General features: G+C 64.4%; 57 protein-coding genes (1 of these 57 running past the window's edge). 30 read left to right on the top strand and 27 right to left on the bottom strand.

What is annotated here, in order from left to right; all coding sequences use genetic code 11:
• The 3 genes from F1735_RS08940 to F1735_RS08930 form a co-directional block, all read left to right on the top strand.
• Window positions 1-1,240, top strand: partial view of an ATP-binding protein gene (locus F1735_RS08940; protein WP_167236612.1) — the 3' portion only. It extends 2,501 nt beyond the left edge of the window; the window shows 1,240 of its 3,741 coding nt (coding positions 2,502-3,741); the start codon falls outside the window, past its left edge; the stop codon is at window positions 1,238-1,240.
• Window positions 1,241-1,425: 185 nt separating this feature from the next.
• Window positions 1,426-2,106 (top strand): hypothetical protein, encoded by a 681-nt coding sequence (locus tag F1735_RS08935; RefSeq protein ID WP_229505685.1) that lies wholly within the window; start codon window positions 1,426-1,428, stop codon window positions 2,104-2,106.
• A 97-nt stretch (window positions 2,107-2,203) separates the two neighbouring features.
• Complete coding sequence (locus tag F1735_RS08930; protein ID WP_167236611.1) at window positions 2,204-2,959, top strand: GNAT family N-acetyltransferase; 756 nt, start codon at window positions 2,204-2,206, stop codon at window positions 2,957-2,959.
• Window positions 2,960-3,083: 124 nt separating this feature from the next.
• Here the strand turns inward: F1735_RS08930 and F1735_RS08925 are convergent, their stop codons facing one another.
• The 6 genes from F1735_RS08925 to F1735_RS08900 all read right to left on the bottom strand — a co-directional run bounded on the left by F1735_RS08925 (window position 3,084) and on the right by F1735_RS08900 (window position 7,593).
• Complete coding sequence (locus tag F1735_RS08925) at window positions 3,084-3,371, bottom strand: hypothetical protein (RefSeq protein ID WP_054263205.1); 288 nt, start codon at window positions 3,369-3,371, stop codon at window positions 3,084-3,086.
• A 175-nt stretch (window positions 3,372-3,546) separates the two neighbouring features.
• Window positions 3,547-4,203 (bottom strand): ABC transporter ATP-binding protein, encoded by a 657-nt coding sequence (locus F1735_RS08920; RefSeq protein ID WP_167236610.1) that lies wholly within the window; start codon window positions 4,201-4,203, stop codon window positions 3,547-3,549.
• Window positions 4,204-4,239: 36 nt separating this feature from the next.
• Window positions 4,240-5,031 carry a phosphonate ABC transporter, permease protein PhnE gene (gene phnE, locus F1735_RS08915; RefSeq protein ID WP_167236609.1) on the bottom strand — a complete coding sequence of 264 codons (792 nt, stop codon included), beginning with the start codon at window positions 5,029-5,031 and terminating at the stop codon, window positions 4,240-4,242.
• The gene (locus F1735_RS08910; RefSeq protein WP_167236608.1) at window positions 5,028-5,858 is read right to left on the bottom strand and encodes a PhnE/PtxC family ABC transporter permease; all 831 of its coding nucleotides are present in this window, start codon (window positions 5,856-5,858) and stop codon (window positions 5,028-5,030) included. Before F1735_RS08910 ends, phnE begins: the two co-directional genes overlap by 4 nt.
• Window positions 5,859-5,872: 14 nt before the next feature.
• Entirely contained in the window at window positions 5,873-6,688 is an 816-nt protein-coding gene (locus F1735_RS08905) for a phosphonate ABC transporter ATP-binding protein (RefSeq protein ID WP_167236607.1), read from the bottom strand.
• A 17-nt stretch (window positions 6,689-6,705) separates the two neighbouring features.
• Window positions 6,706-7,593, bottom strand: coding sequence for a putative selenate ABC transporter substrate-binding protein (locus tag F1735_RS08900; RefSeq protein WP_167236606.1), 888 nt, complete (start codon window positions 7,591-7,593; stop codon window positions 6,706-6,708).
• Between the two features lie 137 nt (window positions 7,594-7,730).
• Between F1735_RS08900 and egtD the strand changes: the two genes are divergently transcribed.
• From egtD to F1735_RS08885, 3 genes are read left to right on the top strand one after another with little or no spacing between them, the layout of a single operon-like run.
• Window positions 7,731-8,696: an L-histidine N(alpha)-methyltransferase gene (gene egtD / locus F1735_RS08895; protein ID WP_167236605.1), complete on the top strand. Its 966-nt coding sequence runs from the start codon at window positions 7,731-7,733 to the stop codon at window positions 8,694-8,696.
• Between the two features lie 2 nt (window positions 8,697-8,698).
• Entirely contained in the window at window positions 8,699-9,904 is a 1,206-nt protein-coding gene (gene egtB / locus F1735_RS08890; protein WP_373888489.1) for an ergothioneine biosynthesis protein EgtB, read from the top strand.
• The gene (locus F1735_RS08885; protein ID WP_167236603.1) at window positions 9,901-10,836 is read left to right on the top strand and encodes a YihY/virulence factor BrkB family protein; all 936 of its coding nucleotides are present in this window, start codon (window positions 9,901-9,903) and stop codon (window positions 10,834-10,836) included. Before egtB ends, F1735_RS08885 begins: the two co-directional genes overlap by 4 nt.
• Before the next feature lie 446 nt (window positions 10,837-11,282).
• Here F1735_RS08885 and F1735_RS08880 read toward each other — a convergent pair whose 3' ends face one another.
• Complete coding sequence (locus F1735_RS08880) at window positions 11,283-11,810, bottom strand: hypothetical protein (RefSeq protein WP_167236602.1); 528 nt, start codon at window positions 11,808-11,810, stop codon at window positions 11,283-11,285.
• Between the two features lie 377 nt (window positions 11,811-12,187).
• Between F1735_RS08880 and F1735_RS08875 the strand changes: the two genes are divergently transcribed.
• The 6 genes from F1735_RS08875 (at window position 12,188) to F1735_RS08850 (ending at window position 16,564) form a co-directional block, all read left to right on the top strand.
• On the top strand, window positions 12,188-12,643 hold the full coding sequence (locus F1735_RS08875; protein WP_167236601.1) for a hypothetical protein: 456 nt from the start codon (window positions 12,188-12,190) through the stop codon (window positions 12,641-12,643).
• Entirely contained in the window at window positions 12,636-13,097 is a 462-nt protein-coding gene (locus F1735_RS08870) for an SUKH-3 domain-containing protein (protein WP_167236600.1), read from the top strand. Before F1735_RS08875 ends, F1735_RS08870 begins: the two co-directional genes overlap by 8 nt.
• 100 nt (window positions 13,098-13,197) lie before the next feature.
• The gene (locus F1735_RS08865) at window positions 13,198-13,878 is read left to right on the top strand and encodes a haloacid dehalogenase type II (RefSeq protein WP_167236599.1); all 681 of its coding nucleotides are present in this window, start codon (window positions 13,198-13,200) and stop codon (window positions 13,876-13,878) included.
• A gap of 99 nt (window positions 13,879-13,977) precedes the next feature.
• Entirely contained in the window at window positions 13,978-14,442 is a 465-nt protein-coding gene (locus F1735_RS08860; RefSeq protein ID WP_167236598.1) for a hypothetical protein, read from the top strand.
• The gene (locus tag F1735_RS08855) at window positions 14,439-15,332 is read left to right on the top strand and encodes a tetratricopeptide repeat protein (protein WP_167236597.1); all 894 of its coding nucleotides are present in this window, start codon (window positions 14,439-14,441) and stop codon (window positions 15,330-15,332) included. The genes F1735_RS08860 and F1735_RS08855 overlap by 4 nt, the downstream gene beginning before the upstream one ends.
• Window positions 15,332-16,564 (top strand): ATP-binding protein, encoded by a 1,233-nt coding sequence (locus F1735_RS08850; RefSeq protein ID WP_167236596.1) that lies wholly within the window; start codon window positions 15,332-15,334, stop codon window positions 16,562-16,564. Before F1735_RS08855 ends, F1735_RS08850 begins: the two co-directional genes overlap by 1 nt.
• 43 nt (window positions 16,565-16,607) lie before the next feature.
• On the opposite strand, the gene leuA is transcribed toward F1735_RS08850, so the two are convergent.
• Window positions 16,608-18,293, bottom strand: a complete 1,686-nt coding sequence (gene leuA, locus F1735_RS08845; RefSeq protein ID WP_167236595.1) for a 2-isopropylmalate synthase — start codon at window positions 18,291-18,293, stop codon at window positions 16,608-16,610.
• A 385-nt stretch (window positions 18,294-18,678) separates the two neighbouring features.
• Window positions 18,679-19,038, bottom strand: coding sequence for a DUF1428 domain-containing protein (locus F1735_RS08840; protein ID WP_167236594.1), 360 nt, complete (start codon window positions 19,036-19,038; stop codon window positions 18,679-18,681).
• 268 nt (window positions 19,039-19,306) lie between these two features.
• Here F1735_RS08840 and F1735_RS08835 point away from each other — a divergent pair, with 268 nt between their 5' ends.
• Complete coding sequence (locus F1735_RS08835) at window positions 19,307-20,029, top strand: PEP-CTERM sorting domain-containing protein (RefSeq protein ID WP_167236593.1); 723 nt, start codon at window positions 19,307-19,309, stop codon at window positions 20,027-20,029.
• 35 nt (window positions 20,030-20,064) lie between these two features.
• On the opposite strand, the gene selD is transcribed toward F1735_RS08835, so the two are convergent.
• Both selD and senB read right to left on the bottom strand, forming a co-directional pair.
• The gene (gene selD, locus F1735_RS08830; protein ID WP_167236592.1) at window positions 20,065-21,123 is read right to left on the bottom strand and encodes a selenide, water dikinase SelD; all 1,059 of its coding nucleotides are present in this window, start codon (window positions 21,121-21,123) and stop codon (window positions 20,065-20,067) included.
• A gap of 29 nt (window positions 21,124-21,152) precedes the next feature.
• Window positions 21,153-22,112, bottom strand: a complete 960-nt coding sequence (gene senB, locus F1735_RS08825) for a selenoneine biosynthesis selenosugar synthase SenB (protein ID WP_167236591.1) — start codon at window positions 22,110-22,112, stop codon at window positions 21,153-21,155.
• 38 nt (window positions 22,113-22,150) lie between these two features.
• Here senB and senA point away from each other — a divergent pair, with 38 nt between their 5' ends.
• Entirely contained in the window at window positions 22,151-23,359 is a 1,209-nt protein-coding gene (gene senA / locus F1735_RS08820; RefSeq protein WP_229505684.1) for a selenoneine synthase SenA, read from the top strand.
• Window positions 23,360-23,438: 79 nt separating this feature from the next.
• Here the strand turns inward: senA and F1735_RS08815 are convergent, their stop codons facing one another.
• Together F1735_RS08815 and F1735_RS08810 are read right to left on the bottom strand one after the other, a co-directional pair.
• Window positions 23,439-24,842: a DEAD/DEAH box helicase gene (locus F1735_RS08815; RefSeq protein WP_167236590.1), complete on the bottom strand. Its 1,404-nt coding sequence runs from the start codon at window positions 24,840-24,842 to the stop codon at window positions 23,439-23,441.
• Between the two features lie 431 nt (window positions 24,843-25,273).
• Window positions 25,274-26,641, bottom strand: a complete 1,368-nt coding sequence (locus F1735_RS08810) for a transglycosylase SLT domain-containing protein (protein WP_167236589.1) — start codon at window positions 26,639-26,641, stop codon at window positions 25,274-25,276.
• A gap of 454 nt (window positions 26,642-27,095) precedes the next feature.
• On the opposite strand from F1735_RS08810, the gene F1735_RS08805 reads away from it, so the two are divergent.
• The 4 genes from F1735_RS08805 (at window position 27,096) to F1735_RS08790 (ending at window position 29,531) form a co-directional block, all read left to right on the top strand.
• Window positions 27,096-27,665, top strand: coding sequence for a DUF1415 domain-containing protein (locus tag F1735_RS08805; RefSeq protein WP_167236588.1), 570 nt, complete (start codon window positions 27,096-27,098; stop codon window positions 27,663-27,665).
• Between the two features lie 7 nt (window positions 27,666-27,672).
• On the top strand, window positions 27,673-27,858 hold the full coding sequence (locus F1735_RS08800; RefSeq protein WP_229423505.1) for a DUF1289 domain-containing protein: 186 nt from the start codon (window positions 27,673-27,675) through the stop codon (window positions 27,856-27,858).
• Between the two features lie 134 nt (window positions 27,859-27,992).
• Window positions 27,993-28,373: a response regulator gene (locus tag F1735_RS08795; RefSeq protein ID WP_229505683.1), complete on the top strand. Its 381-nt coding sequence runs from the start codon at window positions 27,993-27,995 to the stop codon at window positions 28,371-28,373.
• Window positions 28,374-29,531 (top strand): sensor histidine kinase, encoded by a 1,158-nt coding sequence (locus F1735_RS08790; protein ID WP_167236585.1) that lies wholly within the window; start codon window positions 28,374-28,376, stop codon window positions 29,529-29,531.
• Between the two features lie 42 nt (window positions 29,532-29,573).
• Here the strand turns inward: F1735_RS08790 and F1735_RS08785 are convergent, their stop codons facing one another.
• Both F1735_RS08785 and F1735_RS08780 read right to left on the bottom strand, forming a co-directional pair.
• Window positions 29,574-30,080, bottom strand: coding sequence for a DUF1993 domain-containing protein (locus F1735_RS08785; RefSeq protein WP_167236584.1), 507 nt, complete (start codon window positions 30,078-30,080; stop codon window positions 29,574-29,576).
• Window positions 30,081-30,253: 173 nt separating this feature from the next.
• Entirely contained in the window at window positions 30,254-30,715 is a 462-nt protein-coding gene (locus F1735_RS08780) for a hypothetical protein (protein ID WP_167236583.1), read from the bottom strand.
• 312 nt (window positions 30,716-31,027) lie between these two features.
• Here F1735_RS08780 and F1735_RS08775 point away from each other — a divergent pair, with 312 nt between their 5' ends.
• Together F1735_RS08775 and F1735_RS08770 are read left to right on the top strand one after the other, a co-directional pair.
• Entirely contained in the window at window positions 31,028-34,162 is a 3,135-nt protein-coding gene (locus F1735_RS08775) for a bifunctional diguanylate cyclase/phosphodiesterase (RefSeq protein ID WP_167236582.1), read from the top strand.
• A gap of 66 nt (window positions 34,163-34,228) precedes the next feature.
• Window positions 34,229-36,511: a xanthine dehydrogenase family protein molybdopterin-binding subunit gene (locus tag F1735_RS08770; protein WP_167236581.1), complete on the top strand. Its 2,283-nt coding sequence runs from the start codon at window positions 34,229-34,231 to the stop codon at window positions 36,509-36,511.
• 3 nt (window positions 36,512-36,514) lie between these two features.
• Here F1735_RS08770 and F1735_RS08765 read toward each other — a convergent pair whose 3' ends face one another.
• The 9 genes from F1735_RS08765 to F1735_RS08725 form a co-directional block, all read right to left on the bottom strand.
• Complete coding sequence (locus tag F1735_RS08765) at window positions 36,515-37,447, bottom strand: hypothetical protein (protein ID WP_167236580.1); 933 nt, start codon at window positions 37,445-37,447, stop codon at window positions 36,515-36,517.
• Between the two features lie 57 nt (window positions 37,448-37,504).
• A complete protein-coding gene (locus F1735_RS08760; RefSeq protein WP_167236579.1) occupies window positions 37,505-37,879 on the bottom strand; it encodes a hypothetical protein in 375 nt (124 codons plus the stop codon).
• Window positions 37,880-37,892: 13 nt separating this feature from the next.
• Entirely contained in the window at window positions 37,893-38,750 is an 858-nt protein-coding gene (locus tag F1735_RS08755) for a hypothetical protein (RefSeq protein ID WP_167236578.1), read from the bottom strand.
• Window positions 38,751-38,778: 28 nt separating this feature from the next.
• Complete coding sequence (locus F1735_RS08750) at window positions 38,779-39,831, bottom strand: hypothetical protein (RefSeq protein ID WP_167236577.1); 1,053 nt, start codon at window positions 39,829-39,831, stop codon at window positions 38,779-38,781.
• Window positions 39,832-39,903: 72 nt separating this feature from the next.
• Window positions 39,904-41,061, bottom strand: a complete 1,158-nt coding sequence (locus F1735_RS08745) for a tetratricopeptide repeat protein (RefSeq protein WP_167236576.1) — start codon at window positions 41,059-41,061, stop codon at window positions 39,904-39,906.
• 31 nt (window positions 41,062-41,092) lie between these two features.
• Window positions 41,093-42,130 (bottom strand): tetratricopeptide repeat protein, encoded by a 1,038-nt coding sequence (locus F1735_RS08740; protein ID WP_167236575.1) that lies wholly within the window; start codon window positions 42,128-42,130, stop codon window positions 41,093-41,095.
• A gap of 31 nt (window positions 42,131-42,161) precedes the next feature.
• Window positions 42,162-42,914 (bottom strand): hypothetical protein, encoded by a 753-nt coding sequence (locus F1735_RS08735; RefSeq protein WP_167236574.1) that lies wholly within the window; start codon window positions 42,912-42,914, stop codon window positions 42,162-42,164.
• Between the two features lie 256 nt (window positions 42,915-43,170).
• Window positions 43,171-43,416, bottom strand: a complete 246-nt coding sequence (locus F1735_RS08730) for a hypothetical protein (protein ID WP_167236573.1) — start codon at window positions 43,414-43,416, stop codon at window positions 43,171-43,173.
• Window positions 43,417-43,492: 76 nt separating this feature from the next.
• Complete coding sequence (locus F1735_RS08725) at window positions 43,493-43,915, bottom strand: thioredoxin family protein (RefSeq protein WP_167236572.1); 423 nt, start codon at window positions 43,913-43,915, stop codon at window positions 43,493-43,495.
• 270 nt (window positions 43,916-44,185) lie between these two features.
• On the opposite strand from F1735_RS08725, the gene tsaB reads away from it, so the two are divergent.
• From tsaB to F1735_RS08705, 4 genes are read left to right on the top strand one after another with little or no spacing between them, the layout of a single operon-like run.
• Window positions 44,186-44,902: a tRNA (adenosine(37)-N6)-threonylcarbamoyltransferase complex dimerization subunit type 1 TsaB gene (gene tsaB, locus F1735_RS08720; protein ID WP_167236571.1), complete on the top strand. Its 717-nt coding sequence runs from the start codon at window positions 44,186-44,188 to the stop codon at window positions 44,900-44,902.
• Window positions 44,899-45,369, top strand: a complete 471-nt coding sequence (gene rimI / locus F1735_RS08715; protein ID WP_167236570.1) for a ribosomal protein S18-alanine N-acetyltransferase — start codon at window positions 44,899-44,901, stop codon at window positions 45,367-45,369. The genes tsaB and rimI overlap by 4 nt, the downstream gene beginning before the upstream one ends.
• Window positions 45,366-46,274, top strand: coding sequence for a uracil-DNA glycosylase (locus F1735_RS08710; RefSeq protein WP_167236569.1), 909 nt, complete (start codon window positions 45,366-45,368; stop codon window positions 46,272-46,274). Before rimI ends, F1735_RS08710 begins: the two co-directional genes overlap by 4 nt.
• Window positions 46,258-47,217, top strand: a complete 960-nt coding sequence (locus F1735_RS08705; RefSeq protein WP_167236568.1) for a DUF1853 family protein — start codon at window positions 46,258-46,260, stop codon at window positions 47,215-47,217. Before F1735_RS08710 ends, F1735_RS08705 begins: the two co-directional genes overlap by 17 nt.
• On the opposite strand, the gene lplT is transcribed toward F1735_RS08705, so the two are convergent.
• Window positions 47,218-48,480: a lysophospholipid transporter LplT gene (gene lplT / locus F1735_RS08700; protein WP_167236567.1), complete on the bottom strand. Its 1,263-nt coding sequence runs from the start codon at window positions 48,478-48,480 to the stop codon at window positions 47,218-47,220.
• Window positions 48,481-48,607: 127 nt separating this feature from the next.
• Between lplT and alr the strand changes: the two genes are divergently transcribed.
• From alr to F1735_RS38210, 6 genes are all read left to right on the top strand, one after another.
• Entirely contained in the window at window positions 48,608-49,714 is a 1,107-nt protein-coding gene (gene alr, locus F1735_RS08695; RefSeq protein WP_167236566.1) for an alanine racemase, read from the top strand.
• On the top strand, window positions 49,707-51,083 hold the full coding sequence (radA, locus tag F1735_RS08690) for a DNA repair protein RadA (protein ID WP_166888516.1): 1,377 nt from the start codon (window positions 49,707-49,709) through the stop codon (window positions 51,081-51,083). The genes alr and radA overlap by 8 nt, the downstream gene beginning before the upstream one ends.
• 60 nt (window positions 51,084-51,143) lie before the next feature.
• A complete protein-coding gene (locus F1735_RS08685; protein WP_167236565.1) occupies window positions 51,144-51,464 on the top strand; it encodes a PilZ domain-containing protein in 321 nt (106 codons plus the stop codon).
• 164 nt (window positions 51,465-51,628) lie between these two features.
• A complete protein-coding gene (fliD, locus tag F1735_RS08680) occupies window positions 51,629-52,996 on the top strand; it encodes a flagellar filament capping protein FliD (RefSeq protein WP_167236564.1) in 1,368 nt (455 codons plus the stop codon).
• An 11-nt stretch (window positions 52,997-53,007) separates the two neighbouring features.
• Window positions 53,008-54,378 carry a glutamine synthetase family protein gene (locus F1735_RS08675; RefSeq protein WP_167236563.1) on the top strand — a complete coding sequence of 457 codons (1,371 nt, stop codon included), beginning with the start codon at window positions 53,008-53,010 and terminating at the stop codon, window positions 54,376-54,378.
• Window positions 54,379-54,457: 79 nt separating this feature from the next.
• A complete protein-coding gene (locus F1735_RS38210; RefSeq protein ID WP_187364193.1) occupies window positions 54,458-54,703 on the top strand; it encodes a Cys-every-fifth RiPP peptide CefA in 246 nt (81 codons plus the stop codon).
• Here F1735_RS38210 and F1735_RS08670 read toward each other — a convergent pair.
• Window positions 54,595-54,861, bottom strand: coding sequence for a hypothetical protein (locus tag F1735_RS08670; RefSeq protein ID WP_222852965.1), 267 nt, complete (start codon window positions 54,859-54,861; stop codon window positions 54,595-54,597). The two genes, F1735_RS38210 and F1735_RS08670, sit on opposite strands and share 109 nt — an antisense overlap.
• Window positions 54,862-54,953: 92 nt before the next feature.
• Window positions 54,954-55,157: IS200/IS605 family transposase (tnpA, locus tag F1735_RS08665; RefSeq protein WP_167236561.1), on the bottom strand; the 204-nt coding region annotated here is incomplete at its 5' end.

Genomic DNA, 55,157 nt, shown 5'->3' with positions numbered 1-55,157 from the left:
GATTGCGCAGCGGATGGCCGGGCGCGACATCGCCAGCCTGGGCGCGCTGCCGGCGAGCACCGACCCGGAAGTGGCGATCGTGTCGGAACTGCTCTCCGACGTCGGCGCGGCGGTGTTTTCGTCGCGCCCGGAGCTGTACTTCCTGCTGGCGGCCAAGGCGCTCAACCACACGCTCACGCACGGGCGCACCGAATCGTCCTGCATGACGTATTCGCGTTACGCGATCCTGCTGGTGTCGCTGGGCGCGATCGACGATGCATTCGCGTTTTCGGCGCTGGCCATCGAGCAGGTGCAGTTCAACGCGCCGCCGTCCAAGCGCAGCGGGCGCCTGCGCTTCGTGCATGCGGCCTATATCCACTCGTGGCGCGACCCGATCGCCACCAGCGTCGAACCGCTGCGCGATGCGTTTGCCAGCTGCGAACGCGCCGGCGACCTGCCGCATGCCGGCTACGCGGCCCATGTCGCGACCTGGAACGCGTTCGAGGCCGGCCTGCCGCTGGCCACCGTGCGCCAGATGGCGGCGCACTACCAGGGCTTCGCGCGGCGCCACGGCAACCAGGCCCTGCTGCGCCTGTTGCGCGGTTACGAACAACTGGCCGCGACCTTGATCGGCGAGGACGGCGCCGACGATGCCGGCGGCGCGATCGCCGACTTCGGCCAGGGCAGTTTCGGCGCGGCCCGCGCGCGTTACCTGCTGATGCGGCAGGTGGCCGCTTTTATCTTCGGCCGCTACGACGAAGCGCTGGAGGCGGCCGAAGCGGCGGGGGCCAACCTGCATTTCTTCCTGGCCTCGTTCAACGAAACCACCCATCACTTTTATCACGCGCTGGCGATGACGGCGCTGTACCGCGCGGCCCCGCCGGCGCGCCGGCGCCGCCTGCTCGAAGCGGTGTGCGACAAGTACGCGCTGCTGGCCGGGTGGGCCGCGTCGTGCCCCGTCAATTTCGCCAACCGCTATCTGCTGGTGGGCGCCGAACTGGCGCGCATCGACGGCAATCCGGCCGCAGCGATGGATGGTTACGAGGCGGCGATCGCGTCGGCCACGGCTGGCGGTTTCGTGCAGAACGCGGCGCTGGCCTGCGAACTTGCGGCGGCCTGCTGCCGCGAACGCGGCGAGCTCGCCGGGGCGATTGCGTACGGGCGGCGCGCATTGCAGGCCTGGGGCGACTGGGGCGCGCTGGCCAAGGTGCGCGACTTGCTGCGCCGCTATCCAGAGTTGGCGACATCACCTGCAGCGTGACGCAATCCTGAAAATATTTCTTTGTGGAATGTTATCCACGTCAATATTCGAGGCAGGGTGGGGCACGCTGTGCGGCATTGTCTGCCGAGTTGCCGTAATGTTGCATTAACTCAAAAAAGTGCTGCGCGTCGGCAATTGAGTAAATCGTATATACTGTTTAAATCGATATTGAACGGAGTCACTCAATGAGCAAGACAGCAAGCGCAAAAACCAACGGACACGCCATTCCCGACCTGAAAGAGGTGGCCCCGGCCGCACGCGCCACCAGGACGACGCCAAAGAAAGCCGGCGCAACGACGGCGGCGACAAAGAAAACCGGCGCGACGAAAGCGGCGCCGGCCAAGCCGGCCGTAAAGACGCCTGAAGCGCCACGCGCCAAGGCGGCGGCGAAAGCGCCGGCCAAGGCCAGCGCCCGGGCGCCGCTCAAAGCGGCGCCAGTCAAGCCGGCGGCGGCCAAGCCGGTAGCGGCCAAGGCGGCAGCGGCCAAGGCGGTAGCGGCCAAGCCGGTAGCGGCCAAGCCTGCGCCAGCCAAGCCGGCAAGCGCCAAGGCGGCCCCGAAACGCAGCACCGCCACGCCAGCGAAGGCGGCGCCCAAGCAGGCCGCGCCGACGGCCGAGGTCGACGCCGGCGCGCGCGAGAAGGCGCGCAAGCCCAAGCTGGTGCGCGACAGCTTCACCATGCCGGAGCAAGAGTACGCGGTGCTCGGCCAGGTCAAGAAAGCCTGCCTGAAAGCCGGCTTCGAGATCAAGAAGAGCGAACTGCTGCGCATCGGCGTGGCCCTGATCAGCGACCTCGATATCGCGACCTTGCAAAAAGTGCTGTCGAGCCTTCCGCAGCTCAAGACCGGCCGCCCGAAAAGCGAATAAGCCGGCAGCGCGTGTCATCAAGGCGACACGCGCTTGTCACTGGCATGACAAATTGCGCAGTTAGTCTGTGCTTCGTTGCTACTCAAAAGGACGACGCATGCACAAGCTCCATTCCTCTCCCGAGACAAAGTCGGTCGCCCCGCGCCTGATCCTGAGCCTGGCATCGACGCCGGCCGAAGTGCGCGAAGTGCAGCGCCTGCGTTACAAGGTCTTCATCGAGACGATGGGCCTGGCCGCGCTGGTCAACCCCGAGCGGCTCGACCGCGACGAATTCGACGAGCATTGCGACCATCTGATCGTGCGCGACGCCTCCACCCTGAAAGTGGTGGGCACCTACCGCGTGCTCAGTCCCGCCAAGGCACGCCTGGTCGGGCGCCTGTACGCCGAAAACGAATTCGACCTCGGTCGCCTGAACCATCTGCGCAACCGCATCATCGAAGCGGGACGCGCCTGCATCCATCCCAAATACCGGGGCGGCAGCGTGATCATGCTGCTGTGGGCCGGGCTGGCCGACTACATGCGGCGCGAGCGCTGCGATTTTCTGGCCGGTTGCGCCAGCATGAGCGTGGCCGACGGCGGCCACAATGCGGTCGCGGTGTACCAGTCGTTGATCTACAAGCACGCCGCGCCGGCCGAATACCGGGTTACCCCGCATTTGCCGTTCCCGATCCGCGCGTTGGCGCCGGCGGCCAGGGCGCAGGTGCCGGCGCTGGTCAAGGGCTATGTGCGATCGGGCGCGTGGCTGTGCGGCGAGCCGGCCTGGGATCCTGATTTCGAGAGTGCGGATTTGTTCCTGCTGCTGCCGCTGGCGAACCTGGACAGTCGCTATGCGCGGCATTACGGGGTGGCGTAGCTGGCGTCCGCACGGGGGCTCGGTGTGGATGCAGCGCGCTTGCGAAGGGATAAAGCGTTACCATGTGCCGCTACAACGGGCGCCGGACAATGCGCTGCCGGCGCCAGGCAGCATGCTTGACTGCCTAGTGCATTGACGCGTTGGACAAGTCCTTCAAGTCGCGGATGCTCATATCCGACTTTTCGTGCATGCGCAGCAAAATGGTCGCACCCACGGCCAGTTTCCGATGACGGATCTTGCTGATGATTGGCGGCTGCACTTCCAGCACGCGGCACAACTCCGCATCGTTCTTGAGGTTCATCTTTTCGATCAAGGTGTCGAGCAGCTTGTTCGGCACAAAGCTCGATGGTTCGAGCGCTCGAGCGCGGTTCATCGCCTCGATCATTTCCAGTTTCTTTTGCCGTACGTTCATCGTACTCCTCCAAAGATTATTTTTTCATTGATGGGGGACTGATCGACTGTTGGTCAACTTCAACCCGGTTGTTACATTCTGATATATTTCATGCATCACGGGTTTGGTTCGATGATACTACCGAAAGAATATACTCGCAGCAAAGTTGATAAATTAAACGACGGAAATGCGGCTTTTAACGCACATCTTGCACAATTTGCAATCCTGAGCGGGTCAAAATGAGGGTTTTGTCGGCTTGAGCGGCTGCGGCGTGAGAATGTGTGACCATGATGGCGGACGCGCCGCTGGCTTTGACCTCGTTGCGCAGCAAGGCCAAAATGCTGTCGGCGGTTTCGGGATCGAGGTTTCCGGTAGGTTCGTCGGCCAATACCAGGGCCGGGCGATGCACCAGCGCGCGCGCGATCGCCACGCGCTGCATTTCGCCGCCGGAGAGCTGGCGCGGGAAGTCGCCGCCACGTCCTTTCAAGCCGACCGCGGCCAGCATGGCGCCGGCGCGTTCCTGGCTTTGGCCGTTCAGCAGCAGCGGCAGGGCCACATTCTGTTCCAGCGTCAGGTGCGGCAGCACGTGGAATGCCTGGAAGATGAACCCCATGCGCGTGCGGCGCAAGCTGGTGGCGGCGTTGTCGTCGAGCGCCGACATGCTCTGGCCGTCGATCAGGATTTCGCCGCTGTCGGGCGCGTCGAGGCCGGCGATGAGGTTCAGCAGGGTCGACTTGCCGACCCCCGATTCGCCCATGATGGCGACGAATTGGCCAGCCTCGAAATGGTGCGACAGGCGGTTCAGGACCGGGCGGCCGTTGTAGTTTTTGGCGAGATCGCGCAGTTCGAGCATGGGTGTGGTCAGTCCTGTGAATACGATTGGTTACGATTAGCGGGTCAGGGCGCGGCGCAGCGCAAAGCTGGCCGCATCGACCAGCGCCACCAGTAGCAGCATGGCGATGATGGCGGTGGCCGCGCTTTGCATCTGGAACAGCGACAGGTGAAATTTGAGCATCTGGCCAAGGCCGCCGGCGCCGACCACGCCCAGCACGGCGGCGGCGCGGATATTGTTCTCCCAGCGGTACAGGGTGTACGAGAGCATCTGGGGCAGGGTTTGCGGCAGGGTGGCGTAGCAGAACGCGGCGCCGGGCGAGGCGCCGTTGGCAAGCAGCGAGCGTTCCGGGTGCGGGTCGGTGTTTTCCAGCGCGTCGGCGAACAGGCGTCCGAGCACGCCGCTGGTGTGCGCGGCCAGCGCCAGGGTGCCGGCGAACGGCCCCAGGCCGGCGGCCACCAGCAGCAGCGAGGCCCACACCAGTTCTGGAATCGAGCGCAGCACGTTGAGCAGGGCGCGCGAGGCGGTGCGCTGGACGCGGCCGAAGCGCCCCGCGGCCGACATCGACAGCGCCAGGCCGCCGCCCACCGCCAGCAGGGTGCCGATGGCCGACATCGACAGCGTTTCAAGGGCGGCCAGCGCGGTCTTGCGCAAGAATGCCGGCGCGGTCTCGGGCGGGGCGAAGCCGGCCAGGAATTCCATCGTCACGGTGGCCGCGTCGGGCGAGAAAAAGGCCGACCATTCCAGCGGCAGCGAGGCGAAGCTGGCCACCACCAGCGCCAGCAGGGCCGCGCCGAGCAGCCAGGTCGAATACTGGCGTGGCGGCGGCGCGGGCAGGCGGCGCGTCATCCGAGCCTCCGGCGCAGCAGTTTGGATACCCAGTCGGCCAGCGCGACCAGCAGCACGAACATGATCAGCATGGTACACACTTCGCCGCCGGCCATCATGCGGGTCGATTCATCCATGCGCTGACCGAGTCCGCCGGCGCCCACGAAACCGATCACCGCCGAGCCGCGGATGGCGCACTCCCAGCGGTAGACGGTGTACGACACCAGTTCGGCGCCCGACTCGGGCAAGGCGCCGTACAGCAGGGCGGCCAGGCGCGAGCTGCCGTTGGCGAGCAGCGTTTCGGTGGCGTGGGCGTCGGACGATTCGAGGATTTCGGCGTACACCTTGCCCAGCATGCCGCAGTAAGTGAGCGCAATGGCCAGCACGCCGGCGGTCGGGCCAAGGCCCACCACGCGCACGAACAGGATCGCCCAGACCAGTTCGGGCACGCTGCGCAGCAGCACCAGCACCCAGCGCACGACCTGGCGCAGCGCGCTGGCGGCCCAGTGCATGCGCCCCGTGCCCAGGCGCGAGACCGACAGGCGCTCGGTGACGATCAGGGTGGCGGGAATGGCGCCGAGCAGCGCCAGGGTCAGGCCGGCGGTGGCGATGGCCACCGTTTGCCAGGTTTCACGCAGCACCATCGACAAGAACTCGGGCGAATGGGCCGGCGTCAGGAAGCCGGACAGAAAACCGCCGGCAGCCTTCAGGCTTTGCAGGTCGAACAGGATCCACGGTTTGAACTCGCTGAACAGCATGGCGGGCCATAGCAGCGCGGCGCCGATGACGAGCATGGCCACGCGTGCGCGCCATGCCGGGTCCGGATGGTGTTGGAGGGAAGGGGGCATGCGCTGCGGGCAGGCTAAAAGCAGGCGCCGATGGCCAGGCGATCGGGCGTTGGGTGCGTTTCGTGCGGATGCGGCGCGACCGATTCGTTCTGGTACAGGGCGGCGATCATGGCGTCGCTGACGTCGTCGCGCGCGCAATCGAAGACGATGCGGCCGTCGCGCAGCCCGACGATGCGGGCAAAATTGGCGCGCGCCATCTCCACCTGGTGCAGGCTGCAGATCAGGGTGGCGTTGCGCCTTGCCGCCTCCTGCTGCAGGGCCGAGAGGGTCAGTTGCGACAGGGCCGGGTCGAGCGCGGAGAGCGGCTCGTCGACCAGGAACACCTTGGCCGACGAGAGCAGCAGGCGCGCCAGGCCGCAGCGCTGGCGCTCGCCGCCCGACAAGCGGTCGACCCGCGCATACAGTTTGCCGCCAAGGCCGAAGCGGGCCAGCGCATCGTAGGCGGCATCCGGATCGCGCGGCTTGAACAGGGAGGACAGTGCCTGGAGCAGGCTCCAGTGCGGCAGGCGCGCCGCCAGCACCGCGCTGACCACGCGCTGGCGCGGCGGCAGGGGCGGCGTTTGCGGCGCCAGGAACAAATCGGCGCGCAGGCGGTGACGCGCCTTGCCGCTCAAGGACCACGGTTGCCGGCCGAAGGCCTGGAACACGCCGTCGGCCGGCGCGTGGGCGCAGGCCAGGGTGTGCAGCAAGGTGGTCTTGCCGGCGCCGGAAGGGCCGATCACGGCCAGTTGCTCGCCTTGTTCCACCACCAGGTTGATCGCGTGCAAGGCCGGCGCGCGCGTGCCGGCCTGATGCCGCACGGTGAGTTTTTCGAGCCGGTAGGTGGTCATGCGCGCGCTTCGCTAGCTTACTTGAGCAGCTTGGCGCTGCGCGCGGCCGCTTCGATGGCCTTGTAATTGTCGGGCGTGGTCGGCACGAACTTGCTCGCTTTTTGCAGCTCCAGGATTTCCTTGCCTTCAGGCGTGGACTTGTCGAGGGCGAGGAAGGCGTCGGTCAGCTTCTTCTTCATCGCGGCCGGCATGTCGGAGCGCACGCTCCAGTTGTAGTCGAAGTAGCCGGGGGTGGTGTAGAACACGCGCACGGCGGCCGGATCGACCTTCTTCTCGGCGACCAGTTTTTCCCAGACCGAGATATTGAGCGCGCCCGCGTCGACCTTGCCGCCGGCGACAGCGGCCACGGTGGCGTCGTGCGCGCCCGAGTAGGCCACTCTTTTGAGGTCGGCGTCCGGATCGATCCTGGCGGCCAGCAGGTACGAGCGCGGCATCAGGTGGCCCGAGGTCGACGACTCGGAACCGAAGCTCAAGGTCTTGCCCTTGAGGTCATCGAGCTTGTTGATGTCGGCCTTGGTGGTGACGAACACCGAGCGGAAGGCGGTATCTTCCTGGCGCTGCACCAGCGGCGTGACCTGGCCCTTGCTGCGCACATTGGCCTGCACGAAGGTGAAGCCGCCGAACCAGACCAGGTCGAGGCGCTTGTTGACCAGGCCTTCGACGGCGGCCGGATAATCGGTGACCGGGGTGAATTCGACCTTCAGGCCGGTGGCCTTGGCCAGGTAGTCGCCCAGCGGCTTGAACTTGCGCTGCAATTCGGTCGGCGCTTCGTCGGGAATGGCCGACACGCGCAGCACGCCCGGGGTAACCTGGGCGAGGGCGCTGGCGCCGGCCAGCAGCAAGGTGGCGCCGATTGATGCAGCCAGCATGGTGTTAAGGGTGCGCCGGGTGGAGAAATTGGTCATGGTAGCCTGTCCTGGGATGGTCGATGGGGGAGCCAGCCAGCGAGCACGCTTGAACGCCGGGTGGACCGTGAAATACGGGATATTCAGCTATGATAACAAAAACACCCACGCAGCGATTTCGATTGACCAATAAAACTATGCCGACCTCCAGCCTGGCCGATGCGCGCGACGCGCGCTCGGGTGACGCCATCGCCTCCGAACTGCGTGCCGGCCTGCTCGGCAGGGAGGCGGCGATTTCGCCCAAATTTCTCTACGACGCGCTCGGTTCGCGCCTGTTCGAGGCCATTTGCGAGCTGCCCGAGTATTATCCGACCCGCACCGAGGCGTCCATCGCGGTGCGCCACGGGGCCGAGATCGCGCGCGCGGTCGGTCCCGGCGCCACCATGATCGACCTGGGCGCGGGCAACTGCGCCAAGGCGGCGCGCCTGTTCCCGCTGCTGCATCCGGCCCAGTATGTGGCCATCGATATCTCGTACGATTTCCTGCGCGAGTCGATCGAGCGGCTGCAACAGCGCTTTCCGCATATCGAGATGACCGGGCTGGGGCTCGATTTTTCGGAGCGGCTCGCCTTGCCGGGCGTGGTGCGTGCGGAAAAACGGCTGTTTTTCTATCCCGGTTCGTCGATCGGCAACTACACGCCGGAGCAGGCGCGCGCGTTCCTGGGCCGCTTGCGCGACGGCTGCGACGACGATGGCGCGCTGCTGATCGGGATCGACCTGGTCAAGGACGCCGCCACGCTCGACGCGGCCTATGACGACGCCATCGGCGTCACGGCGGCCTTCAACCTGAACATCCTGCGCCACGTGAACCAGCTCATCGGCGCCGATTTCAACGTGGCGCAGTGGCGTCACCGCGGCTTTTTCAACCCCGTTGAGAGCCGGGTCGAGATGCACCTCGAAGCGCGCGAAGCGTTGAGCGTGCGCTGGCCGGGCGGCGAGCGGTTTTTTACGGCGGGCGAGCGTATTCATACCGAGAACAGTTACAAGTACCGCCAGAGCGCGGCGGTCGGCCTGTTGGAGCAGGGCGGATTTCGCAGCGTGCATGTGTGGACCGATCCCGATCAGTGGTTCGCGGTCGTCTACGCGCGTGCGATACCGCGATGAGCATGCGCGACCTATACGACAGCGTACGCAAACGCTCGCTGATGCTGGCCGAGCCGCTCTCGGACGAAGACTGCGGGGCCCAGTCGATGCCCGACGCCAGCCCGGTCAAATGGCACCTGGCGCATACCACCTGGTTTTTCGAGACGTTCATATTAGAGCGCTTCGAAGAAGGCTTCGCGCCGTTCCATCCGGCCTTCCGGGTCTTGTTCAACTCCTATTACAACGGCATCGGCGAGCGCCATCCGCGCGCCCAGCGCTCCTTGCTGACCCGTCCCGCCATGCGCGAGGTGCGCGCTTACCGCGCCGATGTGGATGCGCGCGTGGCGCGCTTGCTGGCGGCGCAGCCGGACGACGACCTGCTGCGCCTGCTGGAACTCGGTTTGCAGCACGAGCAGCAGCACCAGGAACTCATTCTCACCGATGTGAAGCACATGCTGGCGCAGAACGCCATGTGGCCCGCGTATATCGATAGCGCGCTGCCACGCTCGCCATCGGCCGCGCCGCTGGCGTGGATCGCTTTTGACGGCGGCCTGGCCGACATCGGCCATGCGGATGCCGGTTTTTGCTTCGATAACGAACTGCCGCGCCACCGCCAGTATGTGGCGCCGTTTGCGCTGGCCTCGCGCCTGGTCACCAATGGCGAGTACCTGGCCTTCATCGAGGCCGGCGGCTATCGCGAGCCGGCGCTGTGGTTGTCCGAGGGCTGGGAGCGCGTGTGCGAGCTGACACTGGCGCACCCGCTGTACTGGCAGCGCGACGCGCACGGGCAGTGGCACGAATTTACCCTGCACGGCATGCTGCCGCTCGATCCTGCGCGGCCGGCCACGCATCTGTCGCTGTATGAAGCCGACGCCTTCGCGCACTGGATGGATGCGCGCCTGCCGACCGAGGCCGAGTGGGAAGTCGCCTGCGCCGGCATCGGCACGCTCACGGGTGGCTTGCATCCGGCATGCGCGCCGCAGGGCGAGGGTTTGCGGCAGATGTTCGGCGCGTGCTGGCAGTGGACCAGCAGCAGTTACGCCCCGTATCCCGGCTACGCCTGCGCGCCCGGCGCGCTGGGCGAATACAACGGCAAATTCATGCTCAACCAGTACGTGTTGCGCGGCTCCTCGTGCGCCACGCCGCCGGGGCATGCGCGCGCCAGCTACCGCAATTTCTTCCCGGCCGGCGCGCGCTGGCAGTTCACCGGCATCAGGCTCGCGCGATGAAGGGCACCAGAGGTTTGCGCTTGCGTATATTGAACCGCCGGGCCAACGCGTATGTGCTCGGCCATCCGCTCGAATTCGCATGGCGCACGCTCAAGGGCTTCAAGGCCAACCAGGGCTTGCTGCTGGCCGGCGCGGTGGCCTATTACGCGCTGCTGTCGATCGTGCCGTTCCTGATGCTGGTGGTGGTGGCGCTGTCGCACTTCATCGACCAGGCCGAGTTGCTCTCGACCCTGGGGCGCTACCTGGAGTGGCTGGTACCGGGGCAGTCGAAAGCCATCGTGGGCGAACTGGCGCACTTCATGGACGATCGCGACCTGGTGACCTGGGTGCTGTTCGCCAGCATGCTGTTTTTTAGTTCGCTCGCCTTCACCGCGCTGGAAAACGCGATGAGCGTGATCTTCCATCACCGCGTGGCGATCCGGCGGCGGCGCTTTTTGATATCGGCGATCCTGCCTTACTGTTATATCCTGGCGCTCGGCGCCGGCATCATGATCGTCACCCTGGTGGCGGGCACCTTGCAGGTGATGGGCGAGGAGAGCGTACACTTCCTCGGCTACGAATGGTCGCTCGGCGGCGTCTCGGGCGTGCTGCTGTATTGCCTGGGGCTGAGCGGGGAAATCCTGGTGCTCAGCTCCATCTACCTGGTGATGCCGGTGGGGCGCTTGTCGCTGTCGCACGCGCTCATTGGCGGCGTGACGGCGGCGCTGCTGTGGGAAATCGCGCGCCATGTGCTGGTCTGGTATTTTTCGACCTTGTCGCAGGTGAATATGGTGTACGGGTCGATGACGACCGCCATCGTGGTCATGTTCAGCCTGGAGATCGGGGCAACCTTGCTGCTGTTCGGCGCGCAGGTGATTTCGGAATACGAGCGGGCCGGGCGCAATGAGCAGAACAAGGAGCCGATTCCGATGACGACCCGGCCGGCGGATTGATCGGTTGCGCAAGACTGCGACAAGAAGATAGCGAGAATATGGCGACAAGATGGCGATAATGTTTGCTGCATCGCACAAGCGTGTGCTACACTACGTTCAGTGGTGAGGTTCAAACGAACCGAAACCCTATCCGGAGCCTGCACCGCCGCGCAATATGTGTAATGTCGCAAGGTAGATGGTCGCAACCGCCTGGATTTGTAATTCCGAATACGGTAGTCGATTTACACGTCAGGGCACCACGCAGATAGCATGGGCGTCTGGGACACGATTAAAGCATTGGTACTACATTGGATTAGAGCTCGCTTCGGCGGGCTTTTTTTTCGTCCGTTTTTGACTTCAGGATGCGCGCATGGTGAGCAGGGCGATGCCCCGGCGCCGGCAGAGCGCTGTCGATGGGGCTGTCAGGGACGCGGCGCCAGGACGCGCCCCGGCCATCGTTCACGAACTCAGGCGGAAAACGTCGCCCGTCCCGGCGCCGCGCCGGCCGGCAAGCCGGGGTTCTGCAGCGGCAGGCCGAACTGCTCGAACGGAATGTCGCTCATGAAGGTCCACCAGGCGGAATGCACGATGCGGGCATCGCTGACCGGGTCGTCCGCCGGCACGCGTTCGATGTCGAATGCGCAGTCGATGCTGCAATCGCAGTTGGCGGCGGCCGTCAGGCCGCGCCAGTCGGGCGGCGGCGTCATCTTGTTCAAATGCGCCGATACGCCGACCATCCTGGCGCGCAGGCCGGTGCTGGCGGTCCAGTCGATGTCGCAGGTGTTGAGCCATGCATGATAGATCTGGGTGGTTCCCAGTTCCTTGCGCAGGCAGGCCATTTCGTGCTCGCTCATAAAACCATCTTGCTTGAGTGCCCAGAAGGTGCCGGTTTCTTGCCAGTAGGCGACCGCCTTGAGGGTTGCGCTACCGCTGCGCGCGCCGAGGGCGCGGGTGACTGCAGCTTGCAGCTCGGCTTTGTTGGAATAATCTGGCATGGGGTTCTCCGTTTCGACGTCATTCGTATGGGGTCAACATGCAACGCTTACTCGGATTCTTCCCGGGTTTGCTCCGGTGAGGGCGATGCCGGACTGTGGCTCGCCTGGAAGCGCATGCTTGTAACATGATCTATATCAAGTTCCGTGCCAGCGCCGGACCGGGCTGGATTTTCGCTCCCTGCCCGGCGGCGTGGCAAAATGCCGCTGCGCGAGCGTGTCAACATCGCTCTTTTTACATGCAAGCGATTACACCTGATTGTAAATATGATCCAGTCTGGCGTGTGGCTTTACATGCAGGCGCTCGCTGCCAGCAGCCCACTTTCCTTAACCAGCTTCAGGCCCCTGAAGCACTGCGACGAATGCGTAAGCCAAAGCTCATGATTGCAGAAACCTACCCCAGGCCCGAATTGATTCTCGCCGTCACCTGTTCACATTGCTCACAGGAAGCCTCGGTCTCGGTTGGCTATGGCGACCACGCCGGCACCCTGCGCATATGCGAGGAATTCCATTGCGTTCACTGCGGGCAGAGGTGGCATGGGGACGACACGGGATTCCTGCAGCCGGGGCCACGCGCGCGCATGCTCGAGGCATTCGGCGAGTGGACGGTCTCGATGGGGCGGGCCAGGTCGACATTCGACGCCGTCAAGGTGCTGCGCGCTGCCCTCGGCCTCGAACTGCTCGCCGCATATGCCTTGCTCAAGCATGAATCGGGGATCGTGTTCTCCGGGACGGTGCAAGAGTGCGAGTGGCTGACGCGATTGCTGGAAAAGGCTGGGGAAAGCCCGATGATGAACGCGCTGACGCCGATGTCGGAGAGCTGCCGCAATGGGTAATATGCCGTTGATATTTGACGCGACGACGTATGAGTATCTGAGAAAAATGCGATGGACCCCGCATCGCGAAGTTCTTCCGGCACCATTTCTCGCCTGCCTGGTCGCCGACGGCTATACGGTATTCCCTAAGGCAAAACAGTTCTTTCAGCGCTTTGGCGGACTGGGGGGCGACATGCCCGCGTACCGGCTTGAGGGTGCGCTCGATCGTATCGATTTCGATCCGGCGCGTGCCATCGCCTGTACCTGCCGCGAGACGGTGCGCGGGTACGAAGCGCGGGTGCGGGAACAACTGGCCGTGATCGGCATGGCGTATGACGGCTACATGACCTTGCTGTTATCCGAGTCCGGTCGCATGTTCGGCGGCTACGACGACTTTCTGTGCCTGATCGGTAGCGATGTGCAGGACGGCATGAACACGCTGTTCAACCGGCGCCAGATGCCGGAATTGCCGTAGGCGTACGGTGCCCTCCACCGAATACAACAGCGCGCGCCCCGCAGGCAGGAAGTTCTCCTCGAAAATGGTACATTGGCTGTGACGACAGAGGAGAGCGCCCATGCCAAACATCCACGCGATTATCTTCGACCTGTACGGCACCTTGTACGACGTGCACTCGGTGTCCCAAGCCTGCGAGCACGCCTACCCCGGCCATGGCGAGGCCATCGCCCGCCTGTGGCGCCAGACCCAGATGGACTACACCTGGCTGCGCAGCCTGATGGAGCGCTACGCCGATTTCGACACCGTCACCGAAGACGCCCTGCGCTTTACCTGCGCCAAACTGGGCCTGCCGCTGCTGGCCGGCACCGTGCGCCAGCTCAGCGAGCAGTACCTGCGCCTCGCCCCCCATCCCGAAGCGCCGGCCACCCTGCGCCGCCTGCACGACGCCGGCGTGCCGATGCTGATCGCCTCGAACGGCTCGCGCCACACCATCAACCAGGTGGTGGCGAACTCGGGCCTGAAATGGGCCTTCGACCAGTTCGTCAGCGTCGACGAGGTCGAGGTGTTCAAGCCGCACCGCAAGATTTACCTGCTGGCCGAACAGCGCGCCGGCTATCCGCGCGAGAACATTCTCTATGTCTCCGCCAACGGCTGGGATGCGAGTGCGGCCAGTTTGTTCGGCTTTCCGGTATGCTGGGTCAATCGCGATGGCGGCCCGCTCGACGAGCTCGGTGCCACGCCCGCCGTCATCGTGCCCGACCTGGCCGCGATGGCCGACTGCTTGCTCGCCCTGCGCTGACGCCCGCATCGAGCAGATCACTGGAAGGCGGCGCGAAACTTGCGTATGATGCGGATTCTGTTTCGCCCCACCATTAATTACTTACTCCATCCAACAGCCATGCGCGAAAGCCTGCTCACTCCGTCGCTCTCGCCCTCCGCAGCGCCAGCTGCCAAGCTGTATTCGCTGCAATCGTCCTTTGTGCTGGCGTTTTTCGGCGGGCCGTTTGCGATCATCCTGTATTCGGCGCTCAATTCCTGGAAGCTCAGGCGGCCGCTCGACGCACTGGTCTACCTGGCCGGCCTGGCACTGGCTGTGACTTATCTCGCCGCCATGCTGACCCGGTATGCGCCGCTCGTGAGCCTGATCGATGTCATCGGCAACAGCGCCGGCGAGGCCTTGTGGCGCGCGCTGGCGCTGGCGTTGACAGGCATTGTGTATCTCCTGCATCGCAAGCAACACCGTTCCGCCGCCTTGTTCGGCGCCACGTCGCCGTCGCCATGGATTCCGGCGATTGCCTGCGCCGTCCTGGCGTACGGCATGAAGAAAGCGGTGCAGTTCTACGTTGTGGCTGGCCTCGCATGAACGATCATGGTGTGTTATCGGCGCGCGATTACAGCCGGCGCGTGCAGGGCTTGATCGAGCGTAACCGCTATGCGCAAGCGCGCGATGAGCTCGGCGAGGCGCTGGCCCGGTATCCCGACGACAGCGACCTGCTGTACGGCGCGGCGCTGCTCGATTACCTGACCGGCCAAGGGGAAGACGCGCGCATTGGCTTGCTGCGCGTGCTCAGCCGCGAGCCCGGCCATTTCGCGGCCCGCTCGCTGCTCGCCACCGTGTACCAGGACAGCGGCGAACTGCCCGCGGCCGAAATGGTGCTGATCGAGCTGCTCAGGGATTACCCCGAGTCCGGCCATCACTACGCGCGCTACGCCATGCTGATGTACCGCACCATGCACCTCGACAAGGCCAAGGCGCTGGCGCACGAAGCGCTGCGCCTCGACCCGGACGATGAACTGGCCCTGATCGCCTGCATGATGGGTGACCTGATCGACGGCCGCAAAGGCGCCGAGCAGGAGCGCCTGGCCGCCTTGATGAGCCGCCATCCCGAAAGCGCGGGCACGGCCCACATGCTGATCACCCATCTGGTGCGCCGTGGCCAATACCGGGCCGCCAAGCGGATTGCCATCGAACTGTTGAAACTCAATCCAGGCTCGCGCGAGATCCTTGCGCTGGTGGTCGAACTCGATGCCCTGAGCCACTGGAGCATGTTGCCGTTGTGGCCGTTCAACCGCTGGGGCTGGGCGGCGTCGGTCGTCTTGTGGGTGGTGACGGTGGCCGTGTTCAGTGGCGCCGGCAAGATTGCCCCGCATATCCTCGGTCCGCTCAATATCCTCCTTCTCGGTTATTGTGCGTACTCCTGGATTTTCCCCTCTATGCTCAAGCGCTGGCTGAAACGCCGCGCAGGAATTTGATGACCATGACTATCTCGCGTGAACAATACGAAGCGTCGCTGGTAAGCGATCCGTTCAATACTGCCAACCGGCTCGCCTATGCCCGCCTGCTGCTCGACGAACACGATGCCGCCGCCGCGCTGGTGCAGTTCGAGCTGGCCGAACGGCAGTCGCCCGGTGCGGCCGCCTCGAGCGGCAAGGCGCAAGCCTTGCTGGCGCTGGAGCGCAACAGCGATGCGCTGGCCGCCTACGGCCGCGCGCGCCAGCAGGACGGCTTCGTGCCGGTGCCGGCGCTGGAACAGTTGCAGCAGAGTGCGCGTCCGGCCTCGGGTCCGGCGCTGTCGCTGGTGGGGCAGAGCGCCAACGTGGTGCCGCTCAAGCCGCAAGCGCCGGACGCGGTGCGCTTTGCCGATGTGGGCGGGATGGAAGAGTTGAAGAAGATGCTGCGCTTGCACATCATCGAGCCGTTTTTGCGGCCGTCGCTGTTTGCCAAATTCAAGAAGCAGGGCGGCGGCGGGATTTTGCTGTACGGCCCGCCGGGCTGCGGCAAGACCATGATCGCGCGCGCGATTGCGAACGAGTGCAATGCCTCCTTCGTGTCGGTCGGTATCAGCGAAGTGTTGAATATGTGGATGGGCGAGAGCGAGCGCAACCTGGCGCAACTGTTCGACAAGGCGCGCGCGCAAAAGCCGTGCGTGCTGTTCTTCGACGAGCTCGATGCGCTGGCGTTTTCGCGTTCCAAGGCACAGAGCGAACACAGCCGCACGATCGTGAATGAATTCTTGTCGCAGCTCGACGGTTTCGAGCGCGACAACCGCGACGTGCTGTTCCTGGCGGCGACCAATATGCCGTGGGATGTGGACCAGGCGATGAAACGCACCGGGCGCTTTGCGCGCCAGCTGTTCGTGCCACCGCCGGATGCCGAAGCGCGCAAGCACATCATCAACATCAAGCTGCGCGAGGTGCCGGTGGAAGGCGTGGATATCGATGCCCTGGTGGCGGCGACGCCGCATTTTTCGGGCGCCGATATCGATGGCGTGATCGACCTGGCCAAGGAGAGCGCGATTCACGATATTCTGTCGGGCAATCCGGAGCGGCCGATCGGGCCGGGCGATATTGCGTATGCCTTGGATGCGATGCAGCCGTCCACGGTGGAATGGCTGAAAACGGCGCGCAATCTGGTGCGCTACGCTGGCAGCGACGACAGTTATCGCGATGTGGAAAAGTATCTGAAGAAGACCAAGTTCATTTGACCTGGCGCCGTCCCCGCGCCGCCGGGCGGGGACGGCAACGGCTTTACTGCGCTACCGCCAGCTCTTTGTCGGCCCGCACCAACTGCCGGTTCACCGCACTCAACACCGCCTTGAACGAGGCCGTCACAATATTGCTGTCGATCCCCGCGCCGAACATGGTCGGACCATTCTCGAGGCGCAATTCCACATAACAGGCCGCCTTGGCATTCGCGCCCGAACCGATCGCGTGCTCGTGGTAATCCATCAGCTTGATATCGAGCCCCAGCGCATTGACGAACGCATCGATCGGCCCGTTGCCGCCACCCTGCAAACTCAGGCTGGCCTGGCGGTGCGCCAGGGTGATATCGATCTGCACCGGCTCGTCGCTGCTGCTGTCTTCCACCATCTTGTGGGCGCTGTAGGCGTACGGGCTGGTCTGGTCAAAATACTCGCTGCAAAAGATCGCGTGAATTTCCTTGGCCGCAATCTCGCGTCCGCTGGCGTCGGCCACCGCCTGTACCGCCCGGCTGAACTCGATCTGCAAGCGGCGCGGCAAGCTCAAGCCGAATTCCTGTTCCAGCAGATACGCCATCCCGCCCTTGCCAGACTGGCTGTTGACACGAATCACCGCATCGTAGCTGCGCCCCAGGTCGGCCGGGTCGATCGGCAAATACGGCACTTCCCACAGCGTATTTGGCTTTTGCTGGGCAAAGCCTTTTTTGATCGCATCCTGGTGCGAGCCGGAGAACGCCGTAAACACCAGGTCGCCCGCATACGGATGACGCGGATGCACGGGCAACTGGTTGCATTCTTCCACCACCTGACGCACGGCATCGATATCGGAGAAATCGAGCCCCGGATGCACGCCCTGGGTGTACAGATTCATCGCCAAAGTGACGAGGTCGACATTGCCGGTACGCTCGCCGTTGCCGAACAGGCAGCCTTCGACCCGGTCGGCGCCCGCCATGATGGCCAGCTCGGCCGATGCCACCGCCGTCCCCCGGTCGTTGTGCGGATGGACGCTGATGATCAGGCAATCGCGCCGCGCCAGCTTGCGCGACATCCATTCGATCTGGTCCGCGTACACGTTCGGCGTGCTGCATTCCACGGTGGAGGGCAGGTTGACGATCATCTTGTTATGCGGCGTCGGCTGCCAGATATCGCTGACCGCGTCGCAGATGTGCTTGGAGAAATCCAGTTCCGTGGTCGAGAACGATTCCGGCGTGTATTCGAAACCCCAGTCCGTCTGCGGATGCTGCTTGACCAGTTCCTTGACCAGCTTGGTGCCGCTGACGGCGATCCCGGTGATCTGCTCGCGCGTCATGCCGAACACCACCTTGCGGAACACCGGCGCCACCGAGTTGTACAGGTGTACGATGGCACGGCGCGCGCCGACGGCGGAATCGACCGTGCGGCGGATCAGTTCGTCGCGCGACTGGGTCAGCACGATGATGGTCACGTCCTCGGGAATGCGGTCTTCATCGATCAGCTTGCGCACGAAATCGAAGTCGGTCTGGGATGCCGATGGAAAACCGACTTCGATTTCCTTGAGGCCAATCTTGACCAGCATCTCGAAGAAACGCAGCTTTTTCTCCGGGCTCATCGGCTCGATCAGGGCCTGGTTGCCGTCGCGCAGGTCGGTGCTCATCCAGATCGGCGGACGGGTGATGGCCTTATCCGGCCACTGGCGGGCGGACAAATTGACTGGAGGGAAGGCGCGGTATTTCGACGACGGATTCTGCAACATCATGGGGGTACTCCTGTTTGGCGAAAGCGGATAAGGGCCGGGCGGCGGTGTGGCGACAGGCTGCCGGGCGGCCACGGATATACGCTAGGCCAGGCAACCGATCGGTAGCTTTAGCAGTAGAAACTGAATGATGGAGGCGGATGCAAACATGGGTCGTGCTTTCCTGGGGTTTTACAACATCGCCGGCGGGGAGCCGGGCGGCGCACTGCGGGTAAATTACGCGCGTGCAGCTAGTAGCGTCGCTAGCGATAGCGCGCCAGCGAGCAGGGGGAAAGACGACAGGTGCAGGGAGGAAGACATGAGTTCACTGTACGCCAGGCCGCGCCGGCTTGTCAAGCGCTGATGTGCAAGGCCCGCAAACCGCCGCCGTCAGGCCATGCCGCTCAAGCTACAGATCGAGAAACATGTCGAAGCCGCCGTAAATCATGCGCTTGCCGTCGAAGGGCATGTCGCTGCCCTTCATGAAGTCGGCCATGCGCGGGTCTTTCATGACCTTGTCGTTGACTTCATCGCGATGGGCGCGCGATGCGTACACGATCCAGGAAAACACCACGGTCTCGCCCGGCTGCAGATTGACGCTTTGGGGGAAGGAGGTGAGCTTGCCGGGCTTGACGTCATCGGCGATGCATTCGCGGTATTGCAGGGCGCCATGTTCGCGCCAGATGGCGCCGCAGGTCGCTGCCATGGCGCGGTAGCTTTCGAGATTGCTGGTGGGGAGGGGAAGTACGAAACCATCGACATAGGCCATCATGTTCTCCTGTAGCGGTACAAGGTGGGTACGACAATCGATCATACCCGTCCCGCATGCGCAGGGCCGCACCATACTGCAAAAAAATCATTGACCTTGCATAGCGGCTTTTTCAGGCGTGTGATGGGAGGCGTGTTGCTGTTTTGCCGACAAGGACGCCATCGTTGGATTATCTTTATGTTAATTCATTGCGTAAACATTGTAGAATTGCATGTCATTTCAAGACGGCGGAACAGGTGCCGTTTCTAACCAATTTCAAGGGAAATCCATGCGTTTTGTAACTGCAGCAATGGCATTATCGATGGCGTGTTCGCTCGCTTGCGCCGCCACGGCGAATGCCGCCCCGGCCGCGCCCGCTCACAACCTGATCGTTAACGGCGATGCCGAAGCCGGCGCCGGCTCGAGCGACGGCGGTACGGTCACGTTGCCGGGCTGGAATGTCAGCGGCGGCCTGACCTCGGTCAACTATGGCGCCAGCGGCGGTTTCCCGGGGCCGGCCGACGCCGGTCCGCAAAACCGCGGCAAGAACTTTTTCGCTGGCGGCGTCAACACGCCGGCATCGCGTGCGGTCCAGGTGATCGACCTGGGCGGCTACAGCGACGCCATCAACGGCGGCCGGTCGCAATTCGACCTGTCCGGCTGGCTGGGCGGCTACGCGTCGCAAAGCGACAACGCCACCCTGACCGCCGTGTTCCGCGACAAGAGCGGCAACACCTTGTTCAGCCAGAGCCTGGCGCCGGTCGGCGTCGGCGACCGTAGCGGCCTCACCGGACTGGTGTTTCGCGACAGCCATGGCCTGATCCCGGTCGGCACCGCGCTGGTCGATATCGTGCTCGACATGCGCCGCGTCGAAGGCAGCTACAACGATGGCTATGCCGACAAGCTGTCGTTCTCGGTCGCCGCCGTGCCCGAACCAAGCAGCTGGGCCATGCTCGGCGCCGGCCTGGCCATGCTGGGCTTTGCCGCGCGCAAGCGCCGCCCGTCCGCCTGACGCGCCCGGGCTGCCCAGGCTGCGCCCGGGCAGCCTTACGCCGCGACCTGCACGCGTGGCGCGCCCGATGTCATTTCGCCGATCACGGCGGCGCTCTCGAAGCCTTCGCGCGCGAACAGCGCCAAGACCTCGTCCACGCTGCCCGGATCGCACGACACCAGCAAACCGCCCGAGGTTTGCGGGTCGGTCAGCAGATTGTGCTGCGCCGCGCTGATGCTCGGCGAGAGCGTTACGTCCTTGCCGTAGGCATCCCAGTTGCGCCCCGAGGCGCCGGTAAAGTAGCCATCGTGCGCCAGTTGCTCCACCCCTGGCAGCAGGGGAATCTGCGACATGCTCAGTTGCGCCGTCAGTTGCGCGCCGCGCGCCAGTTCCAGCAGGTGGCCCAGCAGGCCAAAGCCGGTGACGTCGGTCAGCGCATGCACGCCTTCCATCTCCGAGAGGGCCTTGCCCGGTTTATTGAGCTTGGTGGTATTGGCGATCATGGCGGCGTAGCCTTCCGGTCCCAGCACGTCTTTCTTGAGCGCCGCCGAGAGCACGCCCACGCCCAGCGGTTTGCCGAGAATGAGCACGTCGCCGGCGCGCGCGTCGGCGTTGCGCTTGACCCTGGACGGATGCACCAGGCCCAGCACCACCAGCCCGTAGATCGGTTCGACCGAGTCGATGGTGTGGCCGCCGGCGATCGGAATGCCCGCTTCGGCGCACATGACCTGGCCGCCGCGAATGATCTCGCCGATGGTCTCGAGCGGCAGTTTATTGATCGGCATGCCGACCAGCGCCAGCGCCATGATCGGCGTGCCGCCCATCGCGTACACGTCGGAAATGGCGTTGGTGGCGGCGATGCGGCCGAAATCGAAGGGGTCGTCGACGATCGGCATGAAGAAGTCCGTGGTGGCGATCAGCGCCTGTTCGTCATTGAGCTTGTAGACGGCGGCGTCGTCGGCGGTCTCGATCCCGACCATCAGTTCCTTCGGCAGCGGGAAGCCGCCCGAGTTTTTCAGGATCTCGGACAGCACGCCCGGCGCGATTTTGCAGCCGCAGCCGCCGCCATGCGAAAACGAGGTGAGTTTGATGGGGGTCTCTGGGGCATTGCTCATGATCGGTGTCCATTTCGGTAAAAGGCGGGTCAGACCAGATTATCCACCAAGTCGAGCACACTGGCGCGCTCGTGGCCTGGCGCGAACAGGCCGGCGCGCGCGTCGCACTGGCGTCGCAGCAGCGCATGGAAGGCGTGGTCGTCGATGCAGCGCTCGATCAGGCGCGCCAGCGCGGGTGCGTCGCCCGGCGCAAAATAGCCCGCATAGTCCTCGCCCAGCATGCCGCGGTTGCCGCTGATATCGCTGGCCAGCACCGGCACCGCACTGGTGACGGCTTCGATGATGACGTTGGCGCCGCCCTCCATGCGCGAGGCGATCACCATCGCGTGGCAGCGCTTGAGGCGCTGGCGCGCCGCGCCGTGCGCCAGGTTGCCCAGCCACTGGTAGCGCGGGTTGGCCGCCGCCGTGGCGCGCGCGGCCTCGCCCAGCGCGGCATCGAGCGCGCCGCCGATGTGCAGCAGACGGGCCGTGGGACTGGTGACCAGGGCGCTGGCGCGCATGAAGGTGAGCGGATCTTTTTCGGTGCGCAGGTGGCCGATCATGCAGATGTCGGCATGGCGCCGTCCGGGCGCGTGGCGGTGCGGCGCCAGCGCTTGGGCGGACTGGTAAATCACGCGCGTCTTCGCATGCAGGGCAGGGGGCAGCAGGGCCAGGCCGGCGCTTTGCAGCAGCACCAGCGCGCTGGCGTGCTGCAGCGATTCCCGGGCCTCGCTGCAGGTGGCGATGTCGCGATACAGGTCGGTCCCGGTCAGCACCAGCACCGAGGGCCGCTGCGGGCAGGCTTGGGTAAAGGCGGCCAGGGCGCCGGCCGAACGGCGCGCGTGCAGGGCGATGAGCAGGTCGGGGGTGGAATCGGATGGCTGCCATCCGGGGGCGATGGCGACCCGGTAGCGCGCGCGCAGGAAGTGCGCCCAGCGGCTGGCGGTCTGCCAGTTGCCGTTGTTTTCCTTCGCCGAGGCGGGACTGACGATCAACAGCTGTTTCTTCACGCAGCGCCGCCTTTGAAAAAGTCGTTACAATCGACGCCATGAACTCATTGACCGCATCGATCACCGGATCCTTCCGCCACGCCAGGCCGCAGCCACTGGCCGAGGCGCTCCAGAGTGCCCGACATTATACGCTTGGCCTGTTCGACTGCTTCGCCGCCATGGGTTACGACAGCCTGGCGCGCGTGCCGCACATCGCCACCATCAATCCGCCGCTGTGGGAGCTCGGTCACACGGCCTGGTTTGCCGAGTGGTTCATCCTGCGCGAAGCGACATCGAGCCACCCGGCCGACGCCGCCCGCCATTCGCTGCTCACGCGCGGCGACGACTGGTTCGATTCGAACACCGTTGCGCACCGTTCGCGCTGGACGCTCGACCTGCCCGGCGCCGGCGCACTCAAGACCTACTGCCACGAAGTGCTCGACCGCACGCTCGACAAGCTCTCGCGCGAGGCTGGCGTCGACGAGGCATTGTATCCTTACCGGCTGGCGCTGGCGCACGAAGACATGCACGGCGAAGCATCCCTGTACACCCTGCAGACGCTGGGCGTGCCGGTGGCGGACCGGCTGCTGCCGGCGCAATTGCTGTCCGGGCCGTCGTCGGAGATCGCCTATCCGGGCGGGACGCTGGTGCAAGGCAGTGCGCAGGAGGGCGGCTTCGTGTTCGACAACGAGCGCCAGGCGCACCCGGTGTACGTGGCGCCGTTTCGTATCGACGCGGGCCTGGTGACGAATGCGCAGTTTGCCGATTTCGTGGCCGATGGCGGCTACCAGAACCGCCAGTACTGGAGCGCGGCCGGCAGTGCGTGGCTGATGCGCCAGGAGCGCTCGTCGCCGCGCTACTGGCAACGCGACGGCGAACAGTGGCGCACGATGCGCTTCGGGCGCCTGTCGACGCTGGCGCCGTCCGAACCGGTGCGCCATGTGTGCCTGTTCGAGGCGCAGGCGTATTGCGCCTGGGCCGGACGGCGTTTGCCGGGCGAAGCGGAGTGGGAGTACGCGGCGCTGTCGGGACAGGCGGGGTTCGGCTGGGGCCAGTTGTGGGAGTGGACCAGCAGCGCGTTCGAGCCGTATCCGGGTTTTGTGGCGGACCGTTACCGCGAGTATTCGGCGCCGTGGTTCATGACGCACCAGGTGCTGCGCGGGGCCTCGTTCGCCACGCCGTCGCGCTTTGCGTCGGCGCGCTTCCGCAATTTTTTCATGCCCGGGCGCGACGATATATTCTGCGGATTCCGCACCTGCGCGTTATAGGCGTTGCCAAGACCATTTGCCGGACGAAAAAAACGGCCGCCGAAGCAGCCGTTCTTGAGTCAGTCGTTACAGCGAACGATTAACGGTCGCCGTACGAGCTGCGGGTGCGCTCGGAGGCTGGACGCGGGTTCGAGCCCTTGTAGCCGCCGCCGGCCGCGCCTTCCTTGCGCGGAGCGCCCGGTTTGCTGAACGTACGCTGGCCTGGCTTGGCGCCGCCGCGGTTGTCGCCTGGTTTCCAGGTGCCTGGACGGGCAGCCGAACGTGGCGCCGATGCGGTTTTCTTCGGCTCGAAGCCTTCGATCACGTTGACCGGAATGAGCTGCTTGGTGAAGCGCTCGATGCGCTTGACGTTCATGCCTTCGGCATGGTTCACCAGCGAGATCGCCAGGCCATTGCGGCCGGCACGGCCGGTACGGCCGATACGGTGCACATAGTCTTCCGGGAACTTCGGCAGATCGTAGTTGAACACGTGGGTGATGTTCGGGACATCGATACCACGGGCGGCAACGTCGGTCGCCACCAGCACGCGAACCTGGCCGCGGCGCAGGCCGTCGAGGGTGCGGTTACGCGCGCCCTGGTGCATGTCGCCATGCAGTGCGGCAGCCGAGAAACCGGCGATGTTCAGGCGGTCGGCGATGGTGTCGGCATCACGCTTGGTGGCGGTGAAAACCACTGCCTGGTCCAGCGTTTCGTCGCGCAGCAGATGGTCGAGCAGGCGGTTCTTGTGCGACAGGTCGTCGACGAAGTGAACGCGCTGCACGATGTTTTCGTGCTTCGAGGCCGAACCGGCGATCTGGATGACCATCGGGTCGGTCGTGATGCGGCGCGCCATGTTGCCAACCATGCCGTCGAGCGTGGCCGAGAACAGCATCGTCTGGCGGTTTGCAGGGGTGGCGGCGATGATCTTTTCGATATCGTCGATGAAACCCATGTCGAGCATGCGGTCAGCTTCGTCCAGCACCAGGATTTCGAGTTCCGAGAAATCGATCTTGCCCGATTCCATGTGGTCGATCAGGCGGCCAGGGGTAGCGACCAGGATTTCCGGGTTGCGTGCCAGCAGTTGCATCTGTTTAGGGTAAGGCATGCCGCCCAGGATCGATACCGCCTTGATACGGCGGATCTGGGTGCCGTATTTTTCGGTTGCGCTGGTCACTTGCAGGGCCAGTTCGCGGGTCGGGGTCAGCACCAGCATTTTAGGCTGTGCAGCTTTGAAACGTGGACGCTCGCCGCGGGCACGCGCATTTTGCGCTTCCTGGGCTGCATTCTTGGACGCCTGCGATTGCTCGGCAACGGCGAATTTGTGAAGTGCTGGCAGCATGAATGCTGCGGTCTTGCCGGAACCGGTCTGCGACGACACCAGCAGGTCGCGGCCGCTGATGGCGGCAGGAACAGCTTGCTCCTGGACTGGGGTCGGAACGGTGTAACCGGCATCGCTTACTGCTTTTACGATAGACGCGTGGAGGCCTAATGCTTCAAAACTCATTATGTTTTTTTCTTTCGGTATAGATCAGCGCCCGAGCACATGCTCCGAGCGCAAAATAGCAACGCCAACCAACACAACGAAATGACTCAGGATGAAAGAAATTTCGGCACAAAAGCTTTGCGCCGGGACGGTGTCAGGTGCGACACACAAGGCGGGAGGGCTTTATTGAGGGTATCCGTGGGATACGCCTAGGCTTGCGAAGCTGCTAGTTTTACTTCTTTGTTACTGCTAAGGGCCATCGCTTCAGTCTGGTTGCGAGAAACGTATTGCAGCGCACAAACAACACTATACAGTAGTTTCACTGTACTTGTATAGGTAAATCCGAATAGTGTGTATGGAAGAACTGGATTTGCTGAAGAAGTCTTGGTAGACAAACCGTCGCCGGCAAAGCGCGACGCGGCGGGTGCGATGGACGCACCCGCCGGAGGAAATCAGCCGCCGCGCCGCTTGTAGCGCGAGGACTCGTTGCTTGCCGACTTGGCGTTGCGTGCCGCCACGCGCGTTTTCAGGGCGGCGACCTTGCCCTTGATGCGTTCCGCATTGGTCTGCTTTTCAGCGCGACCGCCACGGCGACCGGCGCGTTCGGCTTCGAAGGCCATCACCGCATTGTCGACGACGTGCTCGGCGATATCGGTCTGCACCGAGGTCGAGATTTTCGGCACCAGGATCGTGGAGCCGGCCTTCAGGCGGGTTGACGCCGGAATATTGTTGGCCTGGCGAATCACTTCCGGCGTGGTGCCGAAGCGCGAGGCCAGCGAAGCGATGCTGTCCTTGGCGCCGGTAATCTTGTGCGTAGTCCAGGTCGACAGTGAACGGCCCCATTGCGCCAGGTTCAGGTGGAACTTTTCCGCATTTTGCTGCGGCAGCAGAATCTTGGTCTGTTCGCCACCGGTGATGACCGGGCGGTTGAACTGCGGATTGAGCGCCTTGAATTCTTCGACCGACAATTCGGCCAGCTGGGCCGCGATGGTCAGGTCGATGTCGCTGGTCTTGTCGACTGCGGTGAAATACGGCGAATTGTCGATCACCGGCAGCGACACGTGGTACTGGGCCGGGTTGGCGATGATGTTCTTGACCGCCTGCAGCTTCGGCACGTATTCGCGCGTTTCGGCCGGCATGTGCTCGTACAGGCTTTCGTAGTCGGTCGGCTTGCCGAGCGCCTGGTTCTTCTTGATGGCGCGCTGGACATTGCCTTCGCCCCAGTTGTAGGCGGCCAGGGCCAGCGGCCAGTCGCCGAACATGCCGTACAGGCGCTGCAGGTAGCTCAGCGCGGCGTCGGTCGAGGCCAGTACGCCGCGACGCTCGTCCTTGAACATGTCTTGCTTGAGATTGAAATCCTTGCCGGTGCCGGGCACGAACTGCCACATGCCGGCGGCGTTGGCCTTGGAATAGGCTTGCGGATTGAAGGCCGATTCGATAATCGGCAGCAATGCCAGCTCGGTCGGCATGTTGCGCTTCTCGAGTTCCTGGACCACGTGGAACAGGTAACGCGAGGCGCGCGCCGAGGTGCGGGCGATATAGTCGGGACGGGTGCTGTACCACTTGACGTGCTTGGCAACAAGCTCGTTGTCGATATCGGGAATGGCGTAACCGGTGCGGATACGGCCCCAGACATCGGCTTCCCTGTATTCATCGGCCTTGGCGGCGGAGGAGGGCTGAAGCGGGGCTGGTGCTGGCTTGGCAGTCGGGGCGAGCGGCGCGACGTTGGTCGAAACGGTGTCGACCGCGTGGCTGAGCGCAGGCGCGAGCATCAGAACGAGGACTGCAAGTGAAGTGGTATTGCGTGTCGTTTTTTGCATAGCGTTCCATTGTTGGGTCCGAAAACTGCGGGACAGACGAATAGATAAGGTCGGAGTGTACGTACCACTTCTTGTTTGAGTCAAGTCAAATAACTGTGTGCGGGGCAAAAATTTTGATAACACTTCCAACCAATATTGTTGCACAGGAAAAGACCAATTGCCGGGAGTATGCCTTAAAAATGCCAGGATGCTATCAGTGTATGGACGGGATCGCTTCAGATACTCCCAGGGGGTATGCATGATTTTCTCCTATGGCGGACCGGCGCCGGAGAGCGCAGCGCGGGGTCATCGGGACGGGGCGCGGTACGCCCGGGGATAATACCAAAACCGGGGCGCCGCCGGCGCGGGTGGCGGATCGGTCGTCGGGCTCTAAACTACTCGCGCACCCGCTGGCACCTATGAGGTGGCGCAAAGAGTGCGTACAATTTGGGTTTTGCACCATGAAAGCATGACCATGAATACCCCCAATCTGAACGCCGACGATGAGCAGATCATTGCTGCTACCCAACAATGGCTGGAAAAAGCCGTCATCGGGCTCAATCTCTGTCCGTTCGCCAAGGCCGTTCATGTGAAAAAGCAGGTGCGCTACGTCGTCTCCAGCGCCACCACGCCGGAAGTCTTGCTCGAAACCTTGATGAATGAGCTGCAATTGCTGTCCGATACCGATGCGGAAGCCATCGACACCACCTTGCTGATCCATCCGTTCGTGCTGGGCGACTTTCTCGACTACAACGAGTTCCTCGATGTGGCCGATGCCGCGCTGGAAGACATGCAGCTCGACGGCGAACTGCAGGTGGCCAGCTTCCATCCGCAATACCAGTTCGCGGACACCGATATCAACGATATCAGCAACTTTACCAACCGCGCCCCGTACCCGATCCTGCACCTGCTGCGCGAAGACAGCATCGAACGCGCGGTCGAGGCCTTCCCGGAAGCGTCCGGGATTTTCGACAAGAATATTGCAACCATGGAAAAGCTCGGCCATGAGGGTTGGGATGCGCTCGATGTCGGCCCCGCCAAATGAGGGCGGCATGAAGCCACCGGAACGGCCGGACACGCCCTGTGTCGCGGTCTGTTCGACCACGTTCGACGAGATCTGCCGCGGCTGCGGACGCAGCGTGGTGGAAGTGGCGCACTGGGTGTCGATGAGCGACGCCGACAAGGAAGTGGTGTGGGTCCGCATCCTGGCGCAAGGATACCCGCGCCGCAATACCTGATTCGCGCCCGATCAGCCTGGCGATGGTTCGGTAGCGTACGGACGAATGTCACTGAGGAAGCGAAACTCAAGGCGGGTTAATTCTGACTCATTGCCGACGCCTCGGCAGAAATCAAGGCGGTACCGGGAGCAATGATGATATTAATAGTCGACGATGATGTGGGCATGGCCGAAACCTGCTCGATGTTGCTCGAGGCGCATGGGTTCGAGGTCGAGATCGCCGCCAGTGGCGCGCAAGCGCTCTCCAGGATCAGGGCTGGTCGATTCGATCTGGTGATCTCCGATTGCGTCATGCCCGGGATGAGCGGACCGGAGTTAAGCGACAGCCTGAAAGCCGACCCGGCCACAGCGCAGTTGCCGATCCTGCTCATGAGCGGCTCCTTGCGCTGCGATGTGGCCAAAAGCGCCAGTCACGACGCCTTTTTGAGGAAGCCCTTCCTGGCCGAGGCCCTGCTGGCGCACGTGCGCACGCTGCTGGCCGGTGCGCGCGCCGGCGATCTTTGCGCCAGGGTATAAATGCGTTTGTCTCTCTTTATCGTCAGTAATCTTAACGATATTCTCATCGAGTGGGAAGAATTCGCGGCGACGCTGGCGCCGCTCAAGGATGCGGACCGGATCGAACTGCGCGATCATGCGACGGCGGTCTTGAAAGTGATCGTGAAAGACCTGGAAACCGACCAGTCCGAGTCGCAAAGCATTGCCAAGTCCAAGGGCATGGCCCCGCTTGCGCAAGCGGACACGGCCGCCGAAGTGCATGCGACCGCGCGCATGTCGTCCGGCTTGAACAGCGATCAGGTGATGGCGGAGTTCCGCGCGCTCCGGTCGAGCATTCTGCGCCTGTGGGCGCGCAGCGTGCCGATCACGACGGCCGAAGAAATACAGGACATGGTGCGCTTCAACGAAGCGATCGACCAGGCGCAGAGCGAATCGATGGCGCGCTATTCGAAGCTGTTGCGCGACGCCCAGAGCCTGTTCCTGGCCATTCTCGGCCATGATGTACGCTCGCCGCTGGGCGCGGTGAGCATGGGCGCCCAGGTCTTGCTGCATGATCAAACCCTGCCGGCGAAGGTGCTGAAAGTGGGCCTGAGGATCTTTAACAGCGCAAAGCGCGTGGACGAGATCGTGCGCGACCTGCTGGACTTCTCGACCTCGCACCTGGGCGAAGGCATTCCCATCGATCCTTACACGGTCGATCTGGGCCAGATCGGCATGAACGTGGTGGAGGAAGCGAGAACCTTTCATCCGGAACGTCGCATCGGGCTCGTTTGCGAAGGAGACCTGAGCGGCGCCTGGGATGGGCCGCGCCTGGCGCAAGCCTTTTCCAACCTGATCTCGAACGCCCTCCAGCATGGCAAGCCGGAAGGCCCCATTCATATTGCGCTCACGGGCAGCGAGGCCGATGTGGTGTTTGCGGTCACGAATGACGCCGAGACGATTCCGCCGGCCACATTGCGGACCCTGTTCGATCCCGTGAAAAGCTTCGCCATCCGCCCGCCGAGCGAGCGCAGCGCGTCGCGCGTGCAAAACCTGGGCCTGGGCCTGTACGTCGTCAAAGAAATCGTCAAGGCGCACGAGGGCCAGGTTGCGGTCACGTCGAGCGCCGAGGAGGGTGTCACGTTTACCATCAGGCTGCCGCGCCTGACGCCGCGGCGCAGGAATGGCGAGGCGCCATGACCGTGCGGCGGCACGGCGCCCTTGCCCGCCTGACGGCGCGGCTTAAAACGCGCCGATAAAATCCTTCTTGCCCACTTCCACGCCGTTGTGGCGCAGGATCGCGTAGGCGGTCGTGGCGTGGAAATAGAAGTGCGGCAGCGCGTAGTGCGCCAGGTAGACCTGGCCCTTGAAATGCTTGGCGTTGGCGCCGCTGCTGGTGCTGATGTCGCGCTGGGCGCTCGCTTCGATGCCATCCTGCGGCAAGCCGTCGATGAAAGCGAGCGTCTTGGCAATGCGGTCCTTCAGGTCGGCGAAGGTGTGCTCGGTATCGTCATAGCGCGGCACGTCCACCCCGGCCAGGCGGGCGCAGCAGCCCTTGGCGAAATCGGCCGCAACCTGGACCTGGCGCAGGAAAGGGAACATGTCCGGGTACAGGCGCGCCTGCAGCAGGGCCGCCGGTTCGATCTTCTTCTCGGTGGCGTGGGCTTCGGCCTTGTCGATGATGGCCGACAGGCTGGTCAGGATTTGCTTGAAAACGGGCACCGAGGCGTCGTACATGGAAAAAGTCATGGGGAATCCCTGTTAGAAAAGTGCTGCGATGATAGCAAGTTGGCGCGATTCGCGCTGAAGCGCCTGCCGTTTGCCGTCCGTCGTCGTGCCCAGGGCGCCTTCTCCTTCTCCTTCTCCTTCTCCTTCTCCTTCTCCTTCTCCTTGTGCGCGCGGCGCAAACCGCCCTGACGTCCTCAGGCGCTGGTATCGATGCCGAGCGTCCTGCCCTGCTTGCGCCGCATGATGTCCATGGCCGATTCGAGCATCTTGCGCGTTACCTGATCGTTGCGCGAGATGGCGCCTTCGATGCCGCTACCTACCTTCCGGGTAAAGTCGATGCGTTCGCCATCGCCCTCGGCGGGCACCTCCGCGCCCCCGCCGACCGGGATTTTCATGGTCATGGCCATGAACGGGCGGCCCTCGTCGAGCGACATTTGCCCACTGCGGATCTGGCCGTTGGCCCAGTTGCGCATGTCCTGGCGCGTCATGCTGGTAAAGTCGGCTTGCCTCGCGCCGGAGGCTTCCTGCGTGGCTTTAGCGGTCGCCGCCGTCGATAGTGCGGCCTGGAACGGCGTCGTATCGGCAGGTGCCGGCCCGCGCACCGGGACGGTTGTCTGGGTGGAATAGAGCGGGCTGGTAGCAGTATCGATTTTCATGGAGGGCCTCTGGTTTCGTCATAAAGCATCTCTGGATGGTGGATTTTGAACGGATCGGACCAATTCATCATCGATCGTTGCCGCTGCAAGCCTGGAAAAGCATGGTTCTCACCCACGGTGGGATTGTGAACCCGATTGCGCACCCCAGTGCAAGCAATAAGGTCAACTGTTTTCCCCTCCGTCAGTAAAACGCCTCATCCTTCCGTACTGTTGATGACTTGGCGGGTGCTTCCGTGCATAATTCCGTATAGAAAACTTTTATTGTCCAAATTATCATTCCAACATCTTCGCGTATGCTTTCCGACTCGCTGCATGCTTAGCACGGCCTACCAACGTTTCCGTACCAAGCTGGGCAAGCTGTACGGTCTGTCGATCTATGGGGCGCTGATGCTGGTCGTCGTCGGCGGACTGGTCATTCCCGCCATGATCGGCAGCTATGTGCTGATCGCCGTGCAGGAGCGGGCGGCGGCCAAGACGGTGCTGAACGAGTCGCTGCGCCGCAACGCCGACATCCTCGCCCTCGGCATGCAGGAGTCGCTCTGGAACATGAACGCCGAGTCGGCCCAGTCGCTGGTCGAATCGGTGATGCGCGATCCGTCGGTGCTGCATATCCAGGTGATCGGCCAGGCCGACGCCCAGTTCATCAACATCCATTCGGCCCAGCGCCCGGCCGGCCAGATTTACCGCGCCGAACGCGACATCCTGGTGCGCGGCGAGCGCATCGGCGTGGTCGTGGTCGAGATGGACGACGCCCGCAGCCAGCAGGAGTTGCGCGGCAAGCAGTCCAACTACGCTTTCGTGCTGGCGTTCCAGCTGACCATCTCGCTGGTGCTGATCGTACTGTTCCTGAACAAGCGCTTGTTGGTGCCGCTGCGCCAGCTGATGAAGTTTTCCGACCGCCTCTCGCACGGCGACTTCGAAACGCGCCTCGAGCTCGAAGGAAACGATGAACTGGGCCGCCTGGCCAGGCAGATGGAGCAGATGCGGGTCGCCATCAAGCACCTGTTCGAAGATATCGGCCGGCGCGAGGAGCGCTTTCGCACCATCGTCACCCAGGTGCCGGGCGCGGTGTTCCGCGTGCGCCCGGGCGGCTCCATCGATTTCGTCAGCGACGCCATCGAAGACATCTCCGGCTACGCCGCCGCGCTGTTCATGCGCAGCACCACCGACGCCTGGTCGGACCTGATCTGCCCCGAAGACCGGCGCCTGCAAAGCCGCACCGTGCGCGAGGCGATGAGCAGCGGCCGCCCGTACCAGATCGAGTACCGCATCATCGATTCGAGCGGCATCGAGCGCTGGGTGTCCGAGAACGGCCAGCCGCAGGTCGCCGCCCAGATGGCCGATTCGTGGGTCGACGGGATCATCTCCGACATCAGCGAACGCAAACACAACGAGATGCGCATCGAGGCGCTGCTGACCGAGCAAAGCGCGATCCTCGACAACGTCATGTTCGGCGTGATGTTCGTGCGCGAGCGGCGCATCGTGTCGGTCAACCGGCGCTGCGAAGACCTGTTCGGCTACGCCAGCGGCGAGATGACGGGCAAGCTGGCCGACATGATGTATCCGAGCCACGACGAATTCCTGCGCGCGGGCGAACGCCAGTACGCGGCCCTGGCCGAGGGCAAGGACTACAACGAAGAACGCCAGTACAGGAAGGAAGACGGCACCGTGTTCTGGTGCCGCGTGAGCGGCTGCGCGCTCGACCCGGCGCGCCCCAACGGCGGCAGCATCTGGGTGTATGCCGACGTCACGGAGCGGCGCGAGGCCGAAGAGAAGTTGCGCCTGTCGGCCACCGTGCTCGAACATATCGCCGACGCCGTGATGGTGATCGACGTCGAGCTGGAAATCGTCGCCGTCAACCCGGCCTTTACCCAGATCACGGGCTTTACCGACATCGAAGCGGTGGGCAAGAATGTGCGCCTGACCCGCTCGGGCACCGAAGCGCAGGCCGTGTACGAGCAGATGTGGACCGAACTGGGCGAGCACGGCTTCTGGCGCGGCGAGCGCTGGGACACGCGCAAGAATGGCGAAACCTATATGCAGTCGCTCACCGTGTCGGCGGTGCGCGACAATCACGGCGTCACCACCCACTACGTGGCGGTGTTCAGCGACATCACCAAGGCCAAGCAATCGCAGGAGCAGCTCGATCACATGGCGCACCATGATTCGCTCACCGCGCTGCCCAACCGCCTGCTGTTCCACGACCGCCTGCACCACGCCTTGCAGCGCGCCGCGCGCGACGGCCAGCAACTGGCGGTGCTGTTCATCGATCTCGATCGCTTCAAGAACGTCAACGACACGCTCGGCCACCACGTCGGCGACGAGCTGCTCAAGCAGGTCGCGGCGGCCCTGCAGGGCAAGCTGCGCGAAGGCGACACGCTGGCGCGCCTGGGCGGCGACGAATTCATCGTCCTGCTCGAAAACGTGGCCGGCCAGGTCGGCGCCGGCCTGGTGGCCGAAAAACTGATGGCCATGTTCGAGCAGCCTTTCATCATTTCCGATTACGAGTTGTTCGTCACCGGCAGCGTCGGCATCAGCGTGTTCCCGGACGATGCGGCCGACCTGACCATGTTGATCCGCAATGCCGACGTGGCCATGTACCAGGCCAAGGCGCGCGGGCGCAACGGCTACCAGTTCTATGCGCCGTCGATGACCGGCGAAGGGGTCGAGCGCTTGCGCCTGGAAGCGATGCTGCGCCGCTCGATCGACAAGAACGAGATCTTCCTGAACTACCAGCCGCAGGTCGAAATCGACAGCGGCCGCCTGATCGGGGTCGAGGCGCTGGTGCGCTGGCACAATCCGGAGCTGGGCAACGTGACGCCGGTGCGCTTCATTCCGCTGGCCGAGGACACGGGCTTCATCAACCAGCTGGGCAAGTGGGTGCTGGAAGAAGCCTGCCGCCAGATGATCCGTTGGGAGCGCGCCGGCCTGCACGTGCCGAAGATCGCGGTCAACCTGTCGGTCAAGCAGTTCGAGCGCGGCAGCATCGTCAACATGGTGGCCGACATCCTCCAGGAGACCGGTCTGGCGCCGCAGCGCCTGCAGCTGGAAGTGACCGAGTCGGTGATCATGAATACCGGCGACGCGCTGGTGTTCATCAACGACCTGCATTCGATCGGCGTGGGCCTGGCGATCGACGATTTCGGCACCGGTTACTCGTCGCTGGCCTACCTCAAGCAGTTGCCGGTGCAGACCCTGAAAATCGACCGCAGCTTCATCAAGGATATTTCGACCGATGTCAACGACGAGGCGATCGCGATCGCCATCATCCAGCTTGGCAAGAGCATGAATTTGTCGGTCATCGCGGAAGGCGTCGAGACCGAGGAGCAGGCCGCGTTTTTGCTGCGCCACGGTTGCAACCAGGCGCAGGGCTACCTGTACAGCCGCCCGGAATTGCCCGAGTCGATCCTGGCGCGCTGGCATGCGCCCGCGCGCCTGCCCTCGTAAGCAGGCACGCCCGCGGCGCCACCCGCATGCTACAGTGCGACTCCCCACGCACGCCATGAGAATCGAATGAGCCAGAGCACACCGAAGAGCAAGACCCGTCGCCGTTTTCTGCTGGGCGGCCTGGCCGCCGGCGGCGCGCTGGTGGTGGGCTGGGGCGTGCAGCCGCCGCGCCAGCGCCTGCACGGCGCGCGGCCATTGGCGCTGGCCGGCGGCGCCGTGGCCCTGAACGGCTGGGTGGCGATCGCGCCCGACGGAACGGTCTCGGTGGTGGTGCCGCGCTGCGAGATGGGGCAGGGCGTCAACACCGCGCTGCCGATGCTGCTGGCCGAGGAACTCGACGTGCCGCTGGCGCAGGTGCGCATCACCCAGGCGCCGATCGATAAAATCTTCAGCAACCTGGAAGTGCTGCGCGAGACGCTGCCGTTCCATCCCGACGACCGTGGCAGCGTCAAGGAAGGCGCGCAGTGGATGCTCGCCAAAGTGGCGCGCGAGATGGGCATCATGATGACGGGCGGCTCGAGCAGCATCAAGGATGCCTGGCTGCCGATGCGCGAAGCCGGCGCCGTGGCGCGCGCCATGCTCATTGCCGCCGCTGCGCAGGAGTGGGGCGTGCCGGCCGCGCAGTGCAAGGGCACGGCCGGTTTCGTGGTCCATTCGAGCGGCAAGCGCGCTTCGTACGGCAGCCTGGCCGCCAAAGCGGCGGCGGCGGGCCTGGATATCGGCGCGCACGACGTGCGCCTCAAGGAGCCGGGCGAATTCACCCTGATCGGCACTCCGCAGGCGCGCCGCGATTCGCCAGCCAAGGTCAATGGCAGCGCCCTGTTCGGGATCGATGCGCGTGTGCCGGGCATGCTGTATGCGGCGCTGACGATGTCGCCGGTGGTCGGCGGCAAGGTCGCCTCGTTCGACGCCGCCGCGGCCAAGGCGATGCCGGGCGTGGTGGCGGTGGTCGGCCTGGCGCCTCCGGCCAGCCACAAGACCGGCGCCGGCGCCGGCGTGGCGGTGATCGCCGACTCTTACTGGCGCGCGCGCCAGGCGCTCGGCGCGCTGGCCGTCAAGTGGGACGAGGGCGTCAACGCCAGCCTGTCGAGCGCCGATATTTTCAGGCAGTTGGCCGGCGCGCTCGATACCGAAGCGGGCTTCACCTACTTTGAGAGTGGCGACGTGGCCGCGGCCAAGGGGGCGCTCAAGACCATCCGCGCCGAATACCGGGCGCCGTTCCTGGCGCATGCGACGATGGAGCCGATCAACTGCACCGCGCAGGTCGCGGGCGGCAAGGTCAGGCTGTGGGCCTCGACCCAGGTGCCGAGCATGTGCGTCGACATGGCCGCCAAGGTGGCCGGCGTGGAGCGCGCCGACGTGTCGGTCGATGTGCTGCTGCTGGGCGGCGGCTTCGGGCGCCGGCTGGAAGTGGACATGGTGGGGCAGGCGGTGGCGCTGGCCATGGCGGCCGGCGGCAAGCCGGTGCAGCTGATCTGGTCGCGCGAGGACGACATGACGCACGATGTGTATCGTCCGGCCGCGCTGGCGCGCTTTACCGGCAGCGTGGATGCGCAGGGCCGCATCGTCAGCTACGACAACAAGTCGGCCAGCGGCTCGATCGGCCACCAGTATTTCCCGCGCAACCTGGGCCTGCCGGGCGTCGGTCCGGACAAGACCACGGCCGAAGGCGAGTACGACATGCAGTACGAGATCGATCACCAGCGCGTGGTACACGTGATCGTCGACAGTGCCGTGCCGCTCGGGTACTGGCGTTCGGTCGGGCACTCGCACAATGCCTTTTTCAAGGAAAGCTTCATCGACGAACTGGCGCATGCGGCCGGGCAGGATGGGGCGCCGTTCCGGCGCGCGCTGCTGGCGCGCCATCCGCGTCACCTGGCGGTGCTCGACGCGGCGCTGGCCAAGGCCGGCGTAGCGCCCGCGGGACGCGCGCACGGCGTGGCGCTGCATCAGTCGTTCGGCAGCATCGTGGCGCAGGTGGCCGAGGTGTCGGTGACGGACAAGCAGATCCGCGTGCATCGCGTGGTGTGCGCCATCGATTGCGGGCTGGCGGTCAATCCGAACATCATCGCGCAGCAGATGGAGTCGGCGGTGGTGTTCGGCCTGTCAGCCGCGCTGGGAGGCGAGATCACCCTGAAAAACGGACGGATCGAGCAGGGCAATTTTGGCGATTATCCGGTGCTGCGGATCGACAGCGCGCCCGAGGTCGAGACGGTGATCATCAAGAGCGCCGAGCCGCCCGAGGGCGTCGGCGAGCCCGGCACGCCGCCGGTGGCGCCGGCGGTGGCCAACGCGCTGTTCAAACTGACCGGGCAGCGCTTGCGCAGCTTGCCGCTGCGCCTGGCCTGAGGGCTATTTTTTTCCGAGGGTTTTCATCAGTTCCGGCACCATCACCGGCATGATGGTTTCCTGCAAGTAGGTGTTCATCCGTGCCTGCATTGCGGCCTCGGCCTTCTTGGCCTTGATCAGCTGGGCGCGGCGCGCCGGTTTCTTGTTGTCGTCGATGACGGCGGTCATGTCCGCCTCGCTCAGGTCGCTGGCGAGCATGCGCGCTTTCAGGGCGACGATGTCGTCGAACGTGACCTGCTCCTTGAACAGCTTGGCGATGCGCTTCATTTCGGGTTCCATGCCGCTGCTGCCGCCTTCACCCATGACCATGTTCACGTTTTGTATCATGCGCGCTTCCATGCTTGCCGTCATCGCGGCGAATTCCTCGCGCGCGCCAGGCATCTCGCTCAACAAGGTGCGCGCCATGGCTTCCTTCGGGCTCGCTGGCGGCGCCGGCGGCACGGGCGCCGGCGCCTTGGCGCCGGCCTTTTGCGCGCTCAGCGTTTGAATGCGCTGTTCAAGATGCTTGCCCACCGCCGGCAGCTGCTTGATGATGGCCGGCGTCATTTTGTTGGTGATGATCTGGCCGACCGGGCTTTGCGCATGCACGATCAGGCCCTGCACGTCGGCTTCGTCGAGCTCCTTCTGGTAACTCTCGATGGCGATCGGTTCGAGCGCGGACCATTTGACGTACTTGCGGATCACCTTGTTGGTCTGGTCGTACAAGGCCTTCTTTTTGGCCTTTTCCTTCGGCTTGGTTTCTTCCTTCCATTCCTTGGCCTGCATCGCCGAGATGGTCTCGACCACGTTGTCGGTCAGGCTGGAAGCCTTGGAAACCTCGAAATACTTGCGCACGGTTTCCTTGGTGGCGGGGGCGGCGTGGGCTTGCGCCATGGACATGGTGAAGACGAGTGCGGTGGCGGCGTAGCGCCCGGCGTTCATGAGGGATGCGCGCATGGTGGCTTTCTGTGGTGTGGTTGATAGGAGATATGACGGGGTGCGTGCGCACGTCGGCTACAAGCTCGGCAGGCGCTGCTGCAGCGCCGGGAGCAGCTTGCAATAATGTAATTGCCCGGCCGGCGTCCTGGCGTGGCGCTCAAGGCCACCACCTCGCTCTCGCTCAGGTGCATTCCGTGGCTGGCGATGGCAATCGCTGTTGGCTTTGAGCGCCGCCTGCACTGCCGGACTCGCTTCATTGCGCGCCTGTTCTTCCAGCATTGACGTGATCAACTCGGTTTCCATGCGCATCCGCTGTTCCAGGCCGGTTGCCGTGAAGTGGTCGGGCAGGCTGGCCTCGGTCGCCGGGGCCGCGTGGGCCTGCGCCACGATCAAGGTGGCCAGGCAGAGCTGCGCGAGCAGGCGCAGCGTGTGGGTGAACCGGTATGGCATGGTCTTGCTCCGTTTACATGCTGTTCATCAGGCGCTGCTGGAATTTCCGCTCGGCTTTGCGCAGCTTGCGCAGTTGCTCGCCGCGCTGCGGATGCCGGTTGTCGTCGATCAGCAGGGCAATTTCATCGGCGTTCAAGACGCCGCCCAGCAGGCGCGCCTTGAACAGGGTGACGTTGTCGAACGAGAGTTGTGCTTTCATGTCGGCCAGGGTGCGCGCCAGAAGCGCCTCGCCGGCGGCGTCGTCACCGGCGTCGATCGACAAGCCCATGAGCTCTTCCAGCGCCGCCATGTCGTCCTCGAACGCTTCTTTTTCGCCCGGTACGCCGCGCAGATAGGTCAGCAACAGGGCCTGCTCCGGCGCCGCCGGCGGCGGCGCGGCTGCGGGCGCCGCCGGCGCCGGATTGCCGGCGATGTGGGCAAACGTGGTCAGCAAGTACTTCTGGACGGCCGGTAACTGCCTGATCATGGCCGGGTTCAGCTTGCGGTAACGCACTTGTCCGGCCGGGGTGCGGGCATGCGCAATCAAGGCCTTGACTTCATCCTCGCTCAGCTGCGCCTGGTAGCTGGCAATGGCGAGCGGCTCGACCTTGCTCCAGACCATGCGCGTGCGCATGCGCGCGTTGAAGTCGTCCAGCACGCCTTTTTGAGCGGCCTTTCTCAAGGGGTCGCTTTCGGCCTGCCATTCGTCTTCCTGGGCTTGCGCGAGCGCTTGCATGGACGCACTCATCTGCTGCGCCGTGCCGGCGGCCTCGAAATAGGCGCGCAGGCTGGCCTTGCTGGCCGGGTCCGCCTGCGCGACCTGGGTCAGCACCGCAGTGGCCAGGCAGGCTTGCGCCAGCAGGCGCCAGATGCCAGCTACACGGGTGCGCATCGGGTTCCGCTGAGCGCCCGGGCAACGATTACCTTCCATTGGCCAGCCTTACCTGGCGTATCCATTGGTTGGAGACGGGGAGGAACAGCAGGATGGTCCCGGCCAGCGAGACCAGCTGGCTGAACGCGGTCAACCCGCCATACGTCGACGAGATGGCGAACGCCATTCGGAGGCCAGTGTAGGCATTGAGAAAGCCGAACACGGCGATCACCGTCCAGATCCAGCGCGCCACATTCGAACCGCGCGCGATGAAGTACAGTACGACCAGCATCAGGACGATGCCGAACACAAGGCCACCGTAGGTCAGCTTCTTCATCAGCCCCTCGCCCAGCAGGGCGTTTTGCACGGCGAACATGTCGGGCAGGTAGATGACCGTCAGGACCATGCCGAGCACGGCGTTGAGCAGGAACAGCGCAACGGCCAGCGAGATGGTGCGCGGGCGCGGCGGGATTGCCACCGGCGCCGCCGGTGCGCCGCTCATGCCGCCCGGCGGCGCGTAGGGATGGTAGGGCTGGCCGTCGGCCGCGGCGGCGGCCGGGACGGCGGTGCCGGACGCCGGCTGGAGGCGCGGATTGTTGCGAATTTCCTTGATCCGGCGGAACCACGCATTGCACGATGGCGCAAACAGCATGCAGGAGAGCACGAACAGGATCAGGTACACGGCGCATTTGAGCAGCGCCGCGTCCATCGAGTAGGTAAACATCAGCATGAGCGTGCCGAGCGCGACCAGAAAACCCACCAGCATGCACACGATCAGCCAGACCCAGCGCGCCCAGTTGTGCCCGAAGGCGATCAGGGCCAGCACGCCGATCATGAAGGCCGAGATGAACAGTGAACTGTTGAGTTGGCTGCTGCGCAAGGCATCGACCGGGAGCTTGCCCGCCTCCGCCGAACTGCCCAGGGAGGCAAGCCGCGCGGACATGGTCGCCAGGTCGATCGCGGTCAGCGCCACGATGCAGATGGCGATGAGCAGCAGTAAGGTCAGCAGCAGGCCCGGGCGCGGCGTGGCGACGCCGTACGCGGCGGCGTTCTGGACGACGCCGCCGGAAGTGCGGGCGTCTGGGGAGGACTGTGGCGTCATGGGGTTCTTTTCAAGGGTGGATGTTTGACCGGCGTCGCTATCTGTGGTCGGCGCGCCGGGTCGGCTAAGGCCTTACTTCAGGAAGGTCGCCAGCGGCAGCTTGGTGTCGCAAGCGAGCTTGGCCGCCTTGGCCTTGGCCAGCCAGGCCGCCGATTCGCCGGCGTTGGCGGCGATGCCTTCGCCGTGGCGCAAGGCGCGGGCGTAGCGGCACTGGCCTGGGGCATGCGCCGCCTCGGCCGCCTGCTTGTAGAGCGCCACCGCTTTCTCGCGCTCGCCCGGGGCGCCGCGTGACATGAACAGCATGTCGCCCAGGTTCACGGTGGCGTCGACGTTGCCGCCTTCATGGGCGCGCTCGAAATACTCGCGCGCCTTCTTGACGTCCTTCGGCAGGTTCTTGCCGTTCTTGTAGAAGGTGGCCAGGTTGTTGAGCGCGGCCGGATTGCCCTGGCGCGCGGCGCGTTCGTACCAGGCGATGGCGCGGCGCAGGTCGGCCGGGCCGCCGCGACCGAACTGGTACATCACGCCCAAGTGGTGCTGGGCCTGGCTGTCTTCGCCGGCCGCGGCCAGGGTCAGCCACTGGCGCGCCTTGGCGTAGTCGCGCGCCACGCCATCTTCGCCAGTCAGGTAAATCATGCCGAGGATCGACTGGGCGCGCACGCTCGGCGTATCGGCCTGGGCCGCCTGGAGCAGCAGTTTCAGGCCGCCGGGACCGTCGCGCGCGACGTCCAGCCCGAAGAACAGGGCCTGGCCGGCATAGAAGGCGCTGTTGGCGTCGCCCAGGCCGGCGCCCTGGCGCCACAGGCGCAGCGCCTCAAGCGGGTCCTTGGCGACGCCGGTGCCGTTGGCGTAGCGTACGCCGAGCGCCAGATACGCGTCCGGATAATTGGCGGCGGCCGCCTTGCGCGTCCAGTCGAGCGAGCGGGCGCTGTCGGCCGGCACGCCGAGGCCGTCGCGCAGCATCAGGCCGATGTTAAATTGCGATTCGGCATGGCCTTGCTCGGCCAGCGGCAGCCACTGGGCATAGGCGGCGGCGTGGCGCCCGGCGGTCGAATGCTCGAGCCCGAGGTCGCGCCGCAGTTCGCCTTCTTCGGTCAGCTTGCCGTTCGATACCAGGATGCCGTACTGGGCCGACGTCTTGGCGGCGGGATCCGTGCTCGGCAAGGCGCCGCAGCCGGACAAGATGAGGGCGGCAGCCACGCTGGCGAAAAGGGGGCGGAGGGCGATGGTCATGGGATGGATGCTTGGCTGTAAGGGTAAATGATTATTTGCTGAGGCTGTCGGCGGCGACGCGGTCGAGCTTGCGCAGGCGGGCCAGGGCGGTGCGCCGCGCCGGCTGGTCCTGGCGCAGGCTGTGCAGCACCACCAGGCTGGTCCAGGCGTTTGCCGACTTGGGATCGAGCGCGACCGCCTTGTTCAGGGCGATCAGCGCCTTGCCGAAATTGCGCTTTTGCAGGTAGCGCACGCCCAGCCCGTGCCAGGCGGCGGCGTAGGTCGGGTCAAGCCGGATCGCGCGCCGGCTGGCGTTGACGGCATCGTCGATGCGTCCGATCGAGGCCATCGAATTGCTCATGCCGTGCCACACGGCCGGGTCGTCGGCGCGCTGGCGCACGGCGTTGCGGTAGACCTGCAGCGCATAGGCGTACTTGCCCTGGGCGTGCAGCAGGGTGGCCAGCGCGACGGCGGTGTTTTCACGGGCCGGGGCCAGTTCCAGCGCCTTGCGGTAATCTTGTTCGGCTTCGCTCATCTGGCCCAGTTTTTCGTGCACCGTGCCCAGCGTGTGCCAGGCGAAGCTGCTCGATGGATCGAGTTCGATCGCGTTCAGCAGGGCGCTGCGGGCCGGCTGGTACTTGCCGGACGCGGCCAGCACCGCGCCCAGGTTTTCGGCCACGGCCGGCAAGGTCGGGTCGGACTTGTGGGCGCGCTCGTAGTAGCCGATGGCGGCCTCGCGCTTGTCGCGGCTGCTGGCGATGATGCCCAGTTCATTGAGGGTCTGGGCATCGTCCGGCGCCAGGGTCAGCGAGCGCTTGAGCGAGACGTCGGCCTCGGCCAACTTGTCGAGGTGATGCTGGGCCTTGCCGAGGTAATACCAGGCGCGCGCCGAGCCGGGATTGCTGCGGGTCCAGGCGCGCGCCAGCGGCAGCACGTCGGTCCAGCGCTGCTCGAGCACCAGGGCGGCGATGGTGCTGTCGCCCAGGCTGTCGATCTGGGCGCGCACGGTGTCGTCGGCCGGCGGCTTGGGTTCTGCGCCGTGGGCGCCGAGCGAGAAGGCCAGGCAGGCGGCGGCGATCGATGTTTTCAACAGGGCAGTGCGGGCGGAAAGAAGCATAATGTCAGCGGGCGTCGGATGAATTGAAGGACAGGTTGATGCCTGGCCTGGTGTTTTTCTTGGGAAGCTTGAAGTCTTTCCTGAAACTCAGGTAAGCCGGCGTTTTCATGATCTTGGCAAATTCGGGATCTTCGTCCAGCGCCAGCTTGCGCAGGTCGGCGCGGGCCAGGGTGTCGAACAATTGCGGCTGGTATTTGTTTTTGCTGAGGGCGTTGGCCTTCAGGTAGACCGTGGCGCGCGTTTCGTAGAAATTGTCGAGCACCGAATCGTCTTCGATCGGCGAGACGGTCTCGAAACATTGCTCGATCTGGGCGATGGCTTCTTCATGCTGGGCCAGCGTGGTGGCGACCGCGCTCTGTTCGTAGGCCAGCATATTGTGGCAGGCGCGGCGCGCGGCGCGCACCACGTTGAATTCGGCCAGGTAAGGCCAGTCGTTGGAGGCGAGCACCTTGACGGTGCGGCGGCAGCTCTCGACGGCCGCTTCCTGCTCGCCCATTTCATACAGCGAGAAGCGCTTGAAGTCGAGCACGTAGGCCCATTGCGATTTTTCGCCGTAGGCCGGGTCGACCTTGGTCAGCGCCTTTTCCAGCTCCAGCACTTTTTCCTTGACGCTGGCGTAGCGCTTTTCGCTCATGGCCTTCTGGGCCGCCTTCATCTGGGTGTCGAAATAGTCGTCGAATTTGTCGTCGCCGGCGGCCAGCGCGGGGCCGGTCAGGGTAACGGTGAGGATCAGGCTGAGGAGTCGGTTAGCGTTCATTCGGGCGCGGAAGTGATCCAATCCGGCAGCGGTTGTGCGCGCCAGCAGGCTGTTGCCGGCGTCGCTCCCGATGTCGTTTTAGAAGAGTTTCAATAATTACACGGAGGGACGACAGAATACCAGTAAAAGGTGCTCTAAGGACAATCTTCGTGCAAGTGCAAGGTTGCGGCCGGCGCTGGAAGGGGGCGATGGAAGGTTCGGGCGTAAAAAATCCCCGGCTGGCGGGGAGGGCGCAGGCTGTGAGGGGAGGGCGCGGTTAATGGATCCATTTGCCGGCGGCGAAGGCGATGCCGGCCAAGGTGACGGCAGTGCCGATAAACCACTTGATCAAGCGCACCTCCAGCGCCGCCAGGTCTTCCTTGGTGACGTAATTGGAACGGATGACGGCGACATCGCGCTCCACCGCGAAAAGACGCTCGAGAATTTTTTCCACAGCCAACTCAAGTTTGATCATGCGGGCTTCCATGAGGTCCATTATCTGCGCTTTCGAAAGCGTGATCAAGCAGGAGATGCCATGGTGTGTCGTCCCGCTTCGGGTGCTGTTGACTTGACTCAAACGAGCGCATGGTGCGCCAGGTTCAGGCGCGCCGCAGCAGTGCGCGCAGATTGCATTGCTGCTGCCACAGGCGCCGCTCGTCGCTGCTGCGCGCCTGGCGCGCCAGTTCCTCGTCCGATTGCGCAACCTGGGCCTGGATCAGCCGCTCGGCCAGCGCCGGGTCGGGCAGCATGGTGCCGAAGAAGGCCACCGTGTCGTGGCGCTGGATCAGCAGGGTGGGGAAGTTGTCGACGTCGAGGTCGCCCACCACCTCGGCCTGGTCTTCGATATCGATCCAGATGAAGTGCTTGTCGGGGTGGCGTGCGGCCAGGCCGTCGAAGGCGGCGCGGTAGGAGGCGCAGGTACCGCACCAGGCCGCGCACAGGCAGGCGACGATCCAGCGCTCGCCCCCCAGCGCTTGCGCAATGCTGTCGCGGTTGTTGGAGTCGAGTGTGTGGCTGTGCATGAGCGGCATTCTACATCGGGCGACGAAGCCCTGCTTGCTTAGAGCCTATCTCAGTAGATCGGAGTCGCTGCTGGCGCGCCTGGCAAGCGAGTGCCGCCTCGGTATTCCTTCGGAATACCCTCGTCATTGCATGGCTAGCCATGCGGCCTCCTCGCGCCTTGCCCTCGCTTGCCATGCATCGCCTACGCGCATGTCGCCATCAGCTTCCCCCGATCTACTGAGATAGGCTCTTAAGCGCCAAGGCGGCACCCGGCCGGGTTAAAATACGGGATGTCTATTATTCTCGCTATTGAAACCTCGTCCGAGATGGCGTCCTGCGCCTTGCTGCGCGGCGACTCCGTCATCGCCCGTGAATCGTCGGGCGTGCGCACCCACTCGCAATCGATCCTGCCGATGGTGCAGGAACTGCTGGCCGAGGCCGGCATCGCCCTGAAGCAGTGCGACGCCATCGCTTTCGGCGCCGGTCCCGGATCGTTTACCGGCGTGCGCACCGCCTGCGGCATCGCCCAGGGACTGGCCTACGGCGCCGGCTTGCCGGTGCTGCCCCTGATCACGCTCGAAGCGATGGCCGTGGCCTGCCGCCAGCAGCATGGCGCCACCGATGTGGTGGCCGTGCTCGACGCGCGCATGGGCGAAGTCTACTGGGCCCAGTACCGCTACGATAGCCCCGCCGGACTGTGGTGCGAACTGGCCGCGCCGGTGCTGTGCGCACCCGGCGCCGTGGCGCCAGTGCCGGTGGATGGCGCGCTGGCCATCTGCGGCAATGGCCTGGCGGCCTATCCCGACGCGTTTCCCGGTCAGGCCTTCGGGGCCATGTACCCGGACATCATGCCGCACGCCGCCCAGCTGGCGCCGCTCGGGCGCGCCGCGCTGGCGGCGGGCAAGGCGCTCGGCGCGGCAGACGCCCAGCCGCTCTACCTGCGCAACAAGATCGCCTACACCAGCGCGGAACGCAGCGTGATCAACGCCGCCAAGGCCGCCGCATGAGCGCGCTGCGCGACGATGACCACCTGGTCTATGCGCCGATGGTGGCGGCCGATGTCGACGACGTGTTCGCGCTGGAACAGCAGGTCTATCCGCATCCCTGGACGCGCGGCAATTTCATCGATTCGCTCGGCAGCGGCTACAACGCCTGGGTGCTGCGCGAGCGCGGCGGGGCGCTGATCGGCTATTTTTTGCTGATGCCGATCGTCGACGAAGCGCACCTGCTCAACGTGGCCGTGGCCGCCGCGCGCCAGGGCGAAGGCCTGGGCCGCTACCTGCTCGACAAGGTCGCCGCCTGCGCACGCGGGCTGTCGATGGACTCGATCCTGCTCGAAGTGCGCCCGTCCAACGAGCGCGCGCTGGCCGTCTACCTGCAGTATGGTTACACTGAAATCGGCCGCCGCCGCGGCTACTATCCCGCCCATGACGGCAAGCGCGAGGATGCCATCGTGATGAGGTTCGTCTTATGAGTACCAGTGTACGCGACAGCGTCTTTTTGCAGGAAATGGGCATCGGCCCGCTGTGGACCTTGCGCGACGGCGCCGCCGGCGTGGCCGATGAGGCATATTCCGATGAGCTTGCCGTTCCGGCGCAGGTAGCTGCGCCGGAGCCTGCCGCCGCGCCCCTTCCCAGCGCCGTGCCTGCCGCCGTGCCTGCCCCCGTGCCCACCGTCGCTGCGGTCGTCATGCCGCCCCCGCCGCTGGTGGCCAGGGCCGCGCCGCCCGTCGCCAGCCCGGCCACCGATTCGGCCTGGGGCGAGGAGCCGCCCGCGCCGCCACCGACCGAGGACGAGATCGCCGCCATGGACTGGGCCCAGCTCAAGAACGCCATCGCCAACTGTACCCGCTGCGGCCTGTGCAAGGGCGGACGCAAGCCGGTCTATGGCAACGGCGCGCAGCAGGCAATCTGGCTGGTGGCCGCCGGCGCTTCCACCGCGTCCGACGAAAAGGAGCGCCAGCCGGTGTCGGGCGAACCGGGCAAGCTGCTGGTCAACATGCTGGCCGCGGTCGACCTTTCGCGCGAGAGCAATGTGTATGTCACCAATCTGATCAAATGCCGCCCGACCAGCGCCAACGGCGGCGACCGCGCCCCGAGCGCCGAGGAAGCGCTGGCCTGCCGGCCCTATCTCGACCGCGAACTGGCGCTCTCCGGCGCGTCGATGGTGCTCACGCTCGGCCAGATCGCCGCCAACGCCCTGCGCGGCAAGCCCTTGCAGGAAGCGCTGGCCGGTGCGCGCGGCCAGGTACACGAACTGGCCGGCGTCAAGCTGGTGGCCACCCTGCATCCGGGCGAGCTGCTGCGGCGCGGCGCCGACAAGGCGCTGGCCTGGGCCGACCTGTGCCTTGCGCGGGAGCACGATGAGCGGCGCGCCTGACAACTACCAGGATGGCTTCGCGCGCCGCTGGGGCCAGCTGACGCAGCCGCATGTGCGCGCGCTGGCCTGGCTGCTGCACGCGCCCGACCTGCTCGATCCGGACGACCCGCACTGGGAAGGCCGCATCGCCAGCCTGGGCGTGCTGCCGGCGGCGGTCGACGACTGGCTGCTCGGCCTCGATGCCGATCCCGCGCGCCTGCTCGAGGCGCTCGGCACGCGCAACTACACGCGCCTGGGCCTGTATGCCGAAAAGCTGATGGCTTTCTATTTCCGCGAGCACGGCCAGTTGGTGGCGCACGGCTTGCAGGTGCGCGCCAGCCGCAACGATACGGTCGGCGAGTTCGATTTCCTGCTCGAGCACGGCGACGGCGGCCTCGAACATATCGAGTTCGCCACCAAGTTTTATCTGCTGGAAGGGGCGGCGGCATCGCGCTTCGACACCTTTGTCGGCCCCAACCTGGCCGACAGCCTGGGCGCCAAGATGCGCAAGATTTTTGACAGGCAGCTGGCGCTCGGTTCGCACCCGGCGGCCCAGGCCGTGCTGCCGCGTCCCGTCACGCGGGCGCGGGCCTTGGTCAAGGGATGGCTGTTCTATCCGGGCGGCGCGGGGCAGGCGATGGAGGGTATCTCCGGCCGGCATTGCCGCGGCTTCTGGTGTACGCTCGACGAGGTGGCGGCGTTGGCGCCGGAGGCCTGGGTGATCTTGCCGCGCCTGCAATGGCTGGCGCCGTTCCGCGCGCCGGACCAGGCAGGATTGCTGAGCCGGGCACAGTTGCAGGCCACCCTTGCCGAGAAATTCGGCAGCGTGCCGATGCCGCTGCTGGTGGCCGCCGTGCGCGTGGAAGATGGCTGCCTGATCGAAACGCAACGCGGTTTCATCGTTCCCAACGACTGGCGCGTACGCGCCGCCTTGCGCCAGAAAATGGCGGGGCGGGGCGCCTGATCAGTGCTTGTGCTCGCCGATCAGGGCGAGCGAATCGTGCTCGGCCTGGTTCATCTTGTGCTTGCGCATGATCAGGAACATGATGCCCGCCACCGACAGGCCGAAGCCGACGATCACGATATTCAAGTCCACTTTCAAGGTGATCAGGATGGCGTAAATGGCCAGCATCGTCAGGATCGACAGGTTTTCATTGAAATTCTGCACGGCGATCGAGTGGCCGGCGCTCATCAGGACGTGGCCGCGGTGTTGCAGCAGCGCGTTCATCGGCACCACGAAGAAGCCCGACAGCACGCCGATCAGCAGCAACAGCGGATAGGCGATCAGGACCGAATGGACCATGGTCATGCAGACCACGACCACGCCCATGGCAATGCCGAGCGGGATCACGGTCAGCGACTTCTTGAGGGGAATCATCTTGGCCGAGCTGGCGGCGCCCACGGCCACGCCGAGCGCGACGATGCCGATCAGGGTGGTGGCTTTGTCGAGCGGCATGTGCAGCGATTTTTCGGCCCACTTGAGCACGATGAATTGCAAGGTCGCGCCGGCGCCCCAGAACAGGGTGGTCACGGCCAGCGAAATCTGGCCCAGCTTGTCTTTCCACAGCAGTGAGGAGCAATTGGCGAAGTCGGCGATCAGCTTGGCCGGGTTGCGTTCCTGGTGGGCATACTTGGCCAGGGTGTCGGGAATGCGCAGGTTGAACAGGGTGGCCAGGATATACACGGCCACCACCACGCACAGGGCCGCTTCGGTGGTGGTGTTGATGCCGGTGTCGACGAAGGGCACGTCCAGGCCGAGCATGAAGGCCGAGGCCTTGGCGCTGACCAGCGCGCCGCCCATCACGGTGCCGAGGATGATCGACATCACCGTCAAGCCTTCGATCCAGCCATTGGCGGCGACCAGTTTCTCTGGTGGCAACAATTCAGTGAGGATGCCGTACTTGGCCGGCGAATACACCGCCGCGCCGAAGCCGACCACCGCGTAGGCCAGCAGCGGGTGGACCTGGAAGAAGATGAGCGCGCAGCCGGCCACTTTGACCAGGTTGGCGATAAACATCACTTTGCCCTTGGGCATGGAATCGGCGAAAGCGCCGACAAATGGCGCAAGGAGCACATAGAAGAGGACGAAGGAAAGCTTGAGCAAAGGCGTCAGCGAAGCCGGCGCATTCATGGAGATCAGCAGATCGATCGCCACGAACAGCAAGGCGTTGTCTGCCAGCGACGAAAAAAACTGCGCCGCCATGATGGTGTAAAAACCACGATTCATTCGAGAAGTCTAAAAGCTAGTGTGGGTTGCTTTATACCATGAATGGCTGGGAAGCCAAAGAAATCGGCGCGTCGGAACGGGCTGCGTCCGGTAAAATACAGGCTTGCCAATCACCCCATTCCGCACTATGCCGCGCCCGCTCATCGCCACGATTCACCTAGATTCCATGCAGCATAACCTGATGCGGGCGCGCGACTGCGCACCGCACGCCAAGGTGTGGGGGGTGGTCAAGGCCAACGCCTACGGCCATGGGCTCGAACGCGGCATGCGCGGCTTGGCCGACGCCGACGGGCTGGCCCTGATCGAAACCGAGAACGCGGTGCGCCTGCGCGAACTGGGCTGGACGCGCCCGATCCTGCTGCTGGAAGGGATTTTCGACGCAGGCGATGTCGACTTGCTGGTGCGCCATCAGCTCAACAGCGCTGTGCATACGGTGGAGCAGATCGTGCTGCTGGAGCAGGCGACGCTGCCCGGCCCGATCGACCTCCACCTGAAGATGAATACCGGCATGAACCGGCTCGGTTTCCGGCCGGAAGCCTTCGGCGCCGCGTATGCGCGCCTGCGCGCCATCCCCGCGGTGCGCGAGATCACCCTGATGACCCACTTCGCCAACGCCGATGAGCTCGAACACCCGCGCCTTACCGTGCTCGAGCAGGTGCGCCGCTTCTGCCTGGGTGCGGACGGCTTGCCCGGCCAGCGCAGCCTGTCGAACTCGGGCGGCGTGCTGCACCAGGGGGCGCTGTCGGACGAATTGTCGAACGACTGGGTGCGTCCCGGCATCATGCTATACGGCGGCACCCCGGGCGGGCGCAGCGCGGCCGCCTTCGACCTGCGTCCGACCATGACCCTGGCCAGCGAAATTATCGGCGTGCAAGACCTGGTGGCCGGCGACTCGGTCGGCTACGGCAGCGGCTTCCAGGCCGAGTGGCCGATGACGGTGGGCATCGTTGCATGCGGCTACGCCGACGGCTACCCGCGCCACGCGCCGCATGGCACCCCGGTGATGGTTGACGGCATCCTCACCAAGCTGGTGGGCCGGGTGTCGATGGACATGATGGCGGTCGACCTGACCCACGTGCCGCGCGCCGGGGTCGGCAGCAAGGTGATCCTGTGGGGCGCCGGCTTGCCGATCGACACCGTGGCCAACGCCGCCGGCACCATCGGTTACGAATTAATGTGCGCGCTGGCCCCCCGCGTGCGCGTCGTGGAAGGCAATCTGGATCTCAATGGCTAAAGTTAAAACGCAATACACCTGCAGCGACTGCGGCGGGATCAGCAACAAATGGACCGGGCAGTGCGCCGCCTGCCATCAGTGGAACACGATGGTCGAGACGGTGCTCGACACGCCCGGCGTGAACCGCCTGTCGCAGACCCAGCACAGGAGCCTGGCGCAGACCGCGCCGGTGCTGTCCCTGGCCGACATCGAAGCGGTCGACGTGCCGCGCTTCGGCACCGGTATCGAAGAATTCGACCGCGTGCTCGGCGGCGGGCTGGTCTCGGGCGGGGTGGTGCTGATCGGCGGCGACCCCGGCATCGGCAAGTCGACCCTGTTGCTGCAGGCGCTGGCCAATATCTCGCACATCAAGAGTACTTTATATGTGAGCGGCGAGGAATCGGGCGCCCAGATCGCCCTGCGCGCGCGCCGGCTCGGGGTCGATGGCAAGGAACTTAAACTGCAGGCCGAGATCCAACTTGAGAAGATCCTCGGCACCCTGGCGGACCTGAAGCCCGAAGTGGCGGTGATCGACTCGATCCAGACCGTGTATTCCGACGCGCTGACCTCGGCGCCCGGTTCGGTGGCGCAGGTGCGCGAATGCGCGGCGCAACTGACCCGGGTGGCCAAGCAGACCGGCGTGACCATTATCCTGGTCGGCCATGTGACCAAAGAGGGTGCGCTGGCCGGGCCGCGCGTGCTTGAGCACATTGTCGACACGGTGCTGTATTTCGAGGGCGACACCCAGTCCAGTTTCCGGCTGGTGCGGGCGATCAAGAACCGCTTCGGCGCGGTCAACGAGCTGGGTGTGTTCGCGATGACCGAAAAAGGCTTGAAAGGGGTGTCCAACCCTTCGGCGCTGTTTCTGTCGCAACACGACAACCAGGTGCCGGGCTCGTGCGTGATGGTGACGCAAGAGGGTACGCGGCCCTTGCTGGTCGAAATCCAGGCCCTGGTCGATACCAGCCACCTGCCCAATGCGCGCCGCCTGTCGGTGGGGCTGGAGCAGAACCGGCTGGCGATGCTGCTGGCGGTGCTGCACCGGCACGCCGGTATCGCCGCGTTCGACCAGGATGTCTTCATCAATGCGGTGGGTGGGGTCAAGATCACCGAACCGGCGGCCGACCTGGCGGTGCTGCTGGCAATTAACTCGTCGATGCGCAGCAAACCGCTGCCGCGCGGCCTCGTGGTGTTCGGCGAAGTGGGGCTGGCGGGCGAAATCCGGCCGGCGCCGCGCGGCCAGGAACGCTTGCGCGAAGCGGCCAAGCTGGGTTTTTCAATTGCAATGATTCCCAAGGCTAACGTGCCGAAGCAGAAAATCGAAGGCATGACCATCGTCGCGGTGGAACGGATCGACGAAGCATTTAACAAACTGCGCGAACTGGATTAGCCCACCGATGTTGCAAATTAGAACTATAATGTATGACTCTGCAATGCCAACGGGCGAAACGTGTTTAACGAACAAAGACAAGCGCAGCGAAAATTGTTAAAAGTTAAAGCTGTGGTGACGGTGGACGGTTCTGCACCGGCTGCCGTCAAGACGGTGGATGTGGGGGCGAACGGGATGTGCATCATGTCGCCCGAGCCGATCCAGGTGGGGGCGAGCGCGCAGTTGCGCTTCGACCTGTTCGTCGATGGCGTCATGACCACGATTGATGTACGCGGCAAGGCCTCGTACTGCATTTTGAGCCATGGCGACTTCAAGGTCGGCTTCAGCTTCCTCAACCTGAATTTGTCGGGAGTCACGCAGCTGGCCAAGTTCCTGAAGTAAGACTGACTGACGCGGGGTCTGGGCATGCATCGCCTGCCCGCGACGGGCGCAAGCTTGTTCCCCGCTGTCCTTGATCTGGCTCAGGTCTTGATCAGGAATTTGAACGAAGTGCGGCAAGCGAATGTGTTACCTTTACGTTAAACGTGAATCAAAGGTAAAACATCATGGCCGTGCCGATCAATTCCAACAGTGTCCTGGGTGGCCTCAAGCCGGGCAACGCCGCCTCCCCCGAGATGGTCGGCCGGGCCAACAAGAGCTTGTTTGCGCAAAACGCCGGGGTCCAGAAACTCAGCGCCCAGCTGACCCGTGACCAGACCCGCCTGTCCGGGCTCGGGCAATTGCAAAGCGCCTTGGCCAATTTCCAGTCGCTGACCCAGTCGCTGTCCGGCGCCGGCCTGCAAACCGGCGCCACCTCGTCCAGCCCCAAGGTCCTGACCGCCGTGACCATGACCGGCGCCAAGTCGGGCACCTATGCCATCGACGTGCAGCAACTTGCGCAGTCAAAAACCCTGCTGACGCTTCCGCAAAAAGACCAGGATACGCCGATCGGCAAGGGCCTGCCCAGCGCCATCAAGGTCGAATTCGGCACCGAGTCGGGCAGCGGCTTCGCGCCAAACGGCAGCGTTCGTTCAATCAACATCGACAGTGGCAACAATACCCTGCAAGGCATGGCGGACGCGTTCAAGGCGGCCGGCATCGACGCCACCATCGTCAAGGGCAGCGCCGGCTTCGCGCTGCAACTGAAGGGGGCGGAAGGCGCGGCCGGCAGCATGCGCATCAGCGCCGGCGGCGACGCGGCGGTTGAAAAACTGCTGGCCTACAATCCTGCCGGCCTCAAGAACCTGACGGCCGGCAGCACCGCCCAGGACGCGATACTCCATATCGACGGCAAGCGCGTCACCAGTTCGGGCAACGTGATTACCGGCCAGATCGGCGGCACGGCGCTGGCGCTGACCGCAAAGGGCGCTACCAAAGTGATTGTCGCCCAGGAAACCGGGGCAATCGCCAAAAATATCGGCAATTTTGTCGATGGCTTCAACAAGCTCTCGTCCACCTTGCAAGGCTTGCAGCAGGGCGGCCTGAAATCCGATCCCGCGCTGCGCCAGGCGCAGGAGCAACTGACGAACATGGTTCGCAGCAATAGCGAGGCGCTGGAAAAAGCCGGCGTTTCGCTCGACAAGAATGGCACGCTCAAGATCGACGCCAAGGCCTTGGCGTCGGCGGTTCAGGCCGACCCGAACGCGCTCAGCAAATTATTCACCGACGGCGGTAAGGGCATTGCCGACAAGCTCGACACGCAGTTAGGCCAGCTGCTCGGCGCCGGCAGCGGCATCGGCAAGGAAAAACTGACGGCCGAGCGTAGCGTCAGCACGCTGACCAGCCAGAAAACCGCGCTCACCGGCGCGCTCAATGCCCAGGCGAGCAACCTGCTTGCGCGCTACACCGACATCAGCCAGGGTGGCGGCGCCAACAGTGCCTTGCCCGGCCTGCCCGGAGGAGGGGCCCGCTCGCTGTTTGATTTCATGGCTTGAGGAGATGTCGAATGGCGGTTCGCAAGAACTTTACTTTCAGCGATATGGACCTGTGGCTCAACCAGCGCCAGGTCACCGAAATTGAATGTCTGGTACCGGACCTGACCGGCGTCGCGCGCGGCAAGATCCTGCCGCGCACCAAATTCACCAACGAACGCGGCATGCGCATGCCGGAAGCCGTGCTTGGCATGACCGTCACCGGCAATTATCCGGCCGACGACCTTGCGTACTTCCGCGCCATTTCCGAGATCGACCGCGACATGGTGCTGCGGCCCGACCCGTCCACCATCACCATGGTGCCGTGGGCGCTCGACCCGACCGCCCAGGTTATCCACGACTGCTATTTTTCCGACGGCAGCCTGGTCGATTTCGCCCCGCGCAGCGTGCTGCGGCGCGTGCTCAAGCTGTATGCGGACAAGGGTTGGGAAGCGAGCGTGGGCCCGGAACTCGAGTTCTACCTGACTGCGCGCAACAACGACCCCGACCTGCCGCTGCGCTCGCCCATCGGCCGTAGCGGACGCGCCGAAACCAGCCGCCAGATCTACAGCATCGACGCCGTCAACGAATTCGACCCCCTGTTCGAGGATATCTACGATTTCTGCGAGCTCATGCAGCTCGACGTCGACACCGTGATCCACGAGATCGGCGCCGGCCAGTTCGGCATCGACCTGCTCTCGTGCAAGCCGCTCACCATGGCCGACAATGTGTTCTTCTTCAAGCGCACCTTGCGCGAAGCGGCGCACAAGCACAATATGTACGCCACCTTCATGGCCAAGCCGCTCGCCAACGAGCCGGGCTCGGCGATGCACGTGCATCAGGGTGTGACCGACAGCGGCACCGGCCTGAACCTGTTCAGTACACCGGAAGGGGCGCCGTCACCCGCGTTTTACCATTACATCGGTGGCTTGCAGCGCTACATGCCGGCGGCGATGGCGCTGGCCGCGCCGTATGTCAATTCGTACCGGCGCATCGTGCGCCACACCACCGCGCCCATCAATGTGCAGTGGGGCCTGGATAACCGCACGGTTGGCTTTCGGGTACCGGAGTCGACAGCGCAGGAGCGCAAGGTGCAAAACCGCGTCATCGGCGCCGACGCCAACCCCTACCTGGCATTTGCCGTCACGCTGGCATGTGGCTATCTGGGCATGACGGAAGAGATCGAGCCGAGCGCGATGACAGTCGGCAGCGCCCACGCGCTCGACTTCGAGCTGCCGCAGGGCTTGCCGCAAGCCTTGAAGCTGCTGCGCGCCGCGGACAAGCTGCGCGACGTGCTGGGCGAGCGGTTCGTCGACGTGTACGCCGCTATCAAGGACCAGGAACACCTGGAATTCATGACCGTCATCAGCCCCTGGGAGCGCGAGCATTTGTTGCTGCATGTGTAGGGAAAAGATGGTTTCCTTCAACTTTCTTGTGGTCCTGATTGGCGCAACGAGCATGACATGATTTAGCTGCAGCTTTAGTCTGGCATGTCCCGCACGGGCATGTCCCGCACGGGCATGTCCCACACGGGCATGTCCCACACGGGCATGTCCCACACGGGCATGTCCCACACGGGCATGTCCCACACGGGCATGTCCCCGACAAGCATGTCATCCTCGTCAAACATCCCCCTCCACGCTCCACGCGGCGAGGGCGCGTTCGAACCACTGTTTCACGGCAGGCAAGCGCGATACGGCCGAAACCACCCAGGTGAGTTGTGTAAAATGAAATGACTTTAAAATACGTCGCGGTCGTTGTTCGATCCAGGCACCCAAGGATAAGCTTATGAAAAACATGCTGTTTTCCATCGCCGCACTGCTGCTTCTCGCAGCTTGCAGCAACGATGTCAATTTCTCGATAGATAACCCGACCGATGCGGCAATCAAACTGCAGATTGATCGGTTGCGCGGCAAACCTCGCCCTTCAGGGCGGGGCGGGGTCGCGAGCGCGGACGGCGCAGCCGTCCGGTTTGGTGCGTCTAGTGCGGCGTCTGCTGCGGTTCGATGTACTGCCGGATAACGGCGATAGGCGCACCGCCGCAGCTACCGGCAAAGCAGGAAGGCGACCATAGCGCGCCGCCCCAAAGCTTCTTGCGGATGCTCGGATAGTTCTTCTTCCGAATCATGCGGCTGGAAACGCCTTTCAGGCTGTTGACCAGATTGGAAACGGAAACCTTGGGCGG

Origin of the sequence: Massilia genomosp. 1 (assembly GCF_011682185.1) — a bacterium.
In the GTDB taxonomy this organism is placed as follows: Bacteria; Pseudomonadota; Gammaproteobacteria; order Burkholderiales; family Burkholderiaceae_D; genus Telluria_A; species Telluria_A rubra.
This window is presented reverse-complemented; position numbering and strand designations above follow the sequence as displayed.

Excerpts from the sequence above, each read along its gene's own strand:
- F1735_RS08935 (WP_229505685.1), top strand. The coding sequence starts at position 1,426 with ATGAGCAAGACAGCAAGCGCAAAAACCAACGGACACGCCATTCCCGAC.
- F1735_RS08930 (WP_167236611.1), top strand. The coding sequence starts at position 2,204 with ATGCACAAGCTCCATTCCTCTCCCGAGACAAAGTCGGTCGCCCCGCGC.
- F1735_RS08925 (WP_054263205.1), bottom strand. The coding sequence starts at position 3,371 with ATGAACGTACGGCAAAAGAAACTGGAAATGATCGAGGCGATGAACCGC.
- F1735_RS08920 (WP_167236610.1), bottom strand. The coding sequence starts at position 4,203 with ATGCTCGAACTGCGCGATCTCGCCAAAAACTACAACGGCCGCCCGGTC.
- phnE (WP_167236609.1), bottom strand. The coding sequence starts at position 5,031 with ATGACGCGCCGCCTGCCCGCGCCGCCGCCACGCCAGTATTCGACCTGG.
- F1735_RS08910 (WP_167236608.1), bottom strand. The coding sequence starts at position 5,858 with ATGCCCCCTTCCCTCCAACACCATCCGGACCCGGCATGGCGCGCACGC.
- F1735_RS08905 (WP_167236607.1), bottom strand. The coding sequence starts at position 6,688 with ATGACCACCTACCGGCTCGAAAAACTCACCGTGCGGCATCAGGCCGGC.
- F1735_RS08900 (WP_167236606.1), bottom strand. The coding sequence starts at position 7,593 with ATGACCAATTTCTCCACCCGGCGCACCCTTAACACCATGCTGGCTGCA.
- egtD (WP_167236605.1), top strand. The coding sequence starts at position 7,731 with ATGCCGACCTCCAGCCTGGCCGATGCGCGCGACGCGCGCTCGGGTGAC.
- egtB (WP_373888489.1), top strand. The coding sequence starts at position 8,699 with ATGCGCGACCTATACGACAGCGTACGCAAACGCTCGCTGATGCTGGCC.
- F1735_RS08885 (WP_167236603.1), top strand. The coding sequence starts at position 9,901 with ATGAAGGGCACCAGAGGTTTGCGCTTGCGTATATTGAACCGCCGGGCC.
- F1735_RS08880 (WP_167236602.1), bottom strand. The coding sequence starts at position 11,810 with ATGCCAGATTATTCCAACAAAGCCGAGCTGCAAGCTGCAGTCACCCGC.
- F1735_RS08875 (WP_167236601.1), top strand. The coding sequence starts at position 12,188 with ATGATTGCAGAAACCTACCCCAGGCCCGAATTGATTCTCGCCGTCACC.
- F1735_RS08870 (WP_167236600.1), top strand. The coding sequence starts at position 12,636 with ATGGGTAATATGCCGTTGATATTTGACGCGACGACGTATGAGTATCTG.
- F1735_RS08865 (WP_167236599.1), top strand. The coding sequence starts at position 13,198 with ATGCCAAACATCCACGCGATTATCTTCGACCTGTACGGCACCTTGTAC.
- F1735_RS08860 (WP_167236598.1), top strand. The coding sequence starts at position 13,978 with ATGCGCGAAAGCCTGCTCACTCCGTCGCTCTCGCCCTCCGCAGCGCCA.
- F1735_RS08855 (WP_167236597.1), top strand. The coding sequence starts at position 14,439 with ATGAACGATCATGGTGTGTTATCGGCGCGCGATTACAGCCGGCGCGTG.
- F1735_RS08850 (WP_167236596.1), top strand. The coding sequence starts at position 15,332 with ATGACCATGACTATCTCGCGTGAACAATACGAAGCGTCGCTGGTAAGC.
- leuA (WP_167236595.1), bottom strand. The coding sequence starts at position 18,293 with ATGATGTTGCAGAATCCGTCGTCGAAATACCGCGCCTTCCCTCCAGTC.
- F1735_RS08840 (WP_167236594.1), bottom strand. The coding sequence starts at position 19,038 with ATGGCCTATGTCGATGGTTTCGTACTTCCCCTCCCCACCAGCAATCTC.
- F1735_RS08835 (WP_167236593.1), top strand. The coding sequence starts at position 19,307 with ATGCGTTTTGTAACTGCAGCAATGGCATTATCGATGGCGTGTTCGCTC.
- selD (WP_167236592.1), bottom strand. The coding sequence starts at position 21,123 with ATGAGCAATGCCCCAGAGACCCCCATCAAACTCACCTCGTTTTCGCAT.
- senA (WP_229505684.1), top strand. The coding sequence starts at position 22,151 with ATGAACTCATTGACCGCATCGATCACCGGATCCTTCCGCCACGCCAGG.
- F1735_RS08815 (WP_167236590.1), bottom strand. The coding sequence starts at position 24,842 with ATGAGTTTTGAAGCATTAGGCCTCCACGCGTCTATCGTAAAAGCAGTA.
- F1735_RS08810 (WP_167236589.1), bottom strand. The coding sequence starts at position 26,641 with ATGCAAAAAACGACACGCAATACCACTTCACTTGCAGTCCTCGTTCTG.
- F1735_RS08805 (WP_167236588.1), top strand. The coding sequence starts at position 27,096 with ATGAATACCCCCAATCTGAACGCCGACGATGAGCAGATCATTGCTGCT.
- F1735_RS08800 (WP_229423505.1), top strand. The coding sequence starts at position 27,673 with ATGAAGCCACCGGAACGGCCGGACACGCCCTGTGTCGCGGTCTGTTCG.
- F1735_RS08795 (WP_229505683.1), top strand. The coding sequence starts at position 27,993 with ATGATATTAATAGTCGACGATGATGTGGGCATGGCCGAAACCTGCTCG.
- F1735_RS08790 (WP_167236585.1), top strand. The coding sequence starts at position 28,374 with ATGCGTTTGTCTCTCTTTATCGTCAGTAATCTTAACGATATTCTCATC.
- F1735_RS08785 (WP_167236584.1), bottom strand. The coding sequence starts at position 30,080 with ATGACTTTTTCCATGTACGACGCCTCGGTGCCCGTTTTCAAGCAAATC.
- F1735_RS08780 (WP_167236583.1), bottom strand. The coding sequence starts at position 30,715 with ATGAAAATCGATACTGCTACCAGCCCGCTCTATTCCACCCAGACAACC.
- F1735_RS08775 (WP_167236582.1), top strand. The coding sequence starts at position 31,028 with ATGCTTAGCACGGCCTACCAACGTTTCCGTACCAAGCTGGGCAAGCTG.
- F1735_RS08770 (WP_167236581.1), top strand. The coding sequence starts at position 34,229 with ATGAGCCAGAGCACACCGAAGAGCAAGACCCGTCGCCGTTTTCTGCTG.
- F1735_RS08765 (WP_167236580.1), bottom strand. The coding sequence starts at position 37,447 with ATGCGCGCATCCCTCATGAACGCCGGGCGCTACGCCGCCACCGCACTC.
- F1735_RS08760 (WP_167236579.1), bottom strand. The coding sequence starts at position 37,879 with ATGCCATACCGGTTCACCCACACGCTGCGCCTGCTCGCGCAGCTCTGC.
- F1735_RS08755 (WP_167236578.1), bottom strand. The coding sequence starts at position 38,750 with ATGCGCACCCGTGTAGCTGGCATCTGGCGCCTGCTGGCGCAAGCCTGC.
- F1735_RS08750 (WP_167236577.1), bottom strand. The coding sequence starts at position 39,831 with ATGACGCCACAGTCCTCCCCAGACGCCCGCACTTCCGGCGGCGTCGTC.
- F1735_RS08745 (WP_167236576.1), bottom strand. The coding sequence starts at position 41,061 with ATGACCATCGCCCTCCGCCCCCTTTTCGCCAGCGTGGCTGCCGCCCTC.
- F1735_RS08735 (WP_167236574.1), bottom strand. The coding sequence starts at position 42,914 with ATGAACGCTAACCGACTCCTCAGCCTGATCCTCACCGTTACCCTGACC.
- F1735_RS08725 (WP_167236572.1), bottom strand. The coding sequence starts at position 43,915 with ATGCACAGCCACACACTCGACTCCAACAACCGCGACAGCATTGCGCAA.
- tsaB (WP_167236571.1), top strand. The coding sequence starts at position 44,186 with ATGTCTATTATTCTCGCTATTGAAACCTCGTCCGAGATGGCGTCCTGC.
- rimI (WP_167236570.1), top strand. The coding sequence starts at position 44,899 with ATGAGCGCGCTGCGCGACGATGACCACCTGGTCTATGCGCCGATGGTG.
- F1735_RS08710 (WP_167236569.1), top strand. The coding sequence starts at position 45,366 with ATGAGTACCAGTGTACGCGACAGCGTCTTTTTGCAGGAAATGGGCATC.
- F1735_RS08705 (WP_167236568.1), top strand. The coding sequence starts at position 46,258 with ATGAGCGGCGCGCCTGACAACTACCAGGATGGCTTCGCGCGCCGCTGG.
- lplT (WP_167236567.1), bottom strand. The coding sequence starts at position 48,480 with ATGAATCGTGGTTTTTACACCATCATGGCGGCGCAGTTTTTTTCGTCG.
- alr (WP_167236566.1), top strand. The coding sequence starts at position 48,608 with ATGCCGCGCCCGCTCATCGCCACGATTCACCTAGATTCCATGCAGCAT.
- radA (WP_166888516.1), top strand. The coding sequence starts at position 49,707 with ATGGCTAAAGTTAAAACGCAATACACCTGCAGCGACTGCGGCGGGATC.
- fliD (WP_167236564.1), top strand. The coding sequence starts at position 51,629 with ATGGCCGTGCCGATCAATTCCAACAGTGTCCTGGGTGGCCTCAAGCCG.
- F1735_RS08675 (WP_167236563.1), top strand. The coding sequence starts at position 53,008 with ATGGCGGTTCGCAAGAACTTTACTTTCAGCGATATGGACCTGTGGCTC.